At 69.5% G+C, this 57671-nt stretch carries 42 protein-coding genes, 1 tRNA gene and 1 pseudogene (2 of these 44 running past the window's edge); 28 read left to right on the top strand and 16 right to left on the bottom strand.

Going from position 1 to position 57671, the window contains the following annotated elements; genetic code table 11:
- The 9 genes from N4G66_RS10855 to N4G66_RS10815 all read left to right on the top strand — a co-directional run.
- Nucleotides 1-41: the final stretch of a hypothetical protein gene (locus N4G66_RS10855; protein WP_261703803.1), read on the top strand. Its footprint begins 808 nt before the window's first position; the window shows 41 of its 849 coding nt (coding positions 809-849); its start codon lies beyond the left edge, outside the window; its stop codon occupies nt 39-41.
- A 232-nt stretch (nt 42-273) separates the two neighbouring features.
- The gene (locus N4G66_RS10850) at nt 274-1008 is read left to right on the top strand and encodes a YcnI family copper-binding membrane protein (protein ID WP_261703802.1); all 735 of its coding nucleotides are present in this window, start codon (nt 274-276) and stop codon (nt 1006-1008) included.
- 206 nt (nt 1009-1214) lie between these two features.
- Nucleotides 1215-1868 carry an SCO family protein gene (locus N4G66_RS10845; protein WP_261703801.1) on the top strand — a complete coding sequence of 218 codons (654 nt, stop codon included), beginning with the start codon at nt 1215-1217 and terminating at the stop codon, nt 1866-1868.
- Complete coding sequence (locus N4G66_RS10840; protein WP_261703800.1) at nt 1865-2353, top strand: copper chaperone PCu(A)C; 489 nt, start codon at nt 1865-1867, stop codon at nt 2351-2353. The genes N4G66_RS10845 and N4G66_RS10840 overlap by 4 nt, the downstream gene beginning before the upstream one ends.
- A gap of 13 nt (nt 2354-2366) precedes the next feature.
- On the top strand, nt 2367-4499 hold the full coding sequence (locus N4G66_RS10835) for a copper resistance CopC/CopD family protein (RefSeq protein ID WP_261703799.1): 2133 nt from the start codon (nt 2367-2369) through the stop codon (nt 4497-4499).
- An 8-nt stretch (nt 4500-4507) separates the two neighbouring features.
- Nucleotides 4508-5827, top strand: coding sequence for an iron uptake transporter deferrochelatase/peroxidase subunit (efeB, locus tag N4G66_RS10830; protein ID WP_261703798.1), 1320 nt, complete (start codon nt 4508-4510; stop codon nt 5825-5827).
- Nucleotides 5828-6126: 299 nt separating this feature from the next.
- Nucleotides 6127-7062, top strand: a complete 936-nt coding sequence (gene pheA / locus N4G66_RS10825) for a prephenate dehydratase (protein ID WP_261703797.1) — start codon at nt 6127-6129, stop codon at nt 7060-7062.
- 573 nt (nt 7063-7635) lie between these two features.
- The gene (gene serS / locus N4G66_RS10820; protein WP_261703796.1) at nt 7636-8913 is read left to right on the top strand and encodes a serine--tRNA ligase; all 1278 of its coding nucleotides are present in this window, start codon (nt 7636-7638) and stop codon (nt 8911-8913) included.
- Entirely contained in the window at nt 8910-9770 is an 861-nt protein-coding gene (locus N4G66_RS10815) for an HAD family hydrolase (RefSeq protein ID WP_261703795.1), read from the top strand. The genes serS and N4G66_RS10815 overlap by 4 nt, the downstream gene beginning before the upstream one ends.
- A gap of 276 nt (nt 9771-10046) precedes the next feature.
- On the opposite strand, the gene N4G66_RS10810 is transcribed toward N4G66_RS10815, so the two are convergent.
- From N4G66_RS10810 to N4G66_RS10785, 6 genes are all read right to left on the bottom strand, one after another.
- Nucleotides 10047-10133 (bottom strand) — tRNA-Ser (locus N4G66_RS10810).
- Nucleotides 10134-10395: 262 nt separating this feature from the next.
- On the bottom strand, nt 10396-10695 hold the full coding sequence (locus N4G66_RS10805; protein ID WP_261703794.1) for an SGM_3592 family protein: 300 nt from the start codon (nt 10693-10695) through the stop codon (nt 10396-10398).
- 132 nt (nt 10696-10827) lie between these two features.
- Nucleotides 10828-11547, bottom strand: coding sequence for an ABC transporter permease (locus tag N4G66_RS10800; protein WP_261703793.1), 720 nt, complete (start codon nt 11545-11547; stop codon nt 10828-10830).
- Between the two features lie 10 nt (nt 11548-11557).
- Nucleotides 11558-12469 (bottom strand): ABC transporter ATP-binding protein, encoded by a 912-nt coding sequence (locus N4G66_RS10795; RefSeq protein WP_261703792.1) that lies wholly within the window; start codon nt 12467-12469, stop codon nt 11558-11560.
- The gene (locus N4G66_RS10790; RefSeq protein WP_261703791.1) at nt 12466-13371 is read right to left on the bottom strand and encodes an ABC transporter permease subunit; all 906 of its coding nucleotides are present in this window, start codon (nt 13369-13371) and stop codon (nt 12466-12468) included. Before N4G66_RS10790 ends, N4G66_RS10795 begins: the two co-directional genes overlap by 4 nt.
- Nucleotides 13361-14377 (bottom strand): ABC transporter ATP-binding protein, encoded by a 1017-nt coding sequence (locus tag N4G66_RS10785; protein WP_261703878.1) that lies wholly within the window; start codon nt 14375-14377, stop codon nt 13361-13363. Before N4G66_RS10785 ends, N4G66_RS10790 begins: the two co-directional genes overlap by 11 nt.
- 335 nt (nt 14378-14712) lie before the next feature.
- Here N4G66_RS10785 and N4G66_RS10780 point away from each other — a divergent pair, with 335 nt between their 5' ends.
- From N4G66_RS10780 to N4G66_RS10755, 6 genes and pseudogenes are all read left to right on the top strand, one after another.
- The gene (locus tag N4G66_RS10780; protein ID WP_261703877.1) at nt 14713-15888 is read left to right on the top strand and encodes an acyltransferase family protein; all 1176 of its coding nucleotides are present in this window, start codon (nt 14713-14715) and stop codon (nt 15886-15888) included.
- A 641-nt stretch (nt 15889-16529) separates the two neighbouring features.
- The gene (locus tag N4G66_RS10775; protein ID WP_261703790.1) at nt 16530-20834 is read left to right on the top strand and encodes a LamG-like jellyroll fold domain-containing protein; all 4305 of its coding nucleotides are present in this window, start codon (nt 16530-16532) and stop codon (nt 20832-20834) included.
- Between the two features lie 129 nt (nt 20835-20963).
- Nucleotides 20964-27785, top strand: a complete 6822-nt coding sequence (locus N4G66_RS10770) for a polymorphic toxin-type HINT domain-containing protein (protein WP_449343312.1) — start codon at nt 20964-20966, stop codon at nt 27783-27785.
- Entirely contained in the window at nt 27779-28174 is a 396-nt protein-coding gene (locus tag N4G66_RS10765) for a hypothetical protein (protein ID WP_261703789.1), read from the top strand. The genes N4G66_RS10770 and N4G66_RS10765 overlap by 7 nt, the downstream gene beginning before the upstream one ends.
- 229 nt (nt 28175-28403) lie before the next feature.
- Nucleotides 28404-28979 (top strand): hypothetical protein, encoded by a 576-nt coding sequence (locus N4G66_RS10760; protein ID WP_261703788.1) that lies wholly within the window; start codon nt 28404-28406, stop codon nt 28977-28979.
- 188 nt (nt 28980-29167) lie between these two features.
- Nucleotides 29168-29682: pseudogene (locus N4G66_RS10755) on the top strand (hypothetical protein); the annotation flags it as partial.
- A gap of 74 nt (nt 29683-29756) precedes the next feature.
- On the opposite strand, the gene N4G66_RS10750 reads toward N4G66_RS10755, so the two are convergent.
- Nucleotides 29757-30098 (bottom strand): hypothetical protein, encoded by a 342-nt coding sequence (locus tag N4G66_RS10750; protein ID WP_315903632.1) that lies wholly within the window; start codon nt 30096-30098, stop codon nt 29757-29759.
- Between the two features lie 143 nt (nt 30099-30241).
- Here N4G66_RS10750 and N4G66_RS10745 point away from each other — a divergent pair, with 143 nt between their 5' ends.
- The 8 genes from N4G66_RS10745 (at nt 30242) to N4G66_RS10710 (ending at nt 38535) form a co-directional block, all read left to right on the top strand.
- Nucleotides 30242-30640, top strand: coding sequence for an Imm32 family immunity protein (locus N4G66_RS10745; protein WP_261703787.1), 399 nt, complete (start codon nt 30242-30244; stop codon nt 30638-30640).
- Between the two features lie 570 nt (nt 30641-31210).
- The gene (locus N4G66_RS10740) at nt 31211-32053 is read left to right on the top strand and encodes a M24 family metallopeptidase (RefSeq protein WP_261703786.1); all 843 of its coding nucleotides are present in this window, start codon (nt 31211-31213) and stop codon (nt 32051-32053) included.
- The gene (locus N4G66_RS10735; RefSeq protein ID WP_261703785.1) at nt 32050-33819 is read left to right on the top strand and encodes an SDR family oxidoreductase; all 1770 of its coding nucleotides are present in this window, start codon (nt 32050-32052) and stop codon (nt 33817-33819) included. The genes N4G66_RS10740 and N4G66_RS10735 overlap by 4 nt, the downstream gene beginning before the upstream one ends.
- A gap of 68 nt (nt 33820-33887) precedes the next feature.
- The gene (locus N4G66_RS10730) at nt 33888-34793 is read left to right on the top strand and encodes a metal-dependent hydrolase (protein WP_261703875.1); all 906 of its coding nucleotides are present in this window, start codon (nt 33888-33890) and stop codon (nt 34791-34793) included.
- Between the two features lie 25 nt (nt 34794-34818).
- Nucleotides 34819-35763, top strand: coding sequence for a MerR family transcriptional regulator (locus N4G66_RS10725; protein WP_261703784.1), 945 nt, complete (start codon nt 34819-34821; stop codon nt 35761-35763).
- Between the two features lie 242 nt (nt 35764-36005).
- Nucleotides 36006-36554, top strand: coding sequence for an RNA 2'-phosphotransferase (locus tag N4G66_RS10720; protein ID WP_261703783.1), 549 nt, complete (start codon nt 36006-36008; stop codon nt 36552-36554).
- A 72-nt stretch (nt 36555-36626) separates the two neighbouring features.
- Nucleotides 36627-37529 (top strand): LLM class flavin-dependent oxidoreductase, encoded by a 903-nt coding sequence (locus N4G66_RS10715; protein ID WP_261703782.1) that lies wholly within the window; start codon nt 36627-36629, stop codon nt 37527-37529.
- Between the two features lie 118 nt (nt 37530-37647).
- Entirely contained in the window at nt 37648-38535 is an 888-nt protein-coding gene (locus N4G66_RS10710) for a Cof-type HAD-IIB family hydrolase (protein ID WP_261703781.1), read from the top strand.
- A gap of 306 nt (nt 38536-38841) precedes the next feature.
- Here N4G66_RS10710 and N4G66_RS10705 read toward each other — a convergent pair whose 3' ends face one another.
- The 6 genes from N4G66_RS10705 to hisC all read right to left on the bottom strand — a co-directional run bounded on the left by N4G66_RS10705 (nt 38842) and on the right by hisC (nt 49700).
- Nucleotides 38842-39891, bottom strand: coding sequence for a M23 family metallopeptidase (locus N4G66_RS10705; RefSeq protein ID WP_261703780.1), 1050 nt, complete (start codon nt 39889-39891; stop codon nt 38842-38844).
- 147 nt (nt 39892-40038) lie between these two features.
- Nucleotides 40039-41757 carry a GAF domain-containing sensor histidine kinase gene (locus tag N4G66_RS10700; RefSeq protein ID WP_391858789.1) on the bottom strand — a complete coding sequence of 573 codons (1719 nt, stop codon included), beginning with the start codon at nt 41755-41757 and terminating at the stop codon, nt 40039-40041.
- A 169-nt stretch (nt 41758-41926) separates the two neighbouring features.
- On the bottom strand, nt 41927-45460 hold the full coding sequence (gene cydD / locus N4G66_RS10695; protein WP_261703779.1) for a thiol reductant ABC exporter subunit CydD: 3534 nt from the start codon (nt 45458-45460) through the stop codon (nt 41927-41929).
- Between the two features lie 60 nt (nt 45461-45520).
- Nucleotides 45521-46528 (bottom strand): cytochrome d ubiquinol oxidase subunit II, encoded by a 1008-nt coding sequence (cydB, locus tag N4G66_RS10690; protein ID WP_261703778.1) that lies wholly within the window; start codon nt 46526-46528, stop codon nt 45521-45523.
- 20 nt (nt 46529-46548) lie between these two features.
- Nucleotides 46549-48057 (bottom strand): cytochrome ubiquinol oxidase subunit I, encoded by a 1509-nt coding sequence (locus N4G66_RS10685; protein WP_261703777.1) that lies wholly within the window; start codon nt 48055-48057, stop codon nt 46549-46551.
- Between the two features lie 566 nt (nt 48058-48623).
- A complete protein-coding gene (hisC, locus tag N4G66_RS10680) occupies nt 48624-49700 on the bottom strand; it encodes a histidinol-phosphate transaminase (RefSeq protein WP_261703776.1) in 1077 nt (358 codons plus the stop codon).
- A 469-nt stretch (nt 49701-50169) separates the two neighbouring features.
- Here hisC and N4G66_RS10675 point away from each other — a divergent pair, with 469 nt between their 5' ends.
- The 3 genes from N4G66_RS10675 to N4G66_RS10665 all read left to right on the top strand — a co-directional run bounded on the left by N4G66_RS10675 (nt 50170) and on the right by N4G66_RS10665 (nt 53668).
- Nucleotides 50170-51282 (top strand): LacI family DNA-binding transcriptional regulator, encoded by a 1113-nt coding sequence (locus tag N4G66_RS10675; RefSeq protein ID WP_261703775.1) that lies wholly within the window; start codon nt 50170-50172, stop codon nt 51280-51282.
- A 202-nt stretch (nt 51283-51484) separates the two neighbouring features.
- A complete protein-coding gene (locus N4G66_RS10670) occupies nt 51485-52624 on the top strand; it encodes a metallophosphoesterase (protein ID WP_315903631.1) in 1140 nt (379 codons plus the stop codon).
- Between the two features lie 180 nt (nt 52625-52804).
- Complete coding sequence (locus tag N4G66_RS10665) at nt 52805-53668, top strand: hypothetical protein (RefSeq protein ID WP_261703773.1); 864 nt, start codon at nt 52805-52807, stop codon at nt 53666-53668.
- A gap of 228 nt (nt 53669-53896) precedes the next feature.
- Here N4G66_RS10665 and N4G66_RS10660 read toward each other — a convergent pair whose 3' ends face one another.
- Together N4G66_RS10660 and N4G66_RS10655 are read right to left on the bottom strand one after the other, a co-directional pair.
- Nucleotides 53897-55495: a VWA domain-containing protein gene (locus tag N4G66_RS10660; RefSeq protein WP_261703772.1), complete on the bottom strand. Its 1599-nt coding sequence runs from the start codon at nt 55493-55495 to the stop codon at nt 53897-53899.
- 178 nt (nt 55496-55673) lie between these two features.
- The gene (locus N4G66_RS10655; protein ID WP_261703771.1) at nt 55674-56561 is read right to left on the bottom strand and encodes a LysR family transcriptional regulator; all 888 of its coding nucleotides are present in this window, start codon (nt 56559-56561) and stop codon (nt 55674-55676) included.
- A 277-nt stretch (nt 56562-56838) separates the two neighbouring features.
- Here N4G66_RS10655 and N4G66_RS10650 point away from each other — a divergent pair, with 277 nt between their 5' ends.
- The gene (locus N4G66_RS10650; protein WP_261703770.1) at nt 56839-57201 is read left to right on the top strand and encodes a DUF1801 domain-containing protein; all 363 of its coding nucleotides are present in this window, start codon (nt 56839-56841) and stop codon (nt 57199-57201) included.
- Between the two features lie 5 nt (nt 57202-57206).
- Nucleotides 57207-57593 carry a VOC family protein gene (locus tag N4G66_RS10645; protein WP_261703873.1) on the top strand — a complete coding sequence of 129 codons (387 nt, stop codon included), beginning with the start codon at nt 57207-57209 and terminating at the stop codon, nt 57591-57593.
- A gap of 57 nt (nt 57594-57650) precedes the next feature.
- Here the strand turns inward: N4G66_RS10645 and thiC are convergent, their stop codons facing one another.
- A protein-coding gene (gene thiC, locus N4G66_RS10640; protein WP_261703769.1) for a phosphomethylpyrimidine synthase ThiC crosses the window boundary here: on the bottom strand, nt 57651-57671 show its final stretch. Its footprint extends 1800 nt past the window's final position; only the last 21 of its 1821 coding nucleotides appear in the window; the start codon falls outside the window, past its right edge — the gene reads right to left on this strand; it ends in the stop codon at nt 57651-57653.

Raw genomic sequence — 57671 nt, 5'->3', positions numbered from 1 at the left:
GCGGGCCGCCCCTCTCCACCGCACTCGTCCTCGTCGCCTGACACGACGCGCCGCTCACGGAATCCACTGAATTCCCCGAGCCCCCGGAGTCCTCGACCTCACGGACCCCACGGGCCTCACGGGCTTCACGGACCTTCTCGAAGGGGACGCGGTCGTGTCGCACGCGCGCGTGCCCGCCGGGTCCCCCCGGGCGCCGTTTCGCCCCTTCCGCGGGACACCGACGCACACGCGCGTCCCCTTTGTCACTGGACTGAAAGTGGAGTGTTCCCTTCCATGAAGGCTTCTCGTCTCGCCGCCGTCGGCACCGTCGCCGCCACGGCCGTTCTCGCCCTGTCCGCCCCCGCGTTCGCGCACGTCAGCGTGCAGCCCGAGGGTGCGGCCGCCAAGGGCGGCTACGCCGTCGTGAACTTCAAGGTGCCCAACGAGCGCGACAACGCCTCGACCACCCAGGTCGAGGTGAACCTCCCGGCCGACCACCCGCTGGCCTCCGTCATGCCGCAGCCGCTCGACGGCTGGACCGTGAAGGTCACCAAGTCCAAGCTGGACAAGCCGGTCACCGCGCACGGCGAGAAGATCGGCGAGGCCGTCACCAAGGTCACCTGGACCGCCGCCGGCAAGGGCATCGAGCCGGGCTTCTTCCAGAAGTTCCCGCTCTCCATCGGCGCGCTTCCCGAGGACACCGACGAACTCGTCTTCAAGGCCGTCCAGACGTACTCCGACAAGGAGGTCGTGCGCTGGATCGAGCCGCAGAAGGAGGGTGCGGAGGAGCCCGAGAACCCGGCTCCGGTGCTCGCGCTCTCGGCCGCGACCGAGGAAGGCCATCACGGGTCCGCCGTCGCGGAGGACGCCTCCGACACCGAGAAGACCGCCAAGGACACCACCGAGGCGGCCTCCTCCTCGGACGGCGGCGACACCACCGCGCGCGTGCTCGGCGTCGTCGGCATCGCCGTCGGCCTGGCGGGCGTGGCGTACGGCGTTCTGGCCGGTCGGCGGCGTACGACCGCCTGAGGTGCCGGCAACCACCTGAGGTACTGAGAAACAACCGCTCCCGGTGCGCACCGGAGGGTCGCGGACGCGGCTCTCCGGCCCGGACCGACCCGGCTCGGACAGGACCGACCCGGCTCGGACCGGCCCCCGGTCACGTCCGACCTGGCCCTTCGGCCTCGTTCGACCCCCGGTGCGCACCGGAGCGCTCACATCTGGGACATTTTTCTATGCGCAAGAAGACGTACGCGATGGCCGCCCTGTTCGCCGCCGCCGCTCTGACCCTCTCCGCCTGCGGCAGTGGCGACGACAGCAACAAGCCGGTCGCCGACGTATCCGCCGAGGCGGGCTCCGGCAAGGCCGCGACGGTCCTCGACAACCCGTTCGAGAAGCCGGACCTCGTGCTCACCGACACGACCGGCAAGAAGTACGACCTGCGCGCGCGGACCAAGGGCCGGCCGACGCTCGTCTACTTCGGCTACACCCACTGCCCCGACGTCTGCCCCCTGACGATGAACAACCTCGCGGTCGCGAAGAAGCAGCTGCCGAAGACCGAGCAGGACAAACTGCGCGTCGTGTTCGTCACCACCGACCCGGCCCGCGACACCCCCGCCGCGCTCGGTACGTGGCTCAAGGGCATCGACTCCGACTTCATCGGCCTGACCGGCGACTTCGCCACGATCCAGGCCGGCGCCCGCTCCCTGGGCATCACCATCGAGCCGACCACGAAGGACAAGAACGGCAAGGTCGTCTCCGTGCACGGCACCCAGGTCATCGCCTTCTCGCCGAAGACCGACGCGGGCTATGTGCTGTACGGCGAGGGCGCCACCGTCGACGACTACACCAAGGACCTTCCCAAGATCGCCGAGGGGAAGACCCCGTGAGCCGCCGTCCGAGTCGTCGCGCAGGACTCCTCGCCGCCGGCGCACTGGTCATAGCCGCCTCGGGGACACTGTCGGGCTGCGGTTCCGACGACTCCTCGTCGTCGTCCTCGGCCGGGCCCGAACTCAAGGTCACCGGCGCCTACATGCCCGCCCCGAGCACGGACACGATGGCGGCGGGCTTCTTCACCGTCACCGACTCCGGCGGCGCCGACACGCTCACCTCGGTCACCAGCGACCTCTCGGACGAGGTCACGATGCACGCGACCGAGGACGGCACCATGCGGGAGAAGGAATCATTCGCCGTGCCCGCCGAGGGCACCCTGGACTTCGCGAGCGGCGGCAACCACCTCATGTTCGCAAAGCTCACCCACAAGCCCGAACAGGGCGAGAAGGTGTCCGTGGAACTGCACTTCGCCAAGTCCGGCACGGTCAGGATCTCCATGCCGGTGAAATCCGCGACGTACAACCCGAAGACCGGGCACTGAGGGAGGCATCACCGTGACACTGACCATCGCCCCCCGCTTCAGGACCCTCCTGCTGCTGCTCCTCGCCGTCTTCGGCGCGCTCCTGGCGGGCGCCGCGCCCGCCTCCGCGCACGCCGCGCTGACCGGGAGCAACCCGACGCAGGGATCGGTGGTCGACAAGGCACCCGCCCAGGTCTCGCTCACCTTCTCCGAACAGGTCTCGCTGAACGACAAATCGCTCCAGGTGCTCGACCCCAAGGGCGGGCGGGTCGACGCCGGGAGCGCGAGCGACCTGGGCGGCGACACCTACGGCCTGAAGCTGCGCCCGGGGCTGCCCGACGGCACCTACACCGTCACCTACCAGGTGGTGTCGGCGGACAGCCATCCCGTCTCCGGTGCCTTCACCTTCTCCGTCGGCGCCCCCTCGCAGACCTCCGTCGCGTTGTCCGACCAGGCGGCGGGCGGCGGCGTGGTGGGCGTCCTCTACGGAACCGCGCGCTACTTCTCGTACGCGGGATTCATCCTGCTCGTCGGCGGCGCCGCCTTCGTGCTGGGCTGCTGGCAGCGGGGCTCCGGCATCCGGCCGGTCCAGCGGGTCGTGGTCTCCGGCTGGCTCACGCTGACCGCCTCCACGCTCGCACTGCTGCTCCTGCGCGGTTCGTACGTGGGGTCCGGCAAGGTCGGCGACATCTTCGACCTGACCCTGCTCGGCGAGGTGCTGCAGACCAAGTCGGGCGCGGCTCTGGTGTCGCGGCTGCTGCTGCTCGCCGCGGCGGCGCTGTTCATCGCGGTGCTCTTCGGCGCGTACGCCAAACGGGACGAGGACGAACGGGCGGCGGCCACGGCCCGGGCAGGGGACACCACCGCGGCACGGACAGCCGGCCCGGAAACCGCCGGCACGAAGGAATCCGCCGGCGAGGCGGACACCAAGACCGTCGCCACGAAGGCGGTTGGCGCGAAGGCGGCCGGCACCCACGCGGTTGCCGCGCAGACGGTCACCGCGAAGGCGACGCGCGGTGAACCGGCCGAGGCGGCGAACGGCGGTCCTGAGGACGCCGCGGACACGGACGCTGACAACCTGGCCGCGGAGAAGAACGACCTCACCTTCGGACTCGCCATCGGCGGCGCGGTCGTCGCGGCCGGCCTCGCCGCGACCTGGGCCATGGCCGAGCACGCCTCGACCGGCGTCCAGCCGGGCATCGCGATGCCCGTCGACGTCCTGCACCTGCTGGCCGTCGCGGTCTGGCTCGGCGGTCTGTCGACGCTGGTGGTGGCCCTGTTCCGGGCGCCGGCACAAGCACAGATCGAGGCCACGGCCGTACGCCGGTTCTCCCGCCTCGCGTTCGGCGCCGTCCTCGTGCTGGTCACCACCGGGATCTACCAGTCGTGGCGGCAGCTCGGCTCCTGGTCGGCGCTCACCGACACGACGTACGGACAACTGCTGCTCGTCAAGGTCGGCCTGGTGGCCCTCCTCGTGGGCATCGCGTGGATCTCGCGGCGCTGGACGGCCCAGCTGGCCGAGGAGACGGCTCCCGAGGCCGCCGCCGTCGTGGAGCAGCGCTCCGCGCCGAGGACGCCCGCCACCGTTCCCGCCGACTCCCGGCGCGCCGCCCAGCTCGCCCGGCAGCAGGCCGCCGTGGCCTCCACCCGCGAGAAGCGTGTCCGCGACGCCGACCCGCACCGCTCGGGCCTGCGCCGCTCGGTACTCGCCGAGGCCGGGGTCGCGGTCGTCCTGCTCGCGGTCACCACCGCGCTGACGACCACCGAGCCGGGGCGTACGGCGGAGGCGGCCCGGCAGGCCACCGCGTCCGCCTCGCAGCGCTCCGGGCCGCTGTCCCTGAAGATCCCGTTCGACACGGGCGGCGAGGACGGCAAGGGCACGGTGGAGGTCACCCTCGACCCGGCCCGTGTCGGCGGCAACGAGATGCACGTCTTCGTGGTTCGCCCGAACGGCAAGGCCTTCGACGTCCCCGAGGTGAAGGTCGCCTTCACGCTCGCGGCGAAGGATGTCGGCCCGTTGCCCGTGACCCCCGACCGGGTCGCCACCGGACACTGGGCGGCGAACGGAGTACAGATCCCCATGGCGGGCGACTGGAAGATCGCGGTGACCGTGCGCACCTCCGACATCGACCAGGCCACCGTGATCAAGAACGCGCAGATCGGCTGAACCTGACCATGGCTGACCATTCCACCCCCGGGACCTCCTCCCCCTCCGCCCGGAAGGCACCCTCCCCCGAGGTGTCCCCCGGCATCGCGTCGTCGAACGACTCACCGACCGGGGTCATGTCACGGCGTCGGCTGCTCGGCACCGCCGGCGCCACCGGGCTCGCCCTCGGAGCGGCGGGGGCGGCCGTGGGCTACGCGGCGGCGCCTTCACCGGAGAAGACCATCCCGTTGACCTCGGTCGGCGCGGACATGGCAATGTTTCACGGGAAACATCAGCCCGGCATCACCACCGCGCTCCAGGCGCGCGGCCACCTCGTCGCCTTCGACCTGGCGGCGGGCGCGGGCCGCAGGGAGGCCGCCGCGCTGCTGCGCCGCTGGTCGGTGACGGCCGAGCGGCTGATGGCGGGCGAGGCCGCGGCCCACGAGGACACGGACGTCGCGCGTGACGCCGGCCCGTCGTCCCTCACCGTCACCTTCGGCTTCGGACACAGCTTCTTCGCTCGTACGGGTCTGGAGAAGCGGCGCCCGGTGGCCCTGGACCCGTTGCCCGACTTCTCCTCCGACCACCTCGACAAGGCGCGCAGCGACGGCGACCTGTGGGTGCAGATCGGCGCGAACGACGCCCTCGTCGCCTTCCACGCCCTGCGCGCGATCCAGAAGGACGCGGGCAGCGCGGCGCGGGTGCGCTGGCAGATGAACGGTTTCAACCGCTCGCCGGGCGTCACCGCCGAACCGATGACCGCGCGCAACCTGATGGGACAGATCGACGGCACCCGCAATCCGAAGCCGTCCGAGCCCGACTTCGACGGGCGCATCTTCGTCCCCGCCTCCGGCGACCCGGAATGGATGGCGAACGGCTCGTACGCCGTCGTGCGCCGCATCCGGATGCTTCTCGACGACTGGGAGAAGCTCTCGGGCAAGGCCCAGGAGGACGTCATCGGGCGGAAGAAGTCCACCGGGTCGCCGCTCAGCGGCGGCACCGAGACCACCGCGATGGACCTGGACAAGACCGACGCCGACGGCAACCCGGTCGTGCCCGTCAACGCGCACGCCCGCATCACCCGGCCCGACCAGAACGGCGGCGCCGCGATGCTGCGCCGACCGTTCTCCTTCCACGACGGCATCGGCACCGACGGGACACCCGATGCCGGCCTGCTCTTCGTGTGCTGGCAGGCCGATCCGGTGCGCGGCTTCGTCCCCGTCCAGCGCAAACTCGACCGCGGCGACGCGCTCTCGACGTTCATCCGCCATGAGTCGAGCGGGCTCTTCGCGGTGCCGGGCGGCGCGGCGGAGGGGGAGTACGTGGGCCAGCGGTTGCTGGAGGGGTGATCAGTACGCCCTGCACTGGGCTCGGTACAGCGCTCCATGGAGGGGTCTCCATGGGGGCTCGGTACGGGGGCTCCGTGCCGGGCTCCGTGCCGGGCTCCACGCCGGGCTCCACGCCGGGCTCGGTACGGGGTTCCGGAGCCGATTCGGTGGCGAGCTCCACGGCGGACTCGGTACCGGGGCTCCGCAGCCGGCTCGGCGGCGGGCTCCGTACCCGGGCCGGCGGCGGGCTCCGTACCCGGGCCGGTGGCGGGCTCCGCAGGCGTGAGCCGCTTCCCTGCGAGGCCCATTAAGGTGACGGTATGTCGGCGACGCGCTACACCTATCTCGGCCCCGAGGGTACGTTCACCGAGGCCGCCCTCCGCACGCTTCCCGAGGCCGCGACGCGGGAACTGGTGCCCATGGTGTCCGTTCCGGCCGCGCTCGACGCGGTGCGCGGCGGCCAGGCCGCGGGCGCGCTCGTCCCGATCGAGAACTCCGTCGAGGGCGGTGTCACCGCCACCCTCGACGAACTCGCCAAGGGCGACCAGCTGATGATCTACCGCGAGGTCGTGCTGCCGATCGCCTTCGCTCTGCTGGTCAGGCCCGGCACGACGTTGAAGGACGTCAAGACGGTCACCGGACACCCGGTCGCCCAGCCCCAGGTCCGCAACTGGCTGGCCGCGCATCTGCCGGACGCCCTGTGGGAGTCGGCGGCCTCGAACGCGGACGGCGCCAGGCTGGTCCAGGAGGGCCGTTTCGACGCGGCCTTCGCGGGCGAGTTCGCGGCGGCGACGTACGGCCTCGAACCGCTGGTTACGGAGATCCACGACGCGGCGAACGCGGAGACCCGCTTCGTGCTGGTCGGCCGCCCGGCCCGGCCCGCCGCGCCGACCGGCGCCGACAAGACGTCCGTGGTCATCTGGCTCGGCGACGACCACCCCGGCGCACTGCTCGAACTGCTTCAGGAATTCGCCGTGCGCGGCGTCAACCTCATGCGGATCGAGTCCCGCCCCACCGGCCAGGGCATCGGCAATTACTGCTTCTCGGTGGACGCCGAGGGACACATCACCGACCGCCGGGTGGGCGAGGCGCTGATGGGCCTCAAGCGGATCTGCCCCCAGGTGCGCTTCCTCGGTTCCTATCCGCGGGCCGGTGTCGCCCTGGAGGACGTGCGGCCGCTGCGGCCCGGGACGTCGGACAACGCGTTCTCCGCCGCGTCGGACTGGCTGGCACGCTGCGCGGACGGCCGGTTCTGAGCGGCGGATCCACACCCGTCCGAACGTTTCCCCACGGTCCTACCTGCTGATTTTCGTCATCCACAGAGGTTATCCACAGGTGCGCTTCTCGACCTGGGGACAAGTCGACAACGAAGCACTACATCATCGACAAATCGGCTACTTGGCCCAAGTCCTTCCACACCCCCGTACGGCACCCTTCGTCCACCCTTTTCCATTGATCAACCCTATGGAGGGAATCATTTACACCCGAAAGTGGGTGTACGGAGGGTTTGAACCGGGAATTCCTCAGTCGGCGAAGGGTGATCGGAACGATCAATTCCGGCATCCACAGATCTTCCACACAGCCTGTGGATAACTGCCCGAGAGGGCCGATCCCTGTGGACAACCTGGCTCGCAAGTCCCGCCCCCCACAAGGAAATCCAGTCAACCGGCGAAGAGCCGTCTGCCCCGTTTCGGGGAGTAGGGCCCTGTTTCATTGACGTCGTTCGGTGATCAAGAGATTCGGTCCGGCATTTCACTCATACCGTGACAGCCCTAACGCTCTGGAATATCGGGTCGTTGGCCGGAAGCCCGCACCGGTAGCCTTGAGGGGTGATTGACCTTCGCCTGCTCCGTGAGGACCCCGACCGTGTTCGCGCCTCCCAGCGCGCCCGTGGAGAGGATGTCGCGCTCGTCGACTCCCTCCTCTCCGCCGACGAGCGGCGCAGGTCGTCCGGCGTCCGCTTCGACGAGCTGCGTTCCGAGCAGAAGTCGCTCGGCAAACTGATCCCCAAGGCCTCCCCGGACGAGCGCGCCGAGCTGCTGAAGACAGCCGAGCAGCTCAAGACCGACGTCAAGGCCGCCGAAGCCGAACAGAACGAGGCGGACGAGGAGACCAAGCGGCTCCTCCTCCAGCTCGGCAACCTGGTGCACCCCGACGTCCCGGTCGGCGGCGAGGAGGACTTCGTCGTCCTGGAGACGCACGGCACCATCCGCGACTTCGCCGCCGAGGGCTTCGAGCCCAAGGACCACCTGGAACTCGGCGAGGCGCTGGGCGCCATCGACGTCGAGCGCGGCGCCAAGGTGTCGGGCTCGCGCTTCTACTACCTGACCGGTGTCGGCGCGCTCCTGGAGCTCGCCCTGGTCAACGCGGCGATCGCGCAGGCCACCGAGGCCGGCTTCATTCCGATGCTGACCCCGGCGCTGGTCCGCCCGCGCGCCATGGAGGGCACCGGCTTCCTCGGCCAGGCCGCGGAGAACGTGTACCACCTGGAGAAGGACGACTACTACCTGGTCGGCACCTCCGAGGTCCCCCTCGCGGCGTACCACATGGACGAGATCCTCGACGCCGACAAGCTGCCGATGCGCTACGCCGGTTTCTCGCCGTGCTTCCGCCGCGAGGCCGGCACCTACGGCAAGGACACCCGCGGCATTTTCCGCGTACACCAGTTCGACAAGGTCGAGATGTTCTCGTACGTCGACCCCGCGGACGCCGAGAACGAGCACAAGCGGCTCCTCGAATGGGAGAAGCAGTGGCTGACCGGCCTCGAACTGCCCTTCCAGGTGATCGATGTGGCGAGCGGCGACCTGGGCTCCTCGGCCTCCCGCAAGTTCGACTGCGAGGCGTGGATCCCGACCCAGGGCAAGTACCGCGAGCTGACCTCGGCCTCCAACTGTGACGGTTTCCAGGCCCGCCGCCTGTCCGTCCGTATGCGCGACGGCAAGAAGGTCCAGCCGCTCGCCACGCTGAACGGCACGCTGTGCGCCGTCCCGCGCACCATCGTCGCGATCCTGGAGAACCACCAGCTCGCCGACGGTTCGGTGCGGGTGCCCGAGGTGCTGCGGCCCTACCTGGGCGGCCGTGAAGTTCTGGAGCCGATCTCCAAGTGACCGGCACCACTGGGTCGACGGGATCGTCCGGGGCCACGGAGCCGGGGGCTTTTCCGTACAAACTCGTCGCGACCGATCTCGACGGGACGCTGCTGCGTTCCGACGAGACGGTCTCGGCGCGTACGCGTGACGCGCTCGCCGCCGTGACCGCCGCCGGCGCGGCCCACATCGTCGTCACCGGGCGCGCGGTGCCCTGGACGCGGCACATCCTCGACGACCTCGGTTACCGAGGTCTCGCGGTCTGCGGTCAGGGCGCACAGGTCTACGACGCGGGGGAGCACCGGCTGCTCACCTCGGTGACGCTGGACCGGCAGCTGGCCGGTCTCGCGCTCGCCAAGATCGAGGCGGAGCTCGGCCCGCTGCTGCTGGCCGCGAGCCGCGACGGACTCGACGGCGAGGTGCTCGTCGGCCCCGGCTACCGCAGGCTGGACGGCTCGCTCCCGGTCATCCCGCTCAAGGACGCCGCCGACCTCTGGTCGGCCCCTCTGAACAAGGTGTACGTCCAGCACCCGACGCTCTCCGACGACGCGCTCGCGGCCGTGGCCATGGAGGTCGCGGGCGGACTCGTCGGCGTCACGATGGCGGGCGCGGGGATAGTGGAACTCCTCCCCCTCGGCCTCTCCAAGGCGACCGGGCTGTCCCTGGCGGCCCGGCGCCTCGGCGTCAAGGCCGCCGACACGATCGCCTTCGGCGACATGCCGAACGACCTCCCGATGTTCGCCTGGGCGAAGCACGGGGTGGCCATGGCCAACGCCCACGACGACCTCAAGGCGATCGCGGACGAGGTGACGTCCTCGAACGAGGAGGACGGGATCGCGGTGGTACTGGAGCGGTTGCTGACGCGGCCCCAGCTGTAGCGACAGGCCTGGGCCAGGTCGCCTCGTCCTCGCTGTCGGCGGGGCGGCGAGACCGCAGGGCGACTGGACCTCAGCGCCGCAGCACCAACAGCCGCCGCTGAGCGACTGGTTCAACGGGTCGGCTGATCCAGCGGATGGATGGCGCAACGGACCTGCTGGTCCAGCGGACCGCAGGGCCAGCGGACCAACTGGCTCAGCTGACCGCTGGGTCAGCGGTCAGCGGTCAGCGGTCAGCGGTCAGCGGTCAGCGGTCAGCGGTCAGCGGGAAACGTCTTGCGGAGGATGCGCGGATCGAACGCGCGCGGGGTTTCACCCCCGACCACGGCTTAGCAAGCCGGTGCCTTTCCACTCGGCCAATCCTCCGGGTGGGCGGCCCGCGCGTGATGCGCGCTCGAAGCGGCCGCCCCGGGCAACTCCCCCTGCGGAGCGGGTTCGACGGAGGAGGTGACTACTCCGGAACCCGCCGTGGGCTGCCCTGCCGGGAGCTCGACGAACTGCTCCTGATGAACATCGTCGCGCTCCTCTCCCAGAACGTGGCGCCGGCTCGATGCGGCGGCGTGGACACAACCACTGTGCCCGTAAGCCGACTTGGGCGCCACTGATTAAAAGCTGCCTCCGTGCGGCCTCACTTGCGGCGCCACCTGCGCCGACGCCCCTTGCTGAAGAACCACCCCGCGGGCGGCTCGTCCGAGCGCCAGGGCTGCGGATCGGGGCCTCCCTCGCGCCAACGGGCGGCGAGCATGCGCGCACGGGCCGACGGCTCGGTCGTCTCCGCGGACCGTACGAAGTTCTCGTCGAGGACGAGGTCGTCCCACGGTTCCCCTGCCGTTTCCCCGAGCCCGTCCCCCGACCCGACCCCCGACCTGTCCCCGGACCCGGTCCCGGCCTGTTCGCGGCCGTCACCCCGTGGTTCCTCGGTTGCCATCCCCGTTCCTCCTGGCCGTCCGTCCCCGTTCGCCCAGTGTGACCGGACAGGGATGAAGCCGCTGTCAAGAAAAAAGGGGACTCCCCGGGCGCGTGCCGCCCACCAGTCGGCACGCGCTCGGGGAGCCCTCGCTCACTCCTCGCCGACCAGCTTCAGCGACCGCAGCCGCTGCCCCGCGTACCAGGTGGCGAGGACGGTGACCACGACCAGCAGGACCGTCGCGGTCGGCAGGCTCACGTCCGAGGTGACGAGGTCTCCGCCGGTCACCTTGTGACCCACGGCGAGCGCCCACTGCTGGACGCTGAGCGTGCGGGCGCCGGACACCAGGGACCCGAACAGGGCCTCCCAGACGAGCGCGTAGACGAGCCCGAAGACCACCGCGTGCCGGGTCACAGTCCCGAGGAGCAGGAACATCGCGGCATAGGCGATCGAGGCGACCAGGGCTGCCACGGTGTAGGCGACGGCGATCTGCTGGCCGTTGCCGTTCAGGATCATGCCCGCGATGAACGTCGGCACCGCCGAGAAGGCCATGGTGACGGCGATCGCGACGATCAGCTTGGTGAAGATGATCGTGGGCCTCTTCAGAGGCTTGGCCAGCAGATACACCACCGAGCCGTCGTCGATCTCGGGCCCGATCGCTCCCGTGCCGGCGATGACACCGATGATCGGCACCATGGTGGCGAGCGCGAACCCGCCGAGCAGGTCCGAGGCCACCTGGTCGTCGGCCCCGGAGAAGCTCCGGACGGCCAGGGAGAGCACGATGAGCAGGACGGGCAGGACGCCGAGGATGAGTGCCCGTCGGCGGCCGAGCAGGCCCCGATAGGTGAGCCGGGCGACTGTGGGGTCGTACATCTTCGGCCTCCTACGCCGCGACAAGATACGAGAAGACGGATTCCAGGGACTCGTCGGACGGCGACACCGTCAGCAGCCGGATGCCGTGCTCACGCGCGACCTTCGGCAGGAGGACGGTGAACCGGCCGAAGTCGACGGCCTGGATGCGCAACGCGCCCTCGGCGAGGTCGACTTCGATGCCGGACGTCGACGGGTCGGCGATCAGCGCCGCGGCCAGCGTCCGGTCGTCGCTGGAGCGGACCAGGTAGCGGTGCGGGCGGTCGGTCATCAGACGGCGGATGCGCCGGAAGTCACCGCTCGCCGCGTGCCGTCCGGCGACGATCACCTCGATGTGGGCGGCGAGTTGCTCCACCTCTTCGAGGATGTGGGACGAGAACAGCACCGTGCGGCCCTCGTCGCCCATGCGGCGCAGCAGATCCATGAGCTGCATGCGCTGGCGCGGGTCCATGCCGTTGAAGGGCTCGTCGAGCAGCAGCAGCGACGGGTCGTGGACCAGCGCGGACGCCATCTTCACGCGCTGCCGCATGCCCTTGGAGTACGTGGAGATCTTGCGGTCCTGCGCGTACTCCATCTCGACCGTGGCGAGGGCCCGGTGGGCGGCCTTCGCGCCGAGGCCGTGCAACTCGGCGTTGGCGACGACGAATTCGCGCCCGGTGAGGAAGTCGTACATCGCCTCGCGCTCGGGGACGATGCCGATGTGCCGGTAGATGTCCTCGTTGCGCCATGTCGGCCTGCCGTCGAGGGTGACGGTGCCCGTCGAGGGGGCGAGGAAGCCGCCCATCATGTTGATGAGGGTGGACTTCCCGGCGCCGTTCGGGCCGAGCAGGCCGGTGACGCCGGGGCCGATCGTCATCGTGATGTCGTTGACCGCCACCACGTTGCCGAACCAGCGCGAGACATGGTCGATGTTGAGCGTGGTCACAGCCCGACCTTTCGGTAGCGGCGCATCAGGAGGCCGTAGCAGCCCGCGATGAGACCCAGGACGACGACGAGGTAGACGACGCCCTGTCCGGACGAGGGGCCCACCTCGCCGGGGAACGCGGAGGAGGCGCCGAGGAAGGCCGTCTGCACTCCGTCGATGAGCGTGATCGGCGAGAAGAGCCCGAGCCAGGGAACGGCTCCGCTGCTGGAGCGCTCGAAGGCGATGGCCTGGACGGTGGAGACCGCTCCGTAGGAGATGGTCAGGGCGGCGATGACGGCCGCGATGCCGAAGCCGCGGCGCGGGGTGATCGCCGAGATGACCAGGCCGATGCCGGCGAAGAGGAGCGACAGCAGTGCCACGGAGAGCAGCCCCTGCCCGAAGCCCTTGCTCTGGTCGGAGAAGTCGAGCTTGGCCAGCAGTGCGCCCACGTAGAGCACGATCAGCGGGGCGGCCGTCAGGATGAACAGCGCCGAGGCCAGCGCCGCGTACTTGGCGCGCACGTAGTCGCCGGTCTCTATGGGGCGTGAGAAGTACAGCGGCACGGTCTTGAAGCGCAGGTCGCGGGAGACCGCCTGGGGGCCCTGCGAGGCGACGTACAGGCCGATGACCGCCTGCATGATCACCGCGTAGCGCGTGTAGTCGACGGGGAGGTCCTTCGCCTTGGTGGCGACCGCGACGGCCACCATGATCAGCGCGGGAACGCACATCACCACGAAGAGCAGCATCGGCAGGACCTTGGACTTGACCGAGCGGCCGAGTCCGTAGGCGCCGCGCAGGGACTGCGAGTAGAGGGAGCGGCGGGCATAGGCGCGGCCCAGACGCGCGCCGTCGTAGTTGCGGTAGCCGATGTTGTGGATACGGGTCTGCTCACCCGGCTGGGTGAGGGGGTGCTCAACTGCCATGGCCGACCGCCTCCTTCCGCTGGTCGTCGCCGGTCCGCGGATCGCCGCTCGCCGCTCGCTCGTCCTTCGCCCGCTGCTCGTCGCTGTCGGCGAAGACCTCGGCGATGTGGTGCCTGCGCTGCTCCATGCGGACCAGCCCCAGACCGAGGTCGGCGACCACGTCGCGGACGAGGTCGTAGGTGTCCTCGCCCTCGGTGGTCAGCAGCAGGATGTGTCCGGCGCCCGGCAGCCCGCTGCCGTCGTGGGTCTCGATCCCGCGCGCGTGGAGCACCTCGCGCACCGCGCTCGTGCCGTCCAGGTGCTCGTCGGTGTCGGTGACCTCGATGGCGAGGGTCGTGGTGGTCTTGGTGAAGTCCGTGGTGGAGCTGGAGCGCAGCAGCTTGCCGCCGTCGACGACCACGACGTGGTCGCAGGTGCGCTCCAGTTCGCCCAGGAGGTGCGAGGTGACCAGGACCGAGATGCCGAAGTCCGTGTGGATGCGGCGGATCAGTCCGAGCATGTCGTCGCGGCCGACCGGGTCCAGGCCGTTGGTCGGTTCGTCCAGGAAGACCAGCTGGGGATCGTGGACGAGGGCCTGCGCGAGTTTGACGCGCTGCTTCATGCCCGTCGAGTAGCCGCCGATGGGTCGGTAGCGCTCCTCGTACAGTCCGACGTGGCGCAGGGTGTCCGCGGTGCGCTCGCGGGCGGCGGCCGGCGGCAGCCCGGACATCCGCGCCATATGGACGACGAACTCGGTGGCCGAGACGTCGGGCGGCAGGCAGTCGTGCTCGGGCATGTACCCGACGCGCTCGCGGATGGCGCCGCCTTCGGTGGCGACGTCGAGGCCGAGCACGCGTGCGCTCCCCTCGGTGGCGGGGGACAGACCCAGCAGGATCTTGATCAGTGTGGACTTGCCGGCTCCGTTGGCTCCGACGAGTCCGGTCACACCGGGCCCGACGTCCACGGAGAGCCGGTCAAGCGCGGTCACCCGGGGGTACCGCTTGCTCAGGCTTTCGGTCGCGATCACAGTCACGATTCGAAGGTAGTGGCGCACACCATAGCGGTCGTCAGCCCACGGAGGTGGATCCGCGTCAGCCTCCAGTCGTACGGGCCCGTAGGGGTCACCCTCAGGTACGGGCTACCGAGGGACGGCCATATCCACATCCGGTCGGTTGTCCACAGGCCCGTACTCATGGACCCGAGGCGAACCGACAATTGATCGGCACACGGCTGAACATCGGCGAGGAACGCTACGTGATCACCAATATGCAACCCCCACCCCCCGTACCTCCGCCGCTGGAGGAGCTGCCCTCCGCGCCGCCACGAAGACCCGTATCCGGCGCGTCGGCCGGGCCGTCGCGGATGGGCTGGCTGGACGCGTTGCGCGGCATCGCGGCACTCGTCGTGGTGTTCGACCACTCGTCGTACGCCTTCATGGCGGAGTTCCGGCGGGAGTTGATGCCGGAGTTCAACACCAGCCGGTACGGCATCATGGTGTTTTTCCTCGTGAGCGGCTACATCATCCCCGCGTCGCTCGAGCGCCGGGGCTGCGTCCGGACCTTCTGGATCGGACGCGCATTCCGTATGTACCCGCTGTGGGCAGCCACCGTGGCCGCGGTCCTCACCCTCAACCTGATGGGCATCGCGGAGATTCGCGACTTCGGCCAGCAGAGCGTCGCCTCAGTGGTGGTCGCCCATGTCACCTTGCTCCAAGAACTGCTGGGTACGCCCAATATCCTGCTTGTCCTGTGGACGCTCTCGTACGAGATGTCCTTCTACCTCCTGGTCGTCGCTCTTTTCACGGTCCGTCTTCACCGGCGGTCGGCAGCGGTCGCCATCACTCTGGCCGTGCTCGCCGCCGTGAGCGTGACGGCAGGGATCACGCCGGCAGTCTCCGCGCTCTCCGGCACGGTCGGCACCGGCGACCTGATCGCGCTCGCCTCGATCACCATGGTGGTCTCCATCCTCTGTGCCAGCGCCGGGCCACCCGCGCTTCGCGTGTTCGGGGGCGTGCTGGGCGGAGTGCTGGCGCTCGTCCTGGTCCTGTTCAACGGCACGGTTCCCATGTGGGAGGGCTTGGTCATCCTCGCCGTGATGTTCCTCGGTACCGCCGTCTATCGAGCCGAACACGGTCAGAGCACCTGGCGCAACGTGGCGTTCACAGCCGTCGTGGTGGTCGCCTGTGCCGTGGGGAGTGCGTACTGGAACGGCGACGGGTCCCATTTCACACGGCGTGGCTGGATCGTGGCGTTCCTGCTGGCCGTGCTCACCTTCGGTGTCGGACTGGCGGTGCGCCACCGACGGATACCGCGCTGGCTGACCGGACTGGGAACGATCAGCTATTCGGTCTACCTGGTGCATCCGATGCTGCTGGCGGTCACCGACGGCACGATCGGCCGGTGGCCACGGGACAATCTCAAGTACGAAGTGGCGTTCTACGTCGTACTGCTGCCCCTGTGCGTGCTGACCTATCGTTGTATCGAAGCGCCGGGCCAGGCATGGGGCCGGAAACTGGCACGCCGCGTTCGGCTTCCGTGACGAGCACTCTTGCCGCGTGCACCCCCGGCTCCCGCCGGGAAGGATGCGGCGACGCCCCGGATCGATGAAGGTCCGGGGCGTCGATCCAGCAGATCCTGACGGTTGAAGTGTGCGACCGTCGCCCTCTCGAAGACCATGAGCGACCGGTATCCCGGCAAGCTCACGCATTTCCGTGCCGAGGCAGCCACCGCCCTCCCTGTGCCCGAGGCGCGCACCTTCGGATCCCCGGTCGACGAACTACGCCCCGCAGGATCTTCTTGGCCCTCCGGCCTCCCGCTCACCTGCCCCCACCTGGTACTGAGCGAGGCTTTCGAGGTCAACACGAGGCGTACATGACAATTGGGACACCCCTGCCGAACCATGGTGAATTCGTAAAGCAAACGTGAAGTGTTTCACTTCCCGGTTTCGCTTGGTTGGTGGATCTTGCGGGCTTTATCCGTCCATGGATCTCTGGTTAACGGATGGGGGCGCCCGTATGTTGCGACCTGATCGCTTGATCAAACGTGTCCAGTGCCGGCCCAATGCGGCTTGGTGGGGGAGTAATTCATATGAATACGTACGGGGGGAGACGCCGGCTGCGCACAGCCGGCGTTGTGCTCTCCGCTGCCTTAGTACTGGCGGCGAGCGCGTCCAACAGCGCCATGGCAGTGGCCGACGAGAAAGCCGACACCTCAGCCGTCGATGCCGTCAAGGCCGTCGGGACCGCTGAAACGGGCGGGGCGGCCGCGGCCGCTGAGGACGACGGAGGCGGCGAGGACACCAAGGCACTGGCCGAGGCGGCTCGCACGGGCAAGTCGGTGGAGATCACCTCGTTGCGCGGTGAAAGCAGCGAGGTGTACGCCACCCCTGCGGGGCACTTGGAAGCCCGCGAGCATCTGCGGCCGGTGCGGACCCGGGTGGACGGCCAGTGGCGGGACATCGACACCACTTTGACCCGCGGCGCGAACGGAACGGTGGTTCCCAAGGCCACGACCGTCGGTCTGACCTTCTCCGGCGGGGGTTCGGCCCCCCTGGTACGGATGACGAAGAACGGCCGTGAACTGGCACTGTCCTGGCCCAAGGACCTGCCCTCCCCGGAGCTGACGGGGAACACCGTCACCTATCCGGACGTGCTGCCCGGCGTCGACCTGCGGATGACGGCGCAGCAGGACGGCTTCTCCCAGCTCCTGGTGGTCAAGTCGGCCGACGCCGCGGCGAGCACGGAACTGAGCCAATTACGCCTGAAGCTGGACGCCGAAGGCATGCAGGTCGAGAAGACCGGTGACGGCGGCCTGGCGGCGATCGACCAGGGTGCCGGGAGCGCGGTCTTCGAGGCCCCCCGCCCCGTCATGTGGGACTCCAGCACCCAGGCGCCCGGCACCGCGACCCAGTCCAAGTCCGCCACCGGGCTTGCCGGAACACCGTCGCCGAGCACCTCACAACGCTCGGTGGCCGCGGCTGCCCGTACCGGCGCCGGCTCTACCGCCACCGCCGGCCCCACCGCTTCCGAGGACGGGTCGGACGCCTCCGAGGCCGTGGCCGCGGAGTCCGCGAACGTGGCGCCGGTCGGAGTGGACGTTCCCGCCGCGCAGAACGCGCTGGTGCTGACGCCGGACCGAACCGTGCTCACGGGCAAGAACACGGTCTACCCCGTGTTCATCGACCCCCAGTGGTACTCCCCGAAGGCCTCGGCCTGGACGATGGCCTCCAAGTACTGGGCGTCGTCGCCGCAGTGGAAGTTCAACGGCGACTCGGACGAGGGTCTGGGGTACTGCGACTGGTCGTACTGCGCGCCGTACGACACCAAGCGGCTCTTCTACCGCATTCCGACCTCCAAGTTCGCCGGCCGTACCGTGCTGCAGGCGGAGTTCGTGGTCCGCAACACCTGGTCCGCGTCCTGCGCGGACCGCGGTGTGGAGCTGTGGCGCACCAAGGACATCTCCTCGTCGACGACCTGGAACTCGCAGAACGCGGACGGGTTCTGGATCGATCACCTCAGGACGGCGTCCTTCGCCTACGGATACACCGGCTGTGCCGCGAAGGACGCGGAGTTCGACGTGAAGTCCGCGCTGCAGCAGGCGGCGGACAAGAAGTGGTCGACGATGACCTTCGGGATGAAGGCGTCGAGCGAGTCCGACGGGTACGGCTGGAAGCGGTTCTCGGACGACGCCTATCTGCGCGTGCAGTACAACCGTCCGCCGCCGCAGGTCAAGATGTCGCAGCTGACCATGGAGTACGGCGGATCGTGCAAGAGCCCCTCCAGCGCCGCTCGGGTGCGGACGCTGGGCAAGATCTACGCGAACGACGTCACCGACCCCGACGGCGACTCCGTCTCCGTGGAGTTCCAGGCGAGCTGGGACAGCGGTGACGGCAAGGGCACCGTCCCCCACTGGAAGTCCGGTCTGACGACCGCGAAGCAGTCCGGCTCGCGCTTCGCGATCAGCCTGCCGTCCTCCATCCCCACCAACAAGTCGGTGAACTGGTTCGTCCATTCCTACGACGGCGCCCAGTATTCGCCGTGGTCGTACACAGGTGACCCGACGGCCTGCTACTTCGTGTACGACACCAGCGTGCCGAAGGCACCGGCCATCTCCTCCGCCATCTACCCGGCCTCGAACCCCGACGACCCCGACGACCCCTGGTACGACGGAGTGGGTCAGTACGGCGACTTCGTGATCACCGGTGCCGTCTCCGACGTGACCAAGTACTGGTACGGGATCAACGGCGACCCGGTCTCCACCAACACGGTCACCACCTCGGGCGGCGCGGCCAAGACCGTCCCCCTGCTGCCGGTGAAGCCGGGCCTCAACACCTTCACGGCCCGCTCCTTCGACGCCGCCGGCAACGGCTCCGAGATCCGCACCTACCAGTTCCGGGTCAAGGCGGGGCAGCGCGAGCGAGCCGACTGGTCCATGGACGAGGCGGCCGGCGCCACTCAAGCGGCGGGCAGTGCGCCCGAGCAGACCGCGACCCTGTACGGCGGCCCGACGCCGAACGTGGAGGGCAAGATCGGCAAGGCCGTGCAGTTCGACGGTGTCGACGACTACGCCGCCACCGACATCGCCACCATCAACACCGACATCAGTTTCTCGGTGTCGGCGTGGGTGAAGCTGTCCGCGATGCCGTCCGGTGCGGCCGTGGTGGCCTCCCAGCGGGGCAACAACGCGCCGGGCTTCGAGATGTACTACTCCAAGGCGTACGACCGCTGGGTCTTCAACCAGTACACCTCCGACAGCACCGACGCCACTCCCGTGCGGGCCATGCAGGCCGCCGCGGGCGGGGTCAAGGCCGGGGAGTGGACCCATCTGGTGGGCGTCTACGCCGCCGGTGACCAGCAGCTGAAGCTGTACGTCAACGGCGCGCTGGCCGGGACCACGGCCTACAGCACGGCCTGGAACGCGCGGCGCGGCATGCTGATCGGCTCAGGCTTCCCCAACGGCGCGCCGGCGAACTTCTTCCCCGGTGCCATCGACGAGGTGAAGACCTTCGAGAAGCCGCTGTCGGCGACCGAGGTGTCGAACCTGTACAGCTCCAACTCGATCGGCGCGGGCCGTCCGGCCCGTGCGGTCTTCCACATGGACGACGCCGCCGACGTCACCGCGCTGAGCGGCCGGGCCGATGTGAACCCGGCGGTCCTCAAGGGCGGTGCCACCCTGGGCGCGGCCGGTGTGGACGGCAACGCGCTGACCCTGGACGGGACCGACGACTACGCCGTCACCAGCGGCCCTCACATCAACACCTCGTACAGCTTCGCCGTCTCGGCCTGGGTGAAGCTGCCGAAGACCAAACCGACCCACGCCGCGACCGTCGCCTCGCAGATCGGCGGTGTGGTGACGGGGCCGGAGCTGTACTACTCCAACTCCTACGACCGCTGGGTGTTCAACCAGCACAGCGCCGACACCGCCGACTCCACGCTGGTCAGGGCCATGCAGCCGGACGGCACCACCGCGTACGGCGGCGAGTGGACCCATCTGGTGGGCGTGCAGGACACCGAGGCCGACAAGCTCTCGCTGTACGTCAACGGCACCCTGGCCGGCACCACCGCCCTGCCCCCCACCTGGTACGCCGGCGGCGCGGTGCAGATCGGCGCCAGCGCGTTCCAGGGCGTGCCCACCTCGTTCTTCCCCGGCCAGATCGACGACGTGCGGCTGTTCGACCGTCCGGTGTCCGCCGGCGAGGTGCAGCAATTGTTCAAGCAGCGCGCGGTGGTCAAGGGCCGCTGGAAGTTCGAGACGGCCGGTGGCACCCCGCTGACCTCGCCCGACGCCTCGTCCTCCGGTAACGCCATGACCCTCTACAACGGTGCCCAGACGGGCTCCGGCTGGGTCGACGGCGCCGTCACCCTCGACGGCACGGACGACTACGCCGCGGCCTCCGTGGTACCGGTCGACACCAGTGCCAGCTTCACCGTCAGCGCCTACGTGCAGACGGCCGCCACTCCGACGAGTCCGGTCACCGTCCTGAGCGTTCCCGGATCCAAGAAGAGCGCGTTCGCGGTGCGCTACGAACCGAGCGCCACCCCGGCCACCGATCCGGGCCGCTGGCGGATCGCCACGGCCAGCTCCGACAGCGACTCCGCCGCTGTCGCCGACATCGGCAACGGCATGTTCTACAGCCCCACCGACTGGAACCACGTGGCGCTCGTCTACGACGGTTTCTCCAAGGAGATCAGTCTCTACGTCAACGGCGAGCTCCAGGAGACCGCCTGCGACGACACGGACGGCGACGGGGTGCAGGACGACCCGAAGTGCACCGACACCGTCTCGTGGGACGACGACGTACTGACCTACAAGGCCGCGAAGACCTTGCAGCTCGGCCGTGACACGACCGGGACCACGTCCGGTCAGTACTTCCCCGGTTCGCTCTCCGACGTCTGGGTCTTCCAGGGCGCGCTGAGCGAGACCCAGATCGATCACCTCGCCGTCGGCATGCCGGGCGTGGCGACCGTCGTCCCCAGCGACGACTGACCGACGCAGCGACCTGGGATCGGGCCGGCCGCCTTACGCGGCCGGCCCGATCCGGTCCGACCACCGCACTCCGCCGTGAGCGGTCCCTCGCTGCCCGCGGAGCACTCAACAGAAGGAAGACAGACCAGAATGAAAACCAGAGCACGCCTGAGAACAGGCAGACCATGGCACCGGGTGGCCTTGGTCACGGCCGCCGTGCTGACCGCGACGCTGTTACAGGCGTCGGGAGTACCCGCCGTCGCCGAGGGCTGGCACAAGCCCGCGCTGCCGCGGGCGGAGTCACCGGTCGCCGTTGTCCCGGCGGGCAAGATGCGCCCTCGGAAGGTGACGAAGGGGCCCCGCACGCCCGCGAAGGCGCCGGCCACCACTTGGCCGAAGGCGGGTGCGGCGGCGGTGACGCTGCGGCAGGGGGCGACCCGGATCAAGGGGCTGCCGCTCACCGTGGACACGCGGGTCAAGCGTTCCGCGGACGCGGCCACCGGCACCTACACCGTCGGCATGCTGTCCCGCGGAGCGGCACGGAAGGCGGGCGTCGACGGGCCGCTCTTCACCCTGACTCCCCGTCAGGGCGTAGCACCGCACGGCGGCAAGATACGCGCCGGGCTGGACTACTCCTCGTTCGCGAGCCTGTACGGCGGCGGCTACGCGTCCCGGCTGACCCTGGTCCGGCTGCCGGCGTGTGCGCTGACGACGCCGGAGAAGAAGCAGTGCCGTACGACCCAGCCGGTGAAGACCGTCAACGACACCGAGAAGCAGACGCTGACCGCTTCGTCGGTAGCGCTCAGCGCGAGCTCTGCGACCGTACTGGCGGCCACCACTTCGGCCAGCGGCGGCAATGGCGACTACAAGGCCACGTCCCTGGCCGCCTCGTCGACCTGGAGCACGGACCAGAGCAGCGGCTCGTTCGCGTGGTCGTACGACATGCCGGTGCCGCAGGTGCCCGGCGGGCTGGCCCCGGAGGTCGGACTGTCGTACTCCTCCGGAGGCATCGACGGCCGCTCCGGGAACACCAACAACCAGGCGTCCTGGGTCGGTGACGGCTTCGACCTGTCGCCCGGCTTCATCGAACGTGGCTACAAGGGGTGCGCGGACGACGGGGCCACCAATGCCGATGGCAACAAGCCCGGCGACCTGTGCTGGAAGTACGACAACGCCACGCTGTCGCTGAACGGTTCCGGCGGAGAACTGGTCCCCAACGGCACCAACTCCTTCAAACTGCAGAACGACGACGGCACGAAGATCGACCGGATCTACGGCTCCTCGTCCGATGTCCGCTCCAACGGTGCCCGCAACGACGAGTACTGGCGGGTGACCATCCCGGACGGCACGCAGTACTTCTTCGGATACAACCGGCTGCCGGGCTGGGCGAGCGGCAACGTGACCACCGACTCCACCTGGACCGTGCCGGTCTTCGGCAACAACTCCGGTGAGCCCTGCAACGCCTCGACCTTCGCGGCGTCCTGGTGCCAGCAGGGCTGGCGCTGGAACCTGGACTACGTCGTCGACCCGCACGGCAACGCGATCGCGTACTACTACAACAAGGAGACCAACTCCTACGGCCGCAACCTCACCGCCGCCGACGACACCCCCTACGTCCGCGGCGGGACGGTGGACCACATCGAGTACGGCCTGAAGTCGACGGCCATGTACTCGGCGAAGGCCCTCGCCAAGGTCAACTTCACCAGCAGCGAGCGGTGCATCCCCGACTCCACCACCACCTGCTCGTCCATCACCACCGGCTCCCAGTACTGGTACGACACCCCCTGGGACCTGAACTGCGACGCGGGCACCGACTGCGACAAGGGACGGCTGTCCCCGGTGTTCTTCACCCGCAAGCGGCTGACCGGCGTCACCGCCCAGGTCCTGGTGTCCGGTTCCTACAGCAACGTCGACAGCTGGAAGCTCACCCACCGCTGGGGCATGGCCGACACCGACTACCAGCTGCTGCTGGACTCCATCCAGCACACCGGCTACGACACCACCACCTCCATCGAACTACCGAAGGTCACCCTCGCCTACACCCAGCTCGCCAACCGGCTCGACAAGACCGGCGACGGCTACGCCCCCTTCATCAAGTCCCGGCTGTCATCCGTCGCCGATGAGTCAGGCGGCCAGACCGACGTCGGATACTCGGCGCCGGCGTGTGACGCCGCCGCGCTGCCCACCCCGCAGAGCAACACCACGCGCTGTTTCCCGCAGTACATCGGCGGCAGCTCGACCGACGACCCTGAGCTGCAGTGGTTCAACAAGTACGTCGTCGACACGGTCACCTCGACCGACCGCACCGGCGGCTCGCCCGACCAAGTCACCATGTACGACTACCTGGACGGTGCCGCCTGGCACTACGACGATGACGACGGGATGACCAAGGAGAAGTCCAAGACCTGGTCCCAGTGGCGCGGTTACGGCCACGTGCGGGTGCGCACCGGCGGCCAGGGTGGCGCCTCGGCCATGAAGTCGCAGGCCGACACGTACTTCCTGCGCGGCATGGACGGCGACCGGCAGAGCACTTCCGGCGGCAAGAAGAGCGTCCCTGTCACCCTGGACTCCGGTGAGGGCGACCCGATCACCGACCACGAGTCACAGGCCGGATTCACGTACAAGACCGTTACCTATTCCGCTCCCGGTGGCAAGGTGCTGGCCAAGTCCGTGAGTCGGCCCTGGTACCACCAGACGGCGCAGAAGGTCCGAGACTGGGGCACCGTCACCGCCAACCTCACCGGCACCGACTCCAGCAAGTCGTGGACCTCGCTGGACGACGGCGAGGGCAGCAAGTGGCAGACCACTACGCTGTCCAACACCATCGACGCCGCCACCGGACTGATCACCCAGACCAACAACCTGGGCGACACGACCACCGCGGCCGACGACCAGTGCGTCCGCACCACCTACGCCTCCGGCAGCGTCCCACTGGAAGCCCCGGCACGGGTCGAGACGGTCGCCAAGGCATGTGACGCCACCACCAGCCGCCCGGCGGACGTCCTCTCCGACGTCCGCACCGCCTATGACGGCGGGGCCTATGGCGCCGCGGCGACGAAGGGCGACGCCACCCGGATCGCGAAGCTCAAGGCGTACAGCGGCACGACCGCGGCCTACCTGGAGTCCACCCTCACCTACGACGGCTACGGCCGGCCGCTGACCACCACCGACCTGACCGCCGACGTCACCGTCACCTCCGCGGGCACGCTCACCCGGACCGCCCGCACCGACGGACGGACCACCACCACGGCGTACGCCCCCACCACCGGGTTCCCGACGTCGACCACCGTCACCACCCCGCCCGCCATGGCAGGGGACAGCACGACCACCCAGACGTCGACCACCGCTTACGAGGCACTGCGGGGGCTGCCGCTCACCGAGACCGACACCAACAGCAAGGTCACCACCTACGCGTACGACGCACTGGGCCGCACCACCAAGGTCTGGCAGGCGGACCGCACCACGAGTCAGACCCCCAGCTACGAGTTCGGCTACACCATCGCCGACGGCAAGCCGGTCGTGGTCTCCACCAAGACCATCGGCAACAACGGCGCGCAGGACACCGCGTACGCCTTCTACGACGGCTTCCTGCGAGCCCGGCAAACGCAGGATCCCGGCCCGAACGGCGGGACGCTGCTGGCGGACACCTTCTACGACGAACGCGGCCTGACGATCAAGGAGTTCGCCCCGTACTACATCACCGCCGCTCCGTCGACCACGCTGCTGAAGCCCGTGGACGCGCTGAGCGTGGAGACCCAGAACCGCTACACCTACGACGGCCTGGGCCGGCAGACTGAGATGCGGCAGATCGCCGGCAACGGCGACGGCGGAGCCGTCCTCAACACCACCCAGGCCATCTACGGCGGCGACCGCACCACGGTCATCCCGCCGGTGGGCGGCACGGCGCGCACCACAGTCACCGACGCACGCGGCCACACCACCGAGGTGCGCCTGCTGCACGCCCGTGCTCCCGAGGCCGCCTACGACACCACTACCTACGGCTACAGCCCCCGCGGTGAACTGACCAAGGTGACCGATCCGGTCGGCAACAAGTGGACCTGGACCTACGACCTGATGGGCAGGGTCACCGACACCACCGACCCCGACAAGGGCGCCGCCCACCTCGACTACGACGACCGTTCCCAGATCATCAGCACCAAGGACGCCCGCAACACCGTCCTCGCCCACGTCTACGACGGCCTCGGCCGCCAGACCGAGCTGCGGGAGAACTCGCCGACCGGCACCCTGCGTGCCAAGTGGGTCTACGACACCGTCAGCGGTGCCAAGGGCCAGCTCGCGTCCAGCTCGCGCTACAGCGGCGGCCAGGAGTACAAGTCGAGCGTCGTCGCCTACGACCGCCTGTACCGGCCGCTGCGCACCTCGGTGACGATCCCGACGACCGAGGGCGCGCTGCAGGGCACCTACCTGTCGACGACCACCTACAACGCGTCGGGCACGGTGCAGGGCGTCGGCTACCCCAAGGCCGGTGACCTGGCCGCCGACACCGTCACCTACACCTACGAGGACGGCACCCAGCGGCCCGTCAAGGTCAGCGGCCCGCTGAACCTGAACGCGACCACCGCCTACAGCCTCACGGGCAAGCCGCAGCAGTACCAGATGGCCGCGAACGGCGGCAAGGCGGTGCTGGAGACCAACACCTACGAGTGGGGCACCCAACGGCTGGCCACCTCACGGGTGGACCGCCAGGACGTCGCGGGTGTCGACCAGTACAACACCTACTCCTATGACGAGGCGGGCAACGTCCTGTCCGTCTCCGACACCTCCCGTTCCGGCACCGACGACCAGTGCTTCGGCTACGACTACCTCGGCCGGACGACCGAGGCCTGGGCCCAGTCGTCCGCCGGCTGTGCCGCCACACCCAGCACCGATGTGCTGGGCGGCCCCGCCCCGTACTGGACCTCCTACACCTACGACAAGGTCGGCAACCGGCTCACCGAGAACCAGCACAGCACCACGGCCGGCGCCTCGGACACCCAGCGGGACTACCACTACCCCGACCCGGGGGCGGTCCGGCCGCACGCCCTGGGCTCGGTGGACACCACCACCGCCACGGTGAAGTCCGCCGACACCTTCACCTATGACAACGCGGGCAACACCCACACCCGCGTGCTCGGCAACGGCTCCTCCCAGACCCTGGACTGGGACGCCGAAGGCCATCTCGCCAAGGTCACCGAGCCGGTGGCGGGCGGCAGCGACAAGGTCACCGAATACCTCTACGACGCCGACGGCAGCCGCCTGATCGGCCGCACCCCGACCGAGACCACGCTCTACCTCGGCGCCACCGAAATCACCCTGGCGAAGAACGCCACCACCACCAAGGGCACCCGCTACATCGACGTCGGCGGCGGCCACCAGGCCGTCCAGGCCAACGACGGAACCATCTCCTTCACCCTGGCCGACCACCACGGCACCGCCCAGCTGTCCGTCAACGCCACCACCCAGGCGGAGACCCAGCGCCGTACCCTGCCGTTCGGCGATCTGCGCGGCACCAAACCGACCACCTGGACCGGCACCAAGGGCTTCGTCGGCGGCACCACCGACACCGCCACCGGCCTCACCCACCTCGGCGCCCGCGAATACGACACCGCCACGGGCCGCTTCCTGTCGGTCGACCCGCTCTTCACGGCGGACGACCCGCAGCAGATGAACGGCTACACCTACGCCAACAACAGTCCCGTCACCTACAGCGACCCCGACGGCAGGCGCTGCATCCACGGCGCCCCGGGCGGAGGCAAGGACGGCATCTGCGCCGGTGTCGCGGGCGACACCGACGGTGTCATCAACGGCGACTCCAACAACTGCCCCACTCACGACAAGAGCTGCAACGACGCCGCGAAGCAGATGTCGCGGCACGCCAAGCAGGTCGGCTCCTATGGCAAGACGCCCAAGCAGTACAAGAAGTGGCTTGCGGCCGGCGTGCAGGCCACCGAAGAGTACCGTTGCGGCAGCGTCGGCTGTGACAGCGCGATGACCAACCCGGACGCTTGGTGTTACCGCAGCCCCTACGTGTGCACCATGTACCGCCTCGCGCACTATCTCGCGCCGGTGGCCAAGAAGGTCTGGGAGGTCGAGAAGGCGGTTACAGGCCTGGGCGGCCTTGAAGCCTGCTCGCACGGCGACTTGGACGCCTGCGCCGACATGACGATCGACGCCACCATCGCGGCCAAGATGAGAATGGCGGGCCGCCTGCTCAAGGGCATGTGCACGGCGTTCAACAGCTTCCCGCCCGGCACCGAGGTGCTGCTCGCCGACGGGAAGCACAAGAAGATCGAGGATGTCAGGACCGGCGACCGCGTCGTCAGCACAGACCCGCTCACCGGCAAGACCAGCACGCGCAAGGTCGTCGCCACCATCGTCACGGAGGACGACAAGCAGTTCACCGATGTGACGATACGGACCGCCGACGGTCCCGGCTCCATCGTCGCGACCGACCACCACCGCTTCTGGTCCCCGTCCGAGGGCCGCTGGATCAACGCTGTTGACCTCCGGCCAGGCATGACACTGCGGACCCCCGGCGGCGACACCGTTCCCGTCGAGGCCGCGTACCACTACACCAAGCGCCAGCGCACGCACAATCTGACGGTCCAGGACATCCACACGTACTACGTGCTGGCGGGTGACACTCCGGTCCTGGTCCACAATGATGGTGGCTCTCCGGACGTCACCCGTATCAAAAATCTCCAGGGAATGGGATTGGACGACGCTCACGACTACCTGGAGAGAAATGGATTTACTCTGAAGAGCTGGTCCGACGGCAAGGGCGGAAAGGGCGGATACATGACCTATCAGAGCGGCGATGGCAGCAAGATCACTATCCGAGACAGCGACGGTCGAGTCACTCGCACCACCGTCATCGATAACGGCCCCAACAAGAAGAATGGGGTCCAGCGCTGGGATGAGGGCGGAAAAAAGACGCTGTCCCACGACCACGGAGAAGCTGTCACGTGCTGAACGACGAGATGCGGGCGGAGTGTGCTCGCCTCAATGACTACCTGTCGGCATACGAAGGACACTTCGTCGATGGCGTTTCTTTCTTTGCCTCCGGAGACAGGGACATGTTGGAAGTGCGACTCCTCGGAGAGGCAGAACGTCCCTCAATAGTTCTTCATCTCGAAGGAGTGCACGCCTACTCCCTGCAGAAGCCAACGGACCTGGACGGGGCCTTTGCCGACTCCCTGTCCGTGGCTGAGCTTCCTGCTGGCGACGCACCCTGGCCGGCTGGTGCGGAGGAGTTGCTGAAAAGGCACTCGGGGCTTCCTGATCTGTACCTCGTCGAGCTCAGCGGGCCTTTCTTCCTCGTCGCTGCAGCCAGCATCCTGACCGTGTCGGCTGCGATTTAGGCAACTCCGCTTCTGGTATACCGGATGAACGCAGGTCTCACCCGAGAACCCGGGCGAGACCTGCGTTCATTCCGAGGCATGGACGGGGTGGTCGATGCGGTCCAAACATGCGGTACGCAAGGCCGGATATAAATGCGTGGGCCCGAAGGGGAACGTGAAGGGTGCGGGGCACTTCTACGGCAAGCTCATGGACATCTCTGGGTGTCCCTGAGAAGTGAGGGGGAAGGTCATGAATGCCGAGATCCTGGCGCAGGCGATGAAGGACTGCGGTTTGCGATTTCTGGGATTCAGGCGCGGAACGGGAATCCCTCCCTACATCGCGGGGATGGTCACCTCCTGCAGCCCCGACGAAGGCCGCCGGGATCGGACTGCCGCGCTTGACGACCCCGCCCTGGTCCCGAAGGCAAACGCCGGATGGTTCGAATTGGCAACTGAATTCGGATTGTTCTCTGTCGACCGTCAGTTCCTGATCTACGTCGGTCTGCCGCACCCCGATGCGGTGGACGATACGGATGTTGAAGGAGTCTGGGGGCTTGTCGAACTGCTGGATGACTGGGACATCATGGGCGCGGGCTGTGCGGCCGGTGTCACAGGGAGCCGACGCGGCCGTCCCGCGTTCGTCATGTCCGCTCTCGACGGATCGGTCTTCGTGCAAGGCACGGTGTGGCAGGACAGCATCGGGACTGCCGTCCTCCCCAACCCTCATCGTGTGCAGTCCCTCCGGGAGGTTGCCCGACTGAACGTGGGGAAGCCGTACCGAACAGCGGCTGAGAACGAGGACACGCTGGCCTGGCTCGCCAGGTAGGACGTATGAAGCCCCGCTGGATCGTTTCTGGCGGGGCTTCTGCGCGCCGTGACGGCAGTGGTCGACGGCAACGTGACCGGACACTTCCGAGGGCTGTTCACACAGGCGAAGGTGAATGGCCAGCGGGGTGCCGGAAGCTTCCAGGCACCCCGCATTGCCGTGGCGGCAGGGTGGTGGGGTCCTCGGTGATGAGTGAGGATCGTGATCGCCCGGCCCCGGCCGGGCGATCGGCACGCGGACCCCTAACCGTGGTGAGGCCCCCCGTGAACACCCGCACACAGCCCTCCGTCACGGTGGGCGTCGACTTCGGGACGCTCGCCGGGCGGTCGGTCGTCGTCGCCGTCGAGGACGGGACCGAACTCGGCTCGGCCGTCCACGACTACCCCCACGGCGCCATCGACCGCGCCCTGCCCACGACCGGCGAGAGCCTGCCGCCCGACTGGGCGCTGCAGCATCCCCGGCACTGGCAGGAGGTCCTGCGGGTCGCCGTGCCGGAGGCGCTGGACGCGGCAGGTGTGCGGCCCGAGCAGATGATCGGCACCGACTTCACCGCGTGCACCGTGCTGCCCGTCCTGGCCGACGGCACCCCCTGGCCCTGACCCCCGAATGGGCTGGCCACCCGCACGCCTGGCTCAAGCTGTGGAAGCATCACGCCGCCCCGGCCCAGGCCGACCGCATCAACGCCGCGCCGTATGAGCCGGGCGCCAGGGACCGTGCCTCTGCTGGGGTTGCCGAGTGCCTGCCGCGGCGTACGGGGCAGCGGGCGTCAGACGGCGTTCAGGCCGCAGTCGGTGAAGATGCCACGGGCCCAGGAGACCTGCTCGGCCGTCGGCGACGGGGTCTCGGCGAGGGGGAACTCTCCATGCCGAGCTGCTCCCACTTGGCGGCGCCGAGCCTGTGGAACGGCAGGACGTCGACGCGGCTGACGTTGCCCAGCGAGGCGGCGCCCGCGACGTTCTCGGTGGCGTCGGTCAGGCCCGGGACCAGGACGAAGCGGACCCAGACCTCCTTGCCCAGTTCGGCTGGGCGGCGGGCGAAGGCCGGCGTGGGTTCCAATTGGCGCCCGGTGAGGCGGAGGTAGAGCTCGCGGTCCCAGGACTTGATCCCGGAAGCCCTCACGTACAGAGAGGCAACATCTGAACCTGGAGACCCAGATCAACGGAAAGCCGGTTGAGAGCGGCCCGCTCAAGGATCCGCACACTGCCATCGATCCGTCCACGATCCGGTCCGGGGACTACTGGCCGTAGGTGACGATCGGAGGCATGACGATGAAGGTCTTGCGCGGTGACCCGACCGGAGAATTGGAGCTCTCCGGAACCCGCTCCGAACTGCTCTCCCTGGGACGGGAGTTGCGAAGCGGGCACGGAGAGATCTCCCTGGAGATGGTCTCGAATCCGTTCCCGTACAGCAGGTCGTTGTCGTGGATGAGATTTCACCTGGTCAGCGGGAAGATCCTGATCTCGTCGTCCGGAGACAATGAAACTCTCGATATTCAAGGTGGACCGGAGGCTTTGGCTCTCCTCGCCGACAACATCGAAGGCTTCGCTTCGGAGGCGGACCAGGGGGACCATCTTCACGTGGACTACTTTCCGGAACACGATTATCTGGCCGAGGGGTCGGGATCGATGGTCGTCGTCATCGACGGAGGAGCCGTCCAATGACTGCCGCCTGATCCGGTCGGCTGCGGCTTGTGGCGTGATCGATGGGTGTACCTGGTCTCCGAGGGCGATGCACTCGGACATGACAGCAGACCGCCCCCGACAACGCGCCATCAACCATCTACGCTCAGAATGAAGCCTCTGACCAGGCCAGATAGCGAAACGCTGCTCAAGTAGGTTCCACAACGAAGAGCCTAGGTCACCCAAGCGACCTGGGCTCTTCGGCGTTACGGCAGGGTACGGAGCAACCTTGCAAGCCTCGCCGGAAGTGAGGCCAGGCGATCGCTGGAGGCCGCAGACGAGGCTGGAGCAGGTGGAAGCCTGATACCTGGTGCGGTGAAGGTCCTGCACCGGCCAGGGCGTTCCGTGGTCGACCCGCGTCAGCCTCGAACCGCACGGACCCGCAAGGATCACCCTCAGGTACGGGCCCCGGGAGTCGGCCATCCACAACCGGGCTGGTTGTCCACAGGCCGCCCGCAGCCCTATTGACGCAGCCTCTAACAACTGTCACATTCGCCAGTGTCACGTTACGGGCACGTACCGCAGTCGGTGCGGACAGGGTGGGACGGTGGCATGGCGACGGCAGTGGCGGGCGAACTCGCGGCGGAACTACGGGGGTTCAGAGAGGTCCAGCGCCTCGCGTACACGTGCGCGGAGGCGGTCGCGGCGCAGCTGAAGCCCGGCGTCACCGAGCGCGAGGCTGCGCGTATGCAGCGGGTGTGGCTGCGTGAGCGCGGGGTGCGGGACTGGTTCCATCTGCCGTTCGCCTGGTTCGGTGACCGCACGGCCTTCGCCGGCTTCCGGATCCCGCTGCAGTTCTTCCCCACCGACCGCCGGCTGGAGCCGGGGATGCCCTTCATCCTCGACATGGCCCCGGTACACAAGGGCTTCACGGCGGACATCGGCTATTCGGGCTCGCTCGGGCCGAACCCCGTGCAGGACAGGCTGCTCGCCGATCTGGAGGCGCACCGCGAGCTGATCCTGCGCGAGGTGCGCGAGCGGCGGTCCCTGCGGGAGATCTACGAGGACGTCGACCGGCTCATGACCCGCCAGGGCTGCGCCAACCGGCACCGCGCGTATCCGTTCGGCGTGATCGCGCACAAGGTGGACCGGGTGAAGGAGCGGTCCTGGTCGCCGCGCCTGTTCGGGTTCGGCACCCAGTCCCTGAAGGGGCTGGCGAGCGACGCGCTGCGCGGGCACCGGGAAGGCTGGTCCCCCCTGTGGTCGCCGTACACCTTCTCCGACCATCCGCCCCGGCCGGGGCTGTGGGCGGTCGAACCGCACCTCGGTTTCCGGGGTACGGGCGCGAAGTTCGAGGAGATCCTGGTCGTCACGGACTCCAGGGATCCCGAGCAGAGCGCGTTCTGGCTCGACGACGATCTGCCGCACGTGCGGCGCTGGGCGGAGGACAAATGAGTCTCGTGGGCGCGCGCGAGCGCTGGGTGCGGACGGGCGGAATCGAGCTGTGCGTCGCCGAGCTGGGCGACGACAGGCAGCCGACCGTGGTGCTCGTGCACGGCTATCCGGACTCCAAGGAGGTGTGGTCCGAGGTCGCCGTCCGGCTCGCCGACCGCTTCCATGTCGTGCTGTACGACGTACGGGGACACGGCCGTTCGTCGGCGCCGCGGCCCCTGCGCGGCGGGTTCACGCTGGAGAAGCTGACCGACGACTTCCTGGCGGTCGTCGACGCGGTGAGTCCCGACGAGCCGGTGCATCTGGTGGGCCACGACTGGGGTTCGGTGCAGTCGTGGGAGTTCGTCACGGTCGCGCGCACCGAGGGCCGGATCGCGTCCTTCACGTCGATGTCCGGTCCGTCCCTCGACCACTTCGGCCACTGGATCAAGCGGCGGATGAAGCGGCCCACCCCGCGCAGGATCGGCCAGCTCCTCGGCCAGGGCGCCAAGTCCTGGTACGTGTACCTGCTGCACACGCCGGTGCTGCCCGAGCTGGCCTGGCGCGGCCCCCTGGGCAAACGGTGGCCGAAGATCCTTCAGCGGGTCGAGAAGGTGCCCGCGGGCGACTATCCGACCCCGTCGCTGCCCTCGGACGCGGCGCACGGCACGTGGCTGTACCGCGACAACGTACGGTCCCGGCTCGGCCGCCCCCGCGAGGACGCGTACGCGCACGCGCCCGTGCAGCTCGTCACGCCCCTGGGAGACGCCTTTCTCTCCGAGCGGCTCTACGACGAACTGGAGACGTGGGCCCCGCGGCTGGTGCGCCGCACACTGCCCGCCAAGCACTGGGTCCCGCGGACCCGTCCCGACCAACTGGCCGCCTGGATATCCGAGTTCGCCACGGCCAACGAGGGCCGCAAGGCCGGGACGCCCGCACCCGAACCCGTCGCCACCGGCAGGTACGCCGACCGGTTCGGCGGGCAGCTGGTGCTGGTCACCGGCGCCGGCAGCGGCATCGGGCGGGCCACCGCGTTCGCGTTCGCCGAGGCCGGCGCACGCGTGGTGGCCGTCGACCGGGACGCGGAGGCGGCGGCCCGCACGGCGGAGATGTCCCGGCTGATCGGCTCACCCGCGGCCTGGGCCGAGACGGTCGACGTCTCCGACGAGCAGGCCATGGAGAAGCTCGCCGACAAGGTCGCCGCCGAGTACGGCGTGGTGGACGTGCTGGTGAACAACGCCGGTATCGGCCTCTCCGGCTCCTTCTTCGACACCACCCCGGAGGACTGGAGGAAGGTCCTCGACGTCAATCTGTGGGGCGTGATCCACGGGTGCCGGCTCTTCGGGAAGCAGATGGCCGAGCGCGGGCAGGGCGGCCACATCGTCAACACCGCGTCGGCGGCGGCGTACCTGCCCTCGAAGGCTCTGCCCGCCTACAGCACCTCCAAGGCGGCCGTCCTGATGCTCAGCGAGTGTCTGCGCGCGGAGCTGGCCGGGCAGGACATCGGCGTCTCGGCGATCTGCCCCGGCGTCGTCAACACGAACATCACCTCGACCGCGCGCTTCGCCGGGGTCGACGCGGCCGAGGAGAAGCGCCGCCAGAAGAAGTCGGCGCGACTGTACGGGCTGCGCAACTACCCGCCGGAGAAAGTCGCCGACGCGATCCTGCGCGCGGTCGTACGCAACGAGGCGGTCGTACCGGTCACCCCAGAGGCGCGCGGAGCCCACCTCATGCACCGTTTCGCGCCCAGGACGCTGCGCGCGATCGCACGAATGGAGCCACCCCTGTGAACGAACGACCCGGAGACGCCGCGGACAGCCCGGCCAGACCGTCGGATGAGGGCCGGGCCGACGGTTCCGTGAGCGAGGGCCGCCACGCGATCGTCCCCAGGCGGGTGTCCTTCGACTGGGAGGACACCCCGCTGCACTGGATCCCGGAAGAGCCCACCGCCACCCACGTCATCAATGTGCTGCATCTGCTGCTCCCGGCCGGGGAGCGGTGGTTCGTGAGGGTCCTCAAGGAGGCTCTGCCGCTGGTCCGCGACCCCGAACTCCGCAAGGACGTCAAGGGGTTCATGGGCCAGGAGGCCACGCACAGCGTGCAGCACGCGTACGTCCTCGACCATCTCGCCGCCCAGCGGCTCGACACTTCCGGCTTCACCCGGCACGTCGACTTCCTCTTCGAGAAGCTGCTCGGCGAGGAACCGCCCCGGGGGGTACCGGTCCCGGCCCGGGAGTGGCTGCGCTTCCGGCTGTCGGTGGTCGCGGCGATCGAGCAGTTCACGGCGGTGCTGGGCGACTGGGTGCTGACGGCCGAGGGCCTGGACCTCGCCGACACCGACGAGGTCATGCTCGACCTGCTGCGCTGGCACGGAGCGGAGGAGGTCGAGCACCGCTCGGTGGCCTTCGACCTGTACCAGCACTGCGGCGGCGAGGGCGCGCCCCGGTACGCCCGGCGTGTCGCGGGCATGGCCGTCACCGCGCCGATGATGCTCTACATGTGGGTGTGGGGCACCGGCTATCTGATCCGCCACGACCCCCAACTCGCCGGCCGTCTGCGCTACTCGCTCGCGGCCCACAACAAGGCTGTCCGCAAGGGGCTGTTGCCCAGCTGGAAGGAACTCGGCGCGGCCATACCGCGCTATCTGCGGCGGTCGTACCATCCGTCGAAGGAGGGCTCTTTGCTCAGGGCCGTCGAGTACCTGGCGCAGTCGCCCGCGGCGCGGTCGGCGGTGGGGGCGATCGGGCGGGCGGCGGCTTCCTAGGGCCCGGGGCGGGAGGGCGGAAGAGATGAGCGACGAGTCGGGCGGGGTCGCGTACCGCATCGAGGACCTGGCACACCGCAGCGGCGCCACGGTCCGGACGATCCGCGCCTATCAGGACCGCGGACTGCTGCCCCGCCCCGAGCGGCGCGGTCGCGCCAATGTGTACGCGGACGCCCATCTGGCGCGGCTGCGGCAGATCGCCGACCTCCTGGACCGCGGTTACACGCTGGCCTCGATCAAGGAGCTCCTGGAGGCCTGGGACGCGGGCCGGGGTCTCGGCGGGATACTCGGTCTGGTCGCGGAGGTCGACGGGCCGTGGACCGGCGAGGAGGCCGCCCGGATCTCCCGGGCCGAGCTGGAGGAGCGGTTCGGCGGTCGTCCCGACGACGCTGCGGTGGCGGACGCCGTGGAGCTCGGCGTGCTGGAGCCCGTTCCGGGCGATGAGGACGTCTTCCTCGTTCCGAGCCCTCAAGAGCTTTCTGCGGCAGTCGAGTTGTACACGGCGGGCGTTCCCCTGTCCGCGATCTCCTGCCATCTGCGGGAGTTGCGGGGACAGGTCGAGCACATCGCCTCCCGCTTCCTGGAGTTCACCACGGAGTATGTCTTCGCGCGCTATCTCGGGGAGCACCCGCCGAGCGATGCGGAAGCGGCCGAGGCGGCCTCGCTCGTCCGGCGACTGCGACCGCTCGCGCAGCAGACGGTGGATGCCGAACTCGCCCGTGCCATGCGGCTCTTCGCCACCCGCCATCTGAGTCGGCACCTCGCGGCCGGGCACTTCCCGGAGGAACCGGAAAGCATACGTACGGTGGAGGTAGCCGCCGGGACGATCCGGGCCGTGGAAAACCTGGTTGGCGCCGAGCATGCGGCGGCGTTCGTCACAGCTGCCGCCGAACGCGAGCTGCAGGCACGCACGTTGGACCGGCTGACCGCAAACAGCGCTCACCACAGCATTGTTGACGAAATACCTTAAAAGACAGCCTCGTTGTCCACAGATTCGTCAATTCGCCTGTGGATAACCGCACTTGGCTGTGGATCAAACCTCCGATCCAAAATCAAATGCGTGATCCGTCTCTCGCCAGGCACGCTGGGAGGATGAGAGAACAGACGGATGACCGGACGCATGGACAGACGCGTGACCGGACGCGTGACCGGATGTGCGCCCAGTCGCATGAGCGGACGGATGATCGGGCGGAAGGACGGACGGATGAACGGATGGATGAAAAACGCACCGTGAAGGTGTCGAAGTACCTCTCGAAGCATCTGCGGCATCAGCCCGAGCGGATCGGACTCACGCTCGGCGAAGGCGGCTGGGTCGAGATCGACACGCTGATCTCCGCGGCGGCCGCCCACGGCTTCCGGTTCACCCGCGACGAGCTCAATCATGTGGTGGCCAACAACGACAAACGGCGCTTCGCCGTCGAGGGGTCCCGGATCCGGGCCAGCCAGGGCCACTCCGTCGAGGTCGACCTCGGACTGCCCCCGGCGACCCCGCCGGCGTACCTCTACCACGGGACCGTGGCCCGCAACCTGGACCCGATCCGCGCCGAGGGCCTGAAGCCCATGAACCGGCACGACGTGCACCTCTCGGCGGACCGGGAGACGGCCACCCGCGTAGGCGCCCGCCGCGGCCGACCGGTCGTGCTCTCCGTGGACGCCGCCGCCATGCACCGCGACGGCCATGTCTTCCGGGTCAGCGCCAACGGCGTCTGGCTGACGGAGGCCGTACCCCCGGGCTACCTGCGGTTTCCCGGTCCGCACTGATCCCGGGCGCCGGACACCGGTCCGGGGACTGCCCTGAGGCGGCCACGCCCCGGCTCCGTTTACGCTCGATGCATGAGTCTGCGTCTGAGCACCGTGATCCTGCCGTACGTCCGCTGGCACGAGGGCGGGCGTTCCGCGTGGCAGCGTGCGGAGCAGCTCGGCTTCCACACCGGGTTCACCTACGACCATCTTTCCTGGCGGACCTTCCGCGACGGCCCGTGGTTCGGGGCCGTGCCGACACTGACCGCGGCGGCCGCCGTCACCGACCGGCTGCGCCTCGGCACGCTCGTGACCTCGCCGAACTTCCGGCATCCGGTGACCCTCGCCAAGGACCTGATCTCCCTCGACGACGTCTCGAACGGCCGGGTCACGCTGGGCATCGGCGCGGGCGGCACGGGTTTCGACGCCACCGCGCTCGGCCAGGACCCGTGGACCCCGCGTGAGCGCGCCGACCGCTTCGGTGAGTTCGTCCCGCTTCTCGACCGGCTCCTCACCGAGGACTCCGTCTCCTACGGCGGCAATTTCTACTCGGCGCACGAGGCACGCAACATCCCGGGCTGTGTCCAGCGCCCCCGGCTGCCGTTCGCCGTGGCCGCCACCGGCCCGCGCGGGCTGAAGCTCGCCGCCCGTCACGGGCAGGCATGGGTGACGACCGGCGACCCGAAACTGTTCGAGACGGGCACCCCCGAGCAGTCGGTTCAAGCCATTCGCGGGCAGGTCGCCAGGCTGGCCGACGCGTGTGCCGAGATCGGCAGGGACGTGGCGGAGCTCGACAAGATCCTGCTCACCGGCTTCACCCCCGACCGGAGCCGCCCCCTGGAGTCCCTCGGCGCGTTCGTCGACTTCGCGGGCCGGCACGCCGAACTGGGCTTCACCGACATCGTGATCCACTGGCCGATCCCCGACTCGGACTTCGCCGCCGACGAGAAGGTCTTCGAGCGGATCGCCATGGAAGCGGCCACCCAGCTGTCCTGAGACCCGACGCCCTGTCCGGGAACCCGGCCTGGTGGCGCCGGGTTCGACAGGGTGTGACGGCACTGGTGAGGACGGTAACCACTCACGTGTGCAGACCGCCGCACGGCCGTGCGCATATATGCGGGAGAATGAGCACGTGACCTCAGCGACTCGCCGGCCCGAGACTCCGGCCTCCACCGTCCCGCCCCGGCTGATCGCCACGGACCTCGACGGCACCTTGTTGCGCGACGACAAATCGGTGTCCGACCGCACGATCGCCGCCCTCGCCGCCGCCGAACAGGCCGGCATCGAGGTCTTCTTCGTCACCGGCCGCCCGGCCCGCTGGATGGACGTCGTCAGCGACCACGTCCACGGGCACGGCCTGGCCATCTGCGGCAACGGCGCCGCCGTGGTCGACCTGCACGGCGGTCCCGGCGCCCACCGCTTCGTCAAGATCCGCGAACTGACGCCCGACATCGCCCTGGACGTCATCCAGGTGCTGCGTTCCGCCGCCCCCGGCACGGTGTGTGCCGTCGAGCGGACGTACGGCCTCCATCTCGAACCGGGTTACCCCCTCATGCACATGGAGCCCCCGGAGATCGTCGCGCCCGCCGAGAAACTCCTCGCCGAGGATGCTCTGGACGCCGATCAGCCGGTGCTGAAGGTGCTCGCGTACCACCCGGACATGGACCCGGACGACTTCCTCACCGTCGCCCGCCCGGCCATCGGCGACCGGGCCAACGTGACCAGGTCGAGCCCCAGTGCCCTTCTGGAGATCAGCGGCCCCGGCATCTCCAAGGCCAGCACCCTCGCGCTGTGCTGTGCCGAACGCGGTATCTCCCCCGAGGAGGTCGTGGCCTTCGGCGACATGCCGAACGACGTCGAGATGCTCACCTGGGCCGGCCGGTCGTACGCGATGGGCAACGCCCACCCCGCCGTGATCGCCGCCGCCTCCGGGCGCACGGTCGCGAACAACGAGGACGGGGTGGCGGTCGTGATCGAGCGGATCCTGGCCGACCGCTCGTAACCGCCCGGCAGCACGACCGCGGGGCCTCCGGCGAACATGCCGGAGGCCCCGCGGCGTTCGCTTCCCAGTTCCGCCGATCGGCTTTCGCAGCGTCCGCGCAGCAGTCGTGGGGTGCTCGCACTGCGGTCCTGAGGCGGTCCCCACTGCGGTCGTGAGGTGGCCGTACGGCAGTCGTACGGGGTCGTGCAGCGGGCGTGCGGGAGACGCGGGCGTACAGCGGGCGTACAGCGGGCGTGAGGGAGACGCGGGCGTACGGGGGTCGTTCGGGTTTCACCCCACCGCAGCCGCTGTGCGCCGCCGCCGGGCCTACACAATGACCCCGTGCTCCGCCAGCCACGGCACCGGGTCGATCGCCGATCCCGTCTCCGGTGTCACCCGCACCTCGAAGTGCAGATGCGGGCCGGTCGAGTTGCCGCTCGTGCCCGACTGCCCGATCCACTCCCCGGTCGAGACCCGCTGCCCCTGGTCGACGGCGACGGCCGCGAGATGTGCGTACTGCGTGTAGTAGCCGCCGGGGTGCTCGACCACGATCTCGATGCCGAAGGCACCGCCACAGGACACCTTCACCACCCGGCCCTCCCCGACCGCCCGCACCGGGGTGCCGATGGGCACCGCGAAGTCCTGCCCGGTGTGCCGGCGCGCCCAGTGCTCGCCCCCGCTGCCGAAACCCGCGGAAAGTTCGTACGTCTCCACCGGCGCGACCCACGCCCGGGTGGAGTCCACCGGCGGCTGGTCGAGACGGACCGCCCCACGGCAGGAACCGGCCGCCACCGAGACGTCCGCCCGGCTCTGCAGCGCCCACCGCGCCTCGTCGAGTTTCGCCTCGATGGTCCGCTTGATCTCGGCGAGTTCCCCCTTCCGCTTCTCCAGCGCCTGCCACTCGGAGCGGGCCTTCGCCTCGTCCGCGGCGAGCCGGCCCTCGGCGCGCCGGCTCTTCGCGACGGCTTTGACGACGGCCAGATCGGCTCGCCGCACGGCACGCTGACCGCGCATCAGATCGTCGGGGTCCTTCGCGAACAGGATCTGCGCCGTGTACGGCAGCCCGCCGCCCTGCCGGTACTGGGCGCTCGCGATCCGGCCCAGGTCCTCGTGCAGGACCGCGATCTCCTGACGCTCCCGCACGAGGAGCCGCTCAGCCCGCTCAGCCCGGCCACGCTGCGCCTCGGCATCCTGCCGCCCCGTCTCGTACTGCCCCGTCGCCACGGAGGCGTCCTCGTACAGCCGCGCCACCTGGGCACTGATGTCGAGGTCCGCGCCGTCGCCGTCGCCCTCGGCCACCGCCGGCCGGGCCGCGAGGACCGCGAGCGCGCACAACAGCGCCGGTACGAAAAGGGGATGGCGACGAGATGAGCGCATGACAGCGATCGTGGCCCGCGCTTTCGGCCCCGGCCTGTTCAAGGCGTACACCTGGGGGACGGGACGTCACGAATGGCCCAGCGGCAGCGCCGAACGGCCCCGTACCGGCGGGGCCGTTCGGCGAACGGGTCGGCTGCGCGGGGGAATTCAGTGCGGTACCTGCCACACCACCGTCGTACCGCCTCCGCCCTCACCGATACCCGGCCCGTACCAACTGGCGCCGCCCAGCGACTCGGCACGCCGTTTGAGATTCTTCAGGCCGCTGCGCCGGCCGCCGTCGGGGATGCCGACGCCGTCGTCCGCGACGGCGAGACGCACTCCCGGCCGCCCGTCCGGCAGGAGGACGTTCGCATCGACCAAGACCTCGATGCGGGAGGAGCCCGCGTGCCGGAAGGCGTTGGAGAGGGCTTCACGCAGCGCGGCGATGAGGTTCTTGCCCGTGAGTTCGCCGACCAGCGTGTCGACGGGTCCGGTGAAGCGGTGTCCGGGCTGGAAACCGAGGGGGACGGCGGCCATGTTGATCTCGCGCAGGACGCGGGTGCGCAGCCCGGACGGCACTTCGTCGGGGCCCTGCCGGAGCGCGAAGATCGCGGTGCGGATCTCCTGGATGGTGACGTCGAGTTCGTCGACCGCCTTGCCGACGCCCCGCCGCACCTCGGGCACGTTCGACCGGCGCTGCGCGCTCTCCAGCATCATTCCGGTGGCGAAGAGCCGCTGGATGACCAGGTCGTGCAGGTCACGGGCGATCCGGTCGCGGTCCTCGTACACCGCCAGCCGTTCCCGGTCGCGCTGGGCCTCGGCCATCATCAACGCCAGCGCGGCCTGCGAGGCGAACTGCGTCGCGAGGGTCCGCTCGGTCTGCGTGAACGGGCGTCCTTCGCGCGTCCGCGGGGTGACGAGGGCGCCGAGGACCCGGCCGTCGCTCTGCAGGGGAAGCATCATGACGGGCCCGTAGGCGCGGGTGAGATCCGTACGCAGACGCGGGTCGACGGCCGCGTCCTCCAAGAACACCGGTTTCCCGTCGCAGAGTTCGGCGACCAGCTCGCTCTCCGGCGGAACGACGACGCCGAGCACCTTCGAAGGGTGTTCCGCCGCCACCGCGACGACCTCCAGGCCGCCCTCCTCGGCGGGCAGCAGCACGATCCCGGCCGCGGAACCGGAGAGCCGGCGGGCCTGTTCGGCGACGACCTGCAACGCCTCCTCGGCGTCGCCGCCCGCCAGCAGCGCGGTGGTGACCGCCACCGAGCCGTCGATCCAGCGCTCACGCTGCTTCGCCGCCTCGTACAGGCGGGCATTGCCTATGGCGATACCCGCCTCCGTGGCCAGCACCCGGACCATGTCGAGGTCGTCGCCGCCGAACGTCCCGCCGCCTCGCTTCTCCGTGAGGTACAGGTTCCCGAAGATCTCCCCCTGCACCCGGATCGGCACTCCGAGGAAGCTGTGCATCGGCGGATGGCCGGCCGGGAACCCGCATGAACGCGGGTCGTCCCTCAGGTTCACGAGGCGCACCGGATCGGGGTCGCGGATGAGCGCCCCCAGCAGCCCCTTGTGACCGTCGGGCATCCGTCCGATCCGTCGGGCGGTCCCCTCGTCGACGCCGTGCTGGACGAAGTCAGCGAGTCCTTCCCCGTTCTCGGCCACGACCCCGAGGGCCGCGTACCGCGCGTCCGTGAGCTCGGCCGCGGTCTCGCAGATCCTGTCCAGCGTGGAATGCAGCTCCAGCCCCGATCCGACCGACCGCATGGCCGCCAGCAAGGGCGGCACCCGTGCGGCCAGCTCGTCGGGCAGCCCTCCCAGGCCACGGACCGCCGGGGCCGCCGCACCCGAGTTGCCGTCCGGGACGGGAGAAGTCGGCGCTACTGACACTCCTTGAGCCTAATTAGTCCCCTTTGCGAGGGAAAGTCGAGTCAGGGGGGAGGGCGGAGTCCGGGACCCCGCCACCTCCCACGGGCCCGGCCACGACCCGCCCGTACCGTGCCCGCGCGGCGCTCAGCACGCCACCGCGCCCATCACCCACGACCCGCCCGCACGGCCCTCAGTACGCCACCGCGCCCGCCAGCAGATCTCCCGCGGTCTCCCGTTCCACCATCTCCCGCAGCGGTCCCTCGACCGCCGACAGCTCCGCGAACGCCCCGCGCTGGACCACATGTCCCTCCGCCAGCACGATCACCTCGTCCACCGCGTCGAGTCCTGCCAGCCGGTGCGTGATCAGCAGTGTCGTACGGCCCTCCGTCGCGGCCAGCAGATCGGCGGTGAGCGCGTCGGCCGTCGGCAGGTCGAGGTGTTCCGCCGGTTCGTCGAGAACGAGCACGGGGAAATCGGCGAGCAGCGCACGGGCCAGCGCGAGTCGCTGGCGCTGGCCGCCGGACAGCCGTGCCCCGTGCTCGCCGATCAGGGTGTCGAGCCCGTCGGGCAGCCCGTCCACCCAGTCGAGGAGCCGGGCCCGCCCGAGCGCGTCGCGCACCGCGGCCTCGGTCGCGTCCTTGCGGGCGAGCAGCAGGTTCTCGCGCACGGTGCTGTCGAAGAGATGCGCGTCCTGCGCGCACAGCCCGACCAGCCGGCGCACCGCGTCCCCGTCCATCCCGTACGCGTCCGCCCCTCCCAGCGTGTACGTCCCCGCTTCCGCGTCCAGGAACCTCAGCAGCACCTGCGCGAGTGTCGTCTTGCCGGCTCCGGACGTGCCGACCACGGCGATCCTGCGGCCCTCTTCGAGGGTGAGATCGAGTCCGTCCAGCGCGTCCCGGTCCTGTCCCGCGTGCCGGGTCCGGAGCCCCTCCACACGGAGCGGGAACGGCGACGCGGGTGTCGGCCGCGGTTGCCCGGGTTCGCGTACGGGATCGGCGGCGTCCAGTACCTCGTACACGCGCTCCGCGCTCTTGCGCACCCGCTGCCGGTGCTGGACGGCGAGCGGCAGCCCCATGACGGCCTCGAAGGCGGCAAGCGGAGTGAGGACCACGACGGCCATCAGCACGCCGTGCAGGCGCCCGGCGGCGACCGCCTGAGCGCCCACGAGAGCGGCGGCCGTGACGGTGAGCCCGGACACGAGTGCCGTGAGTCCGTCGCCGAGCGCGGTCGCGGTGGCGGCTCGCGAGGCGATGCGGGTGAGGACGGCGTCGGCCCGGCGCGTCTCCGCGGTACGGGCGGGCAGCGCGCCCGCGACGGTCAACTCGGCGGTTCCCGTGAGCAGATCGGCCACCCCGGTCGCCAGCACGCCGCGTGCGGGAGCCAGCCGTCGCTCGGCGCGGCGCGCCACGGCGCCGGTCACCAGGGGAACGCCGAGACCGGCCGCCAGCAGGCCGACGGCGAGAACGCCACCGGCTTCGGGCAGCAGCCAGGCGGTGAACCCCACGGTGGCGGCGGACACCAGGAGCGCGGCTCCGGCCGGCAGCAGCCACCGCAGCCAGTAGTCCTGGAGAGTGTCCACGTCGGCGACGAGCCGCGACAGCAGATCGCCGCGCCGGGTGGTCCGCAGCCCGGCGGGTGCGAGCCGTTCCAGACGGCGGTAGACGGCGACCCGCGTGTCGGCCAGCATCCGCAGCACGGCGTCGTGCGACACGAGCCGTTCCGCGTACCGGAACACGGCCCGTCCGATTCCGAACGTCCGGGTGGCTGTCACGGCCACCATCAGATAGAACACCGGCGGCTGCTGGGAGGCCCGCGAGATGAGCCACCCGGAGGTCGCCATCAGGCCGACGGCGCTCCCGAGCGCGAGGCTGCCCAGGAGCAGGGCGAGCGCGAGCGGTCCACGGCGGGGAACCGCCATGGACCGGACGCGGGCGAGCACGCCACCCCGGCTCCGGGACGCCGGGGCGAGCCCTTCGCCGTCAGCCGGGGGCGCGCCTTCCGGCTCGACTCCCCGGGGCGACTGCGTACGGCCCGACTGCGGGAGGCCGGAAACCTCGACGCCGGCCACGAGCACCGACCGCGAGTCGCCGGCCGCGGCGGTTTCCAGACGCACCACCCGGTCCGCCACTTCCAGCAAGGCCGGCCGGTGCACGACCAGCAGCACGGTCCGCCCCACGGCGAGCCGCCGCACCGCCGCGACGACCTCGGCCTCGGTGGCCCCGTCGAGCGAGGCCGTCGGCTCGTCGAGCAGCAGCACGGGCCGGTCCGCGAGGAACGCCCGGGCGAGTGCGAGGCGCTGACGCTGACCGGCCGACAGTCCGGCGCCATCCTCACCGAGGACGGTGCCGGCCCCGGCGGGCAGCGCGTCGACGAATCCGGCCGCGCCGGCGTCGACGAGGGCCCTGCGCAGCGCCGCGTCGTCCGCGCCGGGTCGCGCCAGCCGTACGTTCTCGGCGATGGATCCGGCGTACAGATGCGGCCGTTGCGGCACCCACGCGATCCGTGAACGCCACTCCGCGAGGTCGGCCTCGGCGAGATCGACTCCCCCGGCCCGGACCCGGCCCGCAGTGGGCTCGACGAACCCGAGCAGGACGTTCAGCAGCGTCGACTTGCCCACGCCGCTGGGTCCGACCAGGGCCACCGTCTCACCGGGGTGGACCGTGAGGGAGACGTCCGAGACCGCGTCCGCGGAGCGCCCCGGGTACCGCACGGTCACGCCCTCGAAGCCGATCTCCCCCGCGGGCACGCACAGCGAACCGGACCTCGGCGCCGGGGTCTCCAGCACCGCGAAAATCTCTTCGGCGGCCGCGAGTCCCTCTGCGGCGGCGTGGTACTGAGCCCCCACCTGCCGCAACGGCAGATAGGCCTCGGGTGCCAGCACAAGGATGACGAGCCCCACGTACAGGTCCATCTCGCCACGGACGAGCCGCATTCCGATGGTCACCGCGACCAGTGCGACCGAGATGGTGGCGAGCAGTTCCAGGGCGAAGGACGACAGGAAGGCGATCCGGAGCGTCCGCATGGCCGCCTGCCGGTACTCGCCGGTAATCTTCCGGATCGACTCGGCCTGCGCCTTGGCCCGGCCGAACACCTTGAGCGTGGGCAGTCCCGCGACGACGTCCAGGAAGTGTCCGGACAGCCGGGACAGCATCCGCCATTGGCGGTCCATCTGGCTGCGCGTGGCCCAGCCGATCAGCACCATGAACAAGGGGATCAGCGGCAGGGTGCCGACGATGATCGCCGCAGACACCCAGTCCTCGGTGACGATCCGCGCCAGTACGGCCGCCGGGACAACCACCGCGAGCCCCAGCTGCGGCAGATAGCGCGAGAAGTAGTCGTCCAGTGCGTCGACCCCCCGCGTCGCGAGGGCGACGAGTGAGCCCGTCCGCTGGTCGCTGAGCCACCCGGGCCCAAGGGACACGGCCCGCTCCAGCAGCCGGCCCCTCAACTCCGACTTGACCGCGGCGCTCGCCCGGTGTGCGGCGAGCTCGGTGAGCCAGGCCACCACGGCACGCCCGGCCGCGACGGCCGCCAGCAGCAGCAGAGGAGTGCGGAGTTCGACGACGGAAGAACCGTACTGGAAGGCACCGACCACCACTTCGGCGATGAGCATCGCCTGGGCGATGACCAGCGCCGCTCCGACGACACCCAGCCCCACGACCGCCACAAGGAAGAGGCGGGTGGCTCGGGCGTACCGCAGCAGACGCGGATCGATTGGTTTCACGTGAAACACACCCCTGGCTCATCAGGCATGTTTCACGTGAAACATGCCACTACGTCGGATTCAGTGCGACACGTCCACGGCGATGTGCTGCGTGCCGATGCGCTTGCGGAACACCCAGTAGGTCCAGCTCTGGTAGAGCAGGACGATCGGCGTGGCGATCACGGCACACCAGGTCATGATCTTCAGGGTGTAGTGGCTCGACGAGGCGTTGGTGACCGTGAGGCTCCAGTCCGCGTTGAGCGATGACGGCATGACGTCCGGGAAGAGCGACAGGAAGAGCATCGCGACGGCGGCCACGATGGTGAGCCCCGAGAGCATGAAGGCCCAGCCTTCCCGCCCGGCGTTGACCGCTGCCAGCGCTGCGACGAGGGCGGCGACGGCCACGATCATCGCGACCAGTGAGGCGCCGTCACCGTTGTCGATCTGGGTCCAGATCAGGAAGATCAGCGCCACCACGGCCGTTGCCAGACCGAGTTGCAGCGCCAGCTTCCGTGACCGCATCCGGATGTCCCCGACCGTCTTGAGTCCGACGAACACCGTCCCGTGGAAGGTGAACAGGGTCAGCGTGACCAGGCCGCCGAGGAGCGCGTACGGGTTGAGCAGGTCCCAGAAGTTGCCCACGTACTCGAAGTTCCGGTCGATCTTCACTCCGCGCACGATGTTGCCGAAGGCCACACCCCACAGGAACGCCGGGATCAGCGAGGTCCAGAAGATCGCCGTCTCCCAGTTGCGCTGCCAGTGCTCCTCGGGCCGCTTCGCCCGGTACTCGAAGGCGACACCGCGCACGATCAGACTGACCAGGATGATCAGCAGGGGCAGATAGAAGCCCGAGAAGAGCGTGGCGTACCACTCGGGGAAGGCCGCGAAGGTCGCACCGCCCGCCGTGAGCAGCCACACCTCGTTGCCGTCCCACACGGGACCGATCGTGTTGATCAGCACCCGCTTCTCGGCGCGGTCGCGGGCCAGCAGCTTGGTGAGGATGCCGACTCCGAAATCAAAGCCCTCCAGGAAGAAGTAGCCGATCCAGAGGACCGCGATGAGGACGAACCAGACGTCGTGAAGTTCCATGACTCAGCAGCTCCCTGAGCCTAGTAGGAGAAGGCCATCGGCTTGTCGGCGTCACTGGAGTCGCCGCCGATCCTGGTGGGCGGGTTGAGGTCGGACTCGGTGAGCTCGGGGGGCCCTGCCTTGACGTACTTCGCGAGCAGCTTGACCTCGATGACGGCGAGGATCGCGTAGATCGCCGTGTAGACGGTCATCGATGTGATGACCTCGCCCTGCGAGACGGTGGGGGAGACCCCGTACCGGGTCTGCAGAACTCCGTACACGACCCACGGCTGACGGCCCATCTCGGTGAAGATCCAGCCCCAGGAGTTGGCGATCAGCGGGAACGCCAGGGTCCAGATGGCGATGCGCCAGCCCCACTTGGTGAGCGTCGGGCCGAGTGCCTTGTTCTTGAACAGGACCAGATGCGGCGCCTCGTCCTCGCCGACCCTCAGGTGCTGCGGCAGCATGAACTTCTTGCGGGTCAGCCAGAGTCCGATCACGCCGATCACGAAGGACGCCATGCCGAAGCCGATCATCCAGCGGAACGCCCAGAAGGTGACCGGGATGATGGGGCGGTAGTCGCCCGGACCGTACTTCGCCTGCTCGGCCTTGTTCGTGTCGTTGATGCCGGGGACGTACGAGTTGAAGTCGTCGTTGGCGAGGAACGACAGTATCCCGGGGATGGACAGCTCGACGGTGTTGTGGCCCTTGCTGACGTCGCCGTACGCGAAGATCGAGAAGGGTGCGGATTCCTGGCCGTCCCACAGCGCCTCGGCGGCGGCCATCTTCATCGGCTGCTGCTTGAACATGACCTTGCCGAGGGTGTCACCGCTGATCGCGGTGAGCAGACCGGCGATGACGACGGTGACGAGGCCGAGCCGCAGCGAGGTCTTCATGATGGCGACGTGCCGCTTGCGGGCCAGGTGGATCGCGGCGATGCCCACCATGAAGGCGCCGCCGGTCAGGAAGGCCGCCGTGAGGGTGTGAAACGCCTGGGCGAGCGCGGTGTTCTGGGTCAGCACGTGCCAGAAGTCGGTGAGTTCCGCGCGCCCCTTCGCTTTGTTGATCCGGTAGCCGACGGGGTGCTGCATCCACGAGTTGGCCGCGAGGATGAAGTACGCCGACAGTACGGTGCCGATGGAGACCATCCAGATGCAGGCGAGGTGGAGCTTCTTCGGGAGCCTGTCCCAGCCGAAGATCCACAGCCCGATGAAGGTGGACTCGAAGAAGAAGGCGATCAGGGCCTCGAAGGCGAGCGGCGCACCGAAGATGTCGCCGACGAAGCGTGAGTAGGCGGACCAGTTCATGCCGAACTGGAATTCCTGGACGATGCCGGTGACGACGCCCATCGCGATGTTGATCAGGAAGAGCTTGCCCCAGAACTTGGTGGCCCTGAGGTACTTCTGGTTCTCCGTACGCACCCAGGCCGTCTGCAGGCCGGCGACGAGCGCCGCGAGCGAGATCGTCAGGGGGACGAAGAAGAAGTGGTAGACGGTGATAATGCCGAACTGCCATCGCGCCAGAGTCTCCGGCGCCAAAGCCAATTCCACGTCGTCAGTCTCCTTACGTCGCCGTGGTCACAGCGGCAGTTTGCCCGCTTTATCGCAGACATCACGGGAGCAACAGGACACGCTTGTGAACGCGTTCACATTCACAAGCAATTATGACGCATGCCCGTTCGAGGGATGAGGGGTGGGGGGTCCCTAAGCGGGACCGATGGGCCCCGACCGGGAGGGAACGGTGGCCCCTGGTGCGCGAGTGGTTTCCGGGGTCCAATCCTGTCCCCGCCCCGCCTTCCTCCCGATCGCACCGCGCGATACCGAGGGCCCCGTGCGCGATGAACGCGTACGGGGCCCTCGCACGGCTCGCAGGCGGCCTGTCGGCCGGCCCGGCCGGACTGACCGGGCTGACCGGGCTGGCCGAGGCGTTGCCCGGTGAACAGGCGCAACCTGACGGGCGGCCGCGCCCGATGGGCAGGCGCGGCCTGATGGACAGACGGGGCCCGATGAGCAGTCCAGCCTGACGAGCACCCAGCCTGACGGACAGACGCCGCCCGTTGGGCAGGCATTGCCCGTTGAACAGGCATTGCCTGGTGGGCAGTTGTTCCGCCGGACGGCTACAGCTCCTTGTGGAAGCCCTCGGTCGCCTTCAGGAAGATGTCGTTCGCCTCGGTCTCACCGATGGTGACGCGAACGCCCTCGCCGGCGAACGGACGCACGACGACGCCGGCCTGCTCGCAGTGGGCGGCGAAGTCCAGGGTGCGCTCCCCCAGCCGCAGCCACACGAAGTTGGCCTGCGTCTCGGGCACCGTCCAGCCCTGACCGCGCAGGGTGTCGACCACCCGGGTGCGCTCGGAGACCAGGGAGCCGACCCGGCCGAGCAGTTCGTCCTCGGCACGCAGGCTCGCCACCGCGGCGTCCTGGGCCAGCTGGCTCACGCCGAACGGCACCGCCGTCTTGCGCAGCGCCGCCGCCACCGGCTCGTGAGCGATCGCGAAGCCGACCCGGAGACCGGCCAGCCCGTACGCCTTGGAGAAGGTGCGCAGCACACAGACATTGGGCCGGTCACGGTAGATCGCCACACCGTCCGGCACCTCGACGTCACGGATGAACTCGCGGTACGCCTCGTCCAGGACGACCAGCACATCGCTCGGCACCCGGTCCAGGAACCGCTCCAGCTCGGCCCGGCGCACCACGGTGCCGGTCGGATTGTTCGGGTTGCAGAGGAAAATCAGCCGGGTCCGGTCGGTGACGGCGTCGGCCATCGCGTCCAGGTCGTGCACCTCGCCCGGGGTCAGCGGCACCTTCACCGAGGTCGCCCCGCTGATCTGCGTGATGATCGGGTACGCCTCGAAGGACCGCCAGGCGTAGATGACCTCGTCACCGGGACCGCTCGTGGCCTGCAGCAGCGACTGCGCGACACCGACCGAGCCGGTGCCGGTCGCCAGGTGGGAGACCGGGACGCCGAACCGGTCCGCCAGCTCGTTCATCAGCCCGGTGCACGCCATGTCCGGGTAACGGTTGAACGACCCGGTCGCCGCCGTGACGCTCTCGATCACACCGGGCAGCGGCGGATACGGGTTCTCGTTGGAGGACAGCTTGTACGCCACGGCACCGGCCGCGGCAGGCTTGCCGGGCTTGTAGGTGGGGATACCCGCCAGCTCCGCACGCAGCTTGGGGTTCGTCTCGCTCACCGCAGTCCTCCTCGCGACCACCAGCGGCTCATGACCACCACCGGCTACCAATGCTTCTCACCTTATGAGGATTCGGCGCCGCTGCGAATGGCCTGTGGACAACCGGACACCACCTCGTGTCCGGCGGGGTGATCATCCGCGTACGCCGGACTCGGCCATCGGCGTCGCACCACCCGGCAGCCTTCCTCGTACGAAGTCGTACGAAAAGGGGGCGCGTCGACAGCCCCCGCATGCGCCGGTGGCTCACGCCGTGGCGCGCATCCCTCGTACAGGTGAGTTGAGACCTCTTCGAAACATGGCCCACTTGGCAGGCCCATGCGCGCCGACAAGTCACGTACTGGCATGGGATCGCCCAACTACCTTTACTTCAAAGGAAGTTAGTCCATTTGGACCATGCAGAAACGTGCCTGTCAACGCGTGCATATGCGTCCGCACTACCCCACCGCAGGAGCCCTACTATCGGCTCGCCATGACAGCAGCAGGGAAGCACCAGGTGAGCCGGGCGGAGACCTCCCGCCGAGGCGGTCGGCCGGGCCGGGCAGGCATCAGAGACGTGGCCGCGGCCGCAGGGGTCTCCATCACAACTGTGTCCGATGCCCTCAACGGCAAGGGCCGGCTCCCGGACGCCACCCGACGCCATGTCCGCGAAGTCGCCGACCGGCTGGGCTATCGCCCGTCGGCCGCGGCCCGAACCCTCCGTACCGGCAAGTCGGGCCTGATCGGCCTGACCGTCACCACATACGGGGATGAACCTTTCACCTTTACCGAGTTCGCATACTTCGCGGAGATGGCCAGAGCCGCCACCTCGGCCGCGCTGGCCCGGGGATACGCCCTGGTCATCCTCCCCGCGACCTCCCGCCACGACGTGTGGTCGAACGTCGCCCTGGACGGAACCGTGGTCATCGACCCGTCCGACCACGATCCGGTCGTCAGCGAGCTGGTCCGCCAGGGGCTGCCGGTCGTCTCCGACGGCCGGCCCGCGGGATCGCTCCCGGTCACCGCCTGGGTGGACAACGACCACGAGGCCGCGGTCCTCGGCATCCTCGACCACTTGGCCGCCGCCGGTGCCCGCCGCATCGGCCTCCTCACCGGCACCACCACGGACACGTACACCCACCTCTCCACCACCGCTTACCTGCGCTGGTGCGAGCGTGTGGGCCAGGATCCCGTGTACGAGGCCTATCCGGCGCACGATCCGTGCGCGGGAGCCGTCGCCGCCGATCGTCTCCTCGCCCGGCCCGACCGCCCGGACGCCGTCTACGGCCTCTTCGACCCGAACGGCACCGACCTGCTGGCCGCGGCCCGCCGCTACGGTCTGCGCGTACCCGACGACCTGCTGCTGGTCTGCTGCAGTGAGTCGACGGTCTACGCCAGCACCGAGCCGCCCGTCACGACCCTCTCCCTCAAACCGCGCAGAATCGGCACAGCCGTCGTCCAGCTGCTGATCGACGCCATCGAGGGGGTCGAATCGGACCAACCGGTCGAGCAGGTGATACCGACGGAGCTGATCGTGCGGACCTCGTCGCAGCGCCGTCCGCCTCGTACGACCGTCAGTCCGCCCCGATCACCCGAGCAGGGCTGACGCCCGATACGACGAGGGCGGGGCTAGCCCCGCCCAATTCGGGCGAAAACCGCGGTGAACTGGGCTCCTGTTCCGATTCACCACCCCTGGGTCATCACATGGCGCGATCCGCATTCCTATGATGGGCGGACGACACCGCGGGCCGCTGCGACCAGGCAGTCCGAACCGGTGCAGATGCGGCGCGATCGTGGTGGAGGGGTCGATGACTCAGGGGGCCGGTCAGGGACCCGAGGTGATGCGGACGGCGACGTTGCGCGACTTCCGGGTACCCGGGTACGTCCACGAGACCGGTCCGTATGCGCAGAACACGCCTCAGGGCGAGGGCGCCGGACCCGTCGGGGAGACTGCGCGGTACGCGTCGGGAGACTCCCCGTACGCGTCCGGGGAGTCTCCCGCGGAGTTTCCGGGAGAGTTCTCCGAGGGGTACACACCCACACAACGCGATCTGCCGGTCATCAATCGGGGTGACACCCTCCAGGTCGCCGTCGACCCCGCCGGCACACCCGCCCCGGCACCCGGCGCGGGCCCCGGCCCGCTGTACGTCGTCGGGGATGTGCACGGATACCTCGACCAGCTCGTCGCCGCGCTCCAGGAAAAGGGCCTCGTCGACGCCGCGGGCAACTGGTCGGCCGGGACCTCGCGCCTTTGGTTCCTCGGTGACTTCACCGACCGCGGCCCGGACGGCATCGGCGTGATCGACCTCGTGATGCGGCTGTCCGCCGAGGCGGCCGCGGCCGGCGGCTACTGCAAGGCACTCATGGGCAACCACGAGCTGCTGCTGCTCGGCGCCAAGCGGTTCGGCGACACCCCCGTCAGCTCCGGCGCGGGTACCGCCACCTTCCAGGCCGCCTGGCTGCTCAACGGCGGCCAGAAGACGGACATGGACCGCCTCCAGGACCACCACCTGCAGTGGATGGCCCGCCTCGACGCCATGGAACAGGTCGACGGGCACCTCCTGGTGCACTCCGACACCACCGCCTACCTCGACTACGGCGACTCCATCGAAGCGGTCAACGACACCGTCCGCGAAACCCTCACCCGCAACGACGCGGACGAGTGCTGGGACCTCTTCCGCAAGTTCACCCGGCGCTTCGCCTTCCGGGACGACGGCGCCGAGGCCGTCCGGGAACTGCTCGACGCATACGGCGGCACGCGCATCGTCCACGGTCACAGCCCCATTCCGTACCTTCTGGGAGAGGTCGGCCCGGAGGACGGCGACGCCGGCGCGGGCCCCGTGATCGAAGGGCCACACCTCTACGCGGACGGGCTGGCCATCGCGATGGACGGCGGAGTGACCATGGCCGGAAAGCTGCTGGTCCAACAACTTCCGCTGGATATCTGAGCGTTCACCGGGCAGGCGTCTCCCGGACGGATCACTCCGGCCGGGGGCCAATTTCCGGAAACCCCCTGTCACGGCGTGCCGTCACCGCTCTACCATCGGCTTATCCGTAGCAGGCTCCCCTCCGTTTCTGCCCAACGGCTCGTCAGCGTGCGAGCCATCAGCCCTACGGAGCATCGGGGGATGCAGATGAACAGCGTTCCGCAGCACCTGCTGAGCGAGGACCGCCAGGAATACGAGCGGATCCTCGATGAGGCGCTGCGCTCCGCACCACACCGCCCGGAACTCGCCGCTGCCGGCCAGCGGCTCAACCTCGAACAACTGCGCACCATGGCGCTCAACGCCACGGCTCTCATCACAACGGCCGCCTCGGACGAGTACACACACTATGTGAAGGTCCGCGAGGAACTGCGCCGCCCGGTGCGGTCCACCCCGGTCGTGAACGAGGAAGTCGGCTCCCCGGAGCCGGGCACGACCGCGATGGGGCTCGCCGCCACCGTGGGGGAGGTCACCGAGACGGCGGGTGCCGGCGCGGTCGCCGTCGTCGCGGTGCTCGCCCCCGTCCTCGCCGGGACAGCCGCAGTGATCTTCCTGCTCGTGGGGTACGTCCTGAAGATGCTCGATCCCGCGCCGGCCATCGCCAGGACCCTCCTGACCACCGGATGGGTCTTCGGCGCGGTCACGGCGGCCGCGATTCTGGTCGCCGCGGCCGGACTGCTGCTGACCGCGCTGCGCAACAGCTCGTCCTCGCTGCGGGCCGGAACCGGCGGCGAGCTGACCGAGCAGGTCGCCCGGGCCAGGGAAGCCTGGCGCGACGCCCTGCTGGAGCGCGGCATCCTGCCGTTCCTGCGGGAGGCTCTCGCGGACCCGGGCTCGGTGGCGCTGGGCCGCCCGGCACCGGCTCCGAGCCGGATCCCCCACCTCGGCTACGACCGGCCGGGATTCAGCAGCCCCGACGGCGGACCCGCAGCCGGCCCGCGCCCGAGCTTCTCCAGCCCGGACTTCAGCAGCCCGGACTTCGGGGGGCCGGAACACCAGCCCGAGTGACCCGGACGGCCGACGACCGGGCTCGAGGGAGGAGTGGGGCCCGCGCGGGCGCGCGGGCCGTATGGCCGTCACGGGTGCGGGGCCTGTACGGCTGGCGCGAGCCAGTACGGCGTCACGGACGCGAGCCTCCGGCCGTGGTGGGTGCGAGCCAGTACGGCTTGCCGCGGGTGCGCGCCTCCGGCCGTGGTGGGGCGGTCCCAGGGGGTCGTCCGCTGCCTTCGGGCCGACTCAGATGATGCCCAGCCGCCGCGCCTCCCTCGTCCACGACGGGAACTCGGACAGCAGCCGGTCGTAGAGCTCCGGATCCGGTACGTCGCTGATGTCGTCGACCGCGAAGAAGCCCACGTTGTCGACGCGTCGGCCCGGCAGCGTGTCGAACCGCTCCAGAACGCCGTAATTGGAGCGCCCCAGTCCTACGAACTGCCAGAAGATCGGCTCGTCCACCGCCTCCAGCAGCTCCTTCTCGATCTCTTTGTTGCGGTGGACGCCACCGTCGGAGAAGAAGAGCACCAGCGTGGGATCGACGGCCGGATGCTCGCGGACATACGTCCGGACCTCGGCGATCACCTTCTGCTCCTCGTTCTGGATCCCGACCGCCCGCATGTCCACCTGCCCCGGCAACAGCCCCTTGCGCGGCTTCTTGCTCCGCCGGAACAAGGTCAGTTCACCGACCCGGACATGGCGCTCCAGCCACTCCGGCAGGTCCCCCAGGACAAGGTCGGGCAGCCGGGCCGGGTTCGACGCGAAGGTCCACGCCTGCATCTCCCCGTCGTCGTCCAACTGCGCGGCCACCGCGGCCATGCGCTCCACCACATCGGCCACGACACCCTTCGAATACAAGAACGCCATCGACCCGGAGGCGTCCAGAACGATGACGACGCGGGCCGTGACACCCACCGCCCCGTGCTTGCGCAGACTGACCGCAACCTGCTCCTTGCGCAGGGAGAGCCGCTTGCGCATGTCCACGGGCAACCGGTCCTCGCCCTTGATGAGACGAGGAGCCGAGCCGACGACAGGGGCCGGAGGTGCCGAGGGAGCCGTCGGGACGGGCGCGGTCGGAGGGGTGAAGGTTGGCGGGGCGAGGGTTGGCGGGGCGAGGGTCGGCGGGGGCGTCGGTCCGGTCGAAGGTGCCGGTACCGGCGGGGGCATCGGTGTGGAAGGGGGCATCGCCGCGGGCCGGGGCGGAACGGCAGGCGGGGTTGTACCGGCTGCCGCCGCCCCGGACGAGCCATCTCCGGAGCCCGCGACTCCGGAGCCCGCGTCCTTGGAGCCTCTGCCGCCGGAAGCGCTCGGCTCCTCGTCCACGCTGATCCCGAAATCGGTGGCCAGGCCCGCGAGTCCGGAGGCATACCCCTGGCCCACCGCGCGGAACTTCCACTGACCGCCCCGCAGATACAGCTCACCCCCGATGAACGCCGTCTCCGTCGTCGCCTCCATCTCGAAGAGCGCCAGCTCCCGCCCGGTCGCTGCGTCGAGCAGTCTCAGCCGCAGACCCGACAGCTGGCCGAAGGTGCCCCCGTCGGCGGAGGCGCCCAGGACGACCCGCTGGATCTCCGGCTCCAGGGCACGCAGGTCCACCCCGACGGTGTCCGTCGTCCCGTCGCCTTCCCTCCGCTTCCCCAGGTGACGAACGGCACCGGAGGCGTGCCTCGGCTGGTTGTAGAAGACGAAGTCACCGTCGTCCCGCACCCGCCCGTCCGCACGGAGCAGCAGAGCCGAGGCGTCGGCGTCCGGCGTACCGGAGCCTCCGGACCAGCCGAGGACGATCTGCACCTCCTGCGCGGCAACGGGAAGGTTGGCGCCCTTGCTCATCGATGTCGGTGTCATGAGCCCAGTCTGCCTAGAGAACCCACCACCGGAACCGACCGATACGCCTACGCGCACACCGGGCGGCGCCGAGTCCTACGCCGCGCGCCGCACGCTCCGAAGACGGCGTACCCGGCAAGCGGCACCGAGCACCGAGCACCGGACACGGGGCACGGGGCACGGGGCATCAGGCACCGCCTCAGGGAGATCCGGCCGCGTCCGTCGCCGCTCGTACGAACTCCCGAAGCCGCTCGGTGGTGTTGCCCTCCATCCACACCAGTCCCCGTTCGATCGGCTGCGCGTCGTGAAGGGGCACGTAGGCGACATCGGGCCGGGGGTAGTACTGCCGCGAGTGCTCTCCGACCGGGAGGACGCCCCGGCCCATCGCGACCAGGGTCAGCATTTCGGAGAACGACCCGCCGACCGGGCCCTTCGGAACGGACCTGCCCGAGGGGGTGCGGTCCGGGGTGCGGTCCCGCTTGAACCCCGCCGAGGTCACCTGTGGGTACTGCACCACAGGGTGTTCCGCGAGTACCTCGACGGACACCCGCTCCTCGCCGGCCAGTGGATGACCGGCCGCCACGGCCAGCACCCGTCTCTCTCGCAGCAGCGCGGGCCCGCAGGCCATTCCGTCGAAGGGGAACGAGGCGAGCAGGACGTCGATCGAACCGTCCAGCAGACTAGCCCGGGAGTTGGACAGTTGAACCTCCCGCACGTCGACCCGGCAGTCGGGGTGCCGCTCGCCGAACAGGCCGACCGCCCTGAGCAGTGCGGGGGCAGTCCACTCGCCGAGGAAGGCGACCCGCAGTTCCCCGGTGACCCCACGACTGGCGTCGGCCGCCCTTCGCAGCGCCGCCTCCAACCCGGCGACCAAGGGCCTCAGGTCGTCCGCCAGCTGCCGGCCGATCGGGGTGAGCGCGACGGAACGGCTGTTGCGTTCGAACAGCGAGCCGCCGACTCTGCGTTCCAGCTTCTTGATCACCTGACTGACACGCCCGGTCGTGATCAGCAGCCGCTCGGCGGTCCGGCCGAAGTGCAGTTCCTCGGCCAGCGCCAGGAAGGTCTCGATCTCCAGTCGCTCCAGCATGAAACCCCCGGCGTTAAATCTGGCTCAACGGTTGTACGGCGATCACGCCTTGATGGTGCCTGCCATACGGCGGATCGTAGAAGGCGTCCGCCCGGTCGCCGGAGACAACCCGGTGAGTCCCCCGGACACCCGAGCGCACGGACGCCGACACGCCCGAACCGGCAACGCAGACGGGCAGACGGGCAGACAGACAGGCCCAACGCAGTCGCGCACAGGCACGCAGCACGTCGGTGCTCGGTTCAACCCACCCACCGCACCCCTCCTGAACGGGACCCACATGAACTCCTCGGACATCACCGCCTACCTGAACGACCTCGAAGGCCCACTGCGCGACATCGGCGAGAGGATCAGGCCTGTCATCGACTCGGCCCTACCCGACGACTCCGGTGCGCTCTGGCACGGCCATCCCACCTGGAGCCTCGGAGACAAGCCGGGTCAGACCCCGGTCTGCCTGCTCAAGGCCTACAAGTCCTACGTCGCCTTCGGCCTCTGGCGCGGCCAGGAAGTGGCCGATCCATCGGGCCGACTGGTAGCCGGAGCCCGCCACATGGCCTCCGTGAAACTCGGCGGTGCCGAGGACGTCGACCCCGTCCTGTTCAGCGAGTGGCTTCGCCACGCCGTCGCCCTGGAGACGAAGTGACCACCGTGCGCGTGAAGGCCTTCGACCATCTGGTCCTCAACGTCGAGGACGTCGAACGGTCCCTGGGCTTCTACACCGGACTGCTCGGCCTGGCACCCGTACGCGTCGCCGAGTGGCGGGGCGGCCAGGCCCCGTTCCCCTCGGTGAGGGTCACCGCGGAAACCATCATCGACCTGGTCGCCCATGCCCGCGGGGGGTCCAACGTCGACCACATCTGTCTCACCGTGGAACCGCTGGACTGGGACGAGGTCATCGCTTCCGGCTCCTTCACCGTGCTTCAGGGTCCTGTGGAACGCTTCGGCGCGCGGGGCACCGCCACCTCCGTCTACGTCCAGGACCCCGACGGCAACACGGTGGAACTGCGTTGGTACCCGCAGGACGTCGCGGCATGACCGGGCCGAGGGCTGCGGTCCGGGGGCCCGCCCCGGACCGCAGCCCTGTGGAGCGGCTCAGTCGGCCAGGGGCAGGTA

This window comes from Streptomyces rhizosphaerihabitans (assembly GCF_025399795.1).
Lineage (GTDB): Bacteria > Actinomycetota > Actinomycetes > Streptomycetales > Streptomycetaceae > Streptomyces > Streptomyces rhizosphaerihabitans.
Note: the sequence above shows the minus strand (reverse complement) of the source record. Positions and strands in the feature narration are given on the sequence as shown.

Excerpts from the sequence above, each read along its gene's own strand:
- efeB (WP_261703798.1), top strand. The coding sequence starts at position 4,508 with ATGGCTGACCATTCCACCCCCGGGACCTCCTCCCCCTCCGCCCGGAAG.
- N4G66_RS10805 (WP_261703794.1), bottom strand. The coding sequence starts at position 10,695 with ATGGCAACCGAGGAACCACGGGGTGACGGCCGCGAACAGGCCGGGACC.
- cydB (WP_261703778.1), bottom strand. The coding sequence starts at position 46,528 with ATGGAACTTCACGACGTCTGGTTCGTCCTCATCGCGGTCCTCTGGATC.
- N4G66_RS10665 (WP_261703773.1), top strand. The coding sequence starts at position 52,805 with ATGCAGATGAACAGCGTTCCGCAGCACCTGCTGAGCGAGGACCGCCAG.
- pheA (WP_261703797.1), top strand. The coding sequence starts at position 6,127 with ATGTCGGCGACGCGCTACACCTATCTCGGCCCCGAGGGTACGTTCACC.
- N4G66_RS10655 (WP_261703771.1), bottom strand. The coding sequence starts at position 56,561 with ATGCTGGAGCGACTGGAGATCGAGACCTTCCTGGCGCTGGCCGAGGAA.
- N4G66_RS10660 (WP_261703772.1), bottom strand. The coding sequence starts at position 55,495 with ATGACACCGACATCGATGAGCAAGGGCGCCAACCTTCCCGTTGCCGCG.
- N4G66_RS10720 (WP_261703783.1), top strand. The coding sequence starts at position 36,006 with ATGGATGAAAAACGCACCGTGAAGGTGTCGAAGTACCTCTCGAAGCAT.
- N4G66_RS10710 (WP_261703781.1), top strand. The coding sequence starts at position 37,648 with ATGCGGGAGAATGAGCACGTGACCTCAGCGACTCGCCGGCCCGAGACT.
- N4G66_RS10790 (WP_261703791.1), bottom strand. The coding sequence starts at position 13,371 with ATGGCAGTTGAGCACCCCCTCACCCAGCCGGGTGAGCAGACCCGTATC.
- N4G66_RS10715 (WP_261703782.1), top strand. The coding sequence starts at position 36,627 with ATGAGTCTGCGTCTGAGCACCGTGATCCTGCCGTACGTCCGCTGGCAC.
- N4G66_RS10725 (WP_261703784.1), top strand. The coding sequence starts at position 34,819 with ATGAGCGACGAGTCGGGCGGGGTCGCGTACCGCATCGAGGACCTGGCA.
- N4G66_RS10735 (WP_261703785.1), top strand. The coding sequence starts at position 32,050 with ATGAGTCTCGTGGGCGCGCGCGAGCGCTGGGTGCGGACGGGCGGAATC.
- N4G66_RS10740 (WP_261703786.1), top strand. The coding sequence starts at position 31,211 with ATGGCGACGGCAGTGGCGGGCGAACTCGCGGCGGAACTACGGGGGTTC.
- N4G66_RS10780 (WP_261703877.1), top strand. The coding sequence starts at position 14,713 with ATGGGCTGGCTGGACGCGTTGCGCGGCATCGCGGCACTCGTCGTGGTG.
- N4G66_RS10770 (WP_449343312.1), top strand. The coding sequence starts at position 20,964 with ATGAAAACCAGAGCACGCCTGAGAACAGGCAGACCATGGCACCGGGTG.
- N4G66_RS10670 (WP_315903631.1), top strand. The coding sequence starts at position 51,485 with ATGACTCAGGGGGCCGGTCAGGGACCCGAGGTGATGCGGACGGCGACG.
- N4G66_RS10775 (WP_261703790.1), top strand. The coding sequence starts at position 16,530 with ATGGCAGTGGCCGACGAGAAAGCCGACACCTCAGCCGTCGATGCCGTC.
- N4G66_RS10800 (WP_261703793.1), bottom strand. The coding sequence starts at position 11,547 with ATGTACGACCCCACAGTCGCCCGGCTCACCTATCGGGGCCTGCTCGGC.
- N4G66_RS10675 (WP_261703775.1), top strand. The coding sequence starts at position 50,170 with ATGACAGCAGCAGGGAAGCACCAGGTGAGCCGGGCGGAGACCTCCCGC.
- N4G66_RS10760 (WP_261703788.1), top strand. The coding sequence starts at position 28,404 with ATGAATGCCGAGATCCTGGCGCAGGCGATGAAGGACTGCGGTTTGCGA.
- N4G66_RS10850 (WP_261703802.1), top strand. The coding sequence starts at position 274 with ATGAAGGCTTCTCGTCTCGCCGCCGTCGGCACCGTCGCCGCCACGGCC.
- N4G66_RS10705 (WP_261703780.1), bottom strand. The coding sequence starts at position 39,891 with ATGCGCTCATCTCGTCGCCATCCCCTTTTCGTACCGGCGCTGTTGTGC.
- N4G66_RS10845 (WP_261703801.1), top strand. The coding sequence starts at position 1,215 with ATGCGCAAGAAGACGTACGCGATGGCCGCCCTGTTCGCCGCCGCCGCT.
- N4G66_RS10650 (WP_261703770.1), top strand. The coding sequence starts at position 56,839 with ATGAACTCCTCGGACATCACCGCCTACCTGAACGACCTCGAAGGCCCA.
- N4G66_RS10745 (WP_261703787.1), top strand. The coding sequence starts at position 30,242 with ATGACGATGAAGGTCTTGCGCGGTGACCCGACCGGAGAATTGGAGCTC.